Source organism: Micromonospora sp. NPDC005220 (assembly GCF_040607895.1).
Lineage (GTDB): Bacteria > Actinomycetota > Actinomycetes > Mycobacteriales > Micromonosporaceae > Micromonospora.
The window spans coordinates 57,157-112,978 of the sequence record NZ_JBEXHP010000009.1; the positions used below are offsets into that span (position 1 = coordinate 57,157).

The window sequence follows — 55,822 nt, forward strand, 5'->3', positions numbered from 1 at the left end:
AGTTCGGAGAGCTTCTTGCGGAGATAGTCGATGCCGAGCGTGGAGAGGTAATCCGCCTTGGCCGGGATCAGAATGTGATCGCTGGCGACGATCCCGGTGCGGGTGACCATCGTGAAGTTGGGCGGGCAGTCGATCAGGATGGCGTCGTACGCCTGGAAGGCCTCTCCGTCGAGCGCGTCGGCCAGCGCTCGGTGCAGCGGCAGATAGCGCGGACTTCCGTGCTGAAACCGGGAGCCGCCCAATTGGTAGGCGAAATCCAGGTCGGCGTCGACCAGCATGAGGTGCGACGGGACCAGGTCCAGCCGGCCCGAGCCGCTGCGGGCGATCACGTCGTTCACGGCGGGCGGGGTCACCACGTACGGGTCGAGCGGCTGGGAGCCGCCGTGGCCGAGCACGTCGCCGAACCACTGGAGGATGGTGCGCTCGTCGGCGAGTTCCTGCTCCCACTGGTGCGGCTGGTAGAAGGAGAAGGTGAGGCTCGCCTGCGGGTCCAGGTCGATCAAAAGTACGGTGAGGCCGCGCGTCGCCAGTTCCGCCCCGATGTTCGCCGTCAACGTCGTCTTGCCCACGCCGCCCTTGTAGTTGATGACGGAGACCACGCTCCCGGGCTGACGCATGGCCAGCAGCATGCCACGTGCGCCGCCACGATTCCCACCGGTGTGGTCGGGCTCTCGCACCGTTGCTCGCCTACGATTTACCAGTTTCGCGGCCAGTCCGGTGGGGGCACCACGGCGAGCTGCGGTTCACCACTGGATGGGGTGGTGACGGCAGTTGGACCTGGGAAGGCCCGAAGGGCAACAAGATCATTAGAGTGGTCCAGGACGCTCAGGGGAACGTCGCGACAACAGTGCTCGGCGACGGCAGAAAGAGATGAGCGCCATGGACGAGAAGACCTACGCGGCGATCACCGAAATGTGCGCCCGACTCGCGGGCCGACTGTCCGACGACACCCTGGGTGCCCTGCGCGATCAGTACGCGGCGGGTGAGTGGGACTTGGCCGACGCGACACTCCTGCTCAGCCTGGCGTACGAGGTCGTCGCCATCAGCCCCGAGGAACGGGACCTGATCCGTTCCTTCCTCGGCGACCCCGACAATCCCGACCTGCTCAACGTGCCGGTCATCGCCGAGGTGCCCCCACCGCCGTACCGGTTCAGCCCGACCGGCCCCGCGAACGCCCCCGACCCGACCCGGGCGGACAGTCTCCTGTCCACCGAAGCCCCGCGTCGCCGGGGTCACAGCCTGCATCGCGCCTGGCGGGACCCCTTCGACGGCGCACCCGACGGAGCGACATGGGTGTACGTACTGCGGGTGGCCGACGGCACGGACGAACTCAAGATGCACTCGGGCCTGACCTCCAAGCTGTGGATCTCCCTGCGGGAGAAGTGGCAACTGGAGGTCGTCGCCGACAGCTCACCGCTGACGCCGTACCAGGCCGCCGCGCTGACCGCCGCACACCCGGTCTGGGCCGCCTAATCCAAAGGTCGAGGGTGAGTGGCCGGCTCGATTGGCCGGTCACCGTGACCGCCGTAATCGCCCACATCACCGACACTGCCCGATCAGCCTGAGACCTGGCCGTCCGGCAGGCCCGTCAGGTGACGGTTGAACTCTTCCTCGCCTGCCCGCCAGGTTCAGCGGCGGCGACTCAGCCACTCCCAGGCGTGGCGGAGGCCCACCTGCACCGGGTCGTCACCCGCGGCCTCGGCCCTTCTGGCCGGCGTGTCCTCGCCCGGCTCGTGCATTTCGGCACCGGGCACCGACAGCACGACCCCCCGCTCGTACAGGTCGGCGATCTGCTCCCGGTGGGCGAAGCGGTGGGACTGGTGCGGCCCTGGCGGTGCCACGATGACGCCGTGGAAGATGTCCTTCGGTTCGTCGGTCAGCACGTGCTCGACCACGCCGACGGGTGCCGAGTCGACGTCGTAGACCCGGGTGCCGACGGCGAGCGCGAGGTACGAGACCTTCGCGCCGAGATCCTCCACGACGTTCACGTTACCCACCGCCTGATCACCAGGGGCCCGATCACGATGGCTGGTCCGGCCATGACCCGGGCTGCCGGCGGTGCCGATCGTCAGGCTCAGGCGCCGGCTGCCCGACCCATCTCGGCAAGGATTCCCGTGCCCTGGCCGAGCTCGATCAGATAGCCGTCCGGGTCGCGCAGGTAGCACCGGACCTCGAAGCCATGATCCTTCGGCTCGGTCAGGAACTCCCCACCCCGTGACCGCCACTGCTCGTAGACCGCCCGGACGTCGGTGACCCGGACGTTCATCGCGCTGCTGAGCGTGTTCGGATCCGGAGGAGCCTTCGCCTGCACACCCGGCTTGTCGTCGGTCGGACCACCCTCGTCGTTGATCACGATGTAGCTGTTGTGGAACCGCAGGATCGCCGGCTGGCGTTCCCGCACCACCGTCGCGCCCAGCACCCGCTGGTAGAACTCCCGGGAATGGTCCACGTCCCGCACGATCAGCAGGTGCGTGAGCACCAGCCCTCCCTCGGGCTGGAAGTAGTCGGGCGCCTCGCTCGCCATCGTGCCTCCCCGCGGTTCAGGTCGGCAGGACATACCCGCCGGCAGCACCGACACACCCCCACGGCAACAAGAGTCACCGTGACCGGTGTCGGCTGTTACTGTCGGGCCGTGCCCGCCGACGACATCCGGCATCGGGTCGGGTCGGCCCGGTTGGCCCGGTTGACCACCGTCGGAGCGGATGGCCGTCCGCACCTGGTGCCCGTGTGCTTCGTGCTGCTCGACGATGTCGTCTACCACGCGGTGGACGAGAAGCCCAAGCGCCACCGGCGGCTGCGCCGGCTGGAGAACATCCGGGCGACGGGGCATGCCTGCCTGCTAATCGACGAGTACGACGAGGACTGGTCGCGGCTGTGGTGGGTCCGCCTGGACGGGCACGGCCGGCTGGTGGAGGACCGCGCGGAGGAGGCCGCGGCCCGCGCGGCGCTGGCCGACAAGTACCCGCAGTACGTCCAGCGGCCACCCGCCGGGCCGGTGATCGCGGTAGCGGTGACCGGCTGGTCGGCGTGGTCCGCGGCGGACGCGGCAGCCGACCCGGCCGGGTGAGCGCCGGCCGGGGGTGTCAGCGGGTCGGGGCGAGGGCGTCGAGCACCTCGTCGGCCCGGCGCAGCGACGCCTGCGCGTCGGCGCGGGGTGAACCGATCTCCGGATCGAAGTTGAGATCGACGAACACTTCCGTGATGCCGGCTTCGGCGAGTCTGCCAAGATCCGACCGGATCTGCTCGAGCGTGCCCGTGAGCGGTTCGCGCCCGGGCGGGCTCGTCGGGCGTACGCGGACCGCGCCGCGGCAGACGAAGCGCAGTGCGCCGGGATCGCGGCCGGCCTCCGCGGCGGCGGTCTTGACGGTCGCGACCGCCTCGCCGATGCCTGTCAGGTCCGCCTGGCTGCCACTGACCCAGCCGTCGGCGAGCCGGCCGGCTCGGCGCAGCGCGGTGGGCGCCTGGCCGCCGAGCAGGATCGGCGGGTGTGGCCGCTGCACGGGTTTCGGCTCCAGGCGCGTCGGCGGGACCTGGTAGAACTCGCCGCGATGCTCGGCGACGCCGTCCTGCCAGAGAGCGCGGAGAACGGCAAGGAACTCCTCGGCACGATGACCCTGCCGATGCTTGCTCACCCCCGTCGCCTGATACTCCTCGTCCGCCCAGCCGAGGCCGAGTCCCACGTCGAGCCGTCCGCCGGCAAGGATGTCGAGGGTCGCGGTCTGCTTGGCCAGCAGCACCGGAGAGATGAACGGCATGTTGAGCACCGCGACGCCGAGCCGGACCCGCGTGGTGTGGGCCGCCAGGAACGCCAGCGTGGTCAGCGGGTCCTGGACGCTGTGGTAGGTCTCGCTCCAGCCGAGGTCGGCGGGGACCAGGAGCCGCTGGAACGTCCAGAGCGAGTGGTACCCGAGTTGCTCGGCGCGGCGGGCGACATGAATCATGTTCTCCGGTGTGGCCCACGAGCCGGAGACGGGCGGGGCGAATCCAACCTCCACCCGCGCACCGTACCCGGATCGGGCCAGGAAATGGCTCGGTTCAGGCCCCGACGCCGCGGCCCACCGGATGAAGCAGCCGCCGGAAGTCCTTTGGCAGTTCGGATTCCAGGTTCTCGAGGTCTTCCGCGCTCACCGCCTCGCGCAGGGTCATCAACACGGCGCGGGCGCCCTCAGCGGTCCGCTCGTCATCCGTTCCCGCGCGGACCCCTACCTCATTGAGGAACTCCACCAGGTCGATCCGTTCGGCGAAGTCCACGTCCTTGTGCAGGTACCCCCGCAACTCCTCGGGGACCTGGGTGGCCAGGTGCCGCGCCTCGCCACCACTGACCCCTTCCGCCAAGGTCGTCAGCGTGGCGCCGACGACGTTCGCCGCTTCTGTCGCCGGCATTCGCGCCCGCTTCCCCACCGCTTCGAGAAATTCGGCGTAGTTCACCAGTTCTCCTTCCGGACCAGTTGGGGTGCGTCGCGGGGGCCGTGCGTGCTACCCGGGGCGCTGCCGGCCACCGGCACCCACCGGTTCGATCACCTGCCGGAACTCCTTCTGAAGCTGGGCCATCGCGTCCTCGAACTCGTCACGGGAACAGCCTCACGCAACGTGGTGAGCACCGCACGGACCCGGCACCGGCGAGCGCGCGGTCGACGGCCGGGTGGTCCGCCACCCGCCGCACGAACTCGTCAAACCCGAACGGCTTGGCGTGTTCCTCCCTTCTGTACGGCGGCGGCTTGCGCAGGTGGTCGTCAAGCCCGTCGGGAAGCTGATAGCAAGGTCCTCAGCCTGGCCGGCGCTGATCCGATCTGCCAATGTCTCCAACGTCGCGCGGGTGAGCGTCACCGCCTGATCGGTCGACACCTTCGCCCGCGTGGTCACTGCGTTGATGAAATCCTCGTATTCCACCTGATTCTCCTCTCCGGCCCGATCGTCGTCGAACCGCCAGTTACGAACCCTGTGCCGCTATCGCACACTTCACCTCTCGGGTGCCGAGCGAACTGGTACCTCGACAGCCTCCTGGGATGGAGGGTGACCCTGCCTCATCCCCATCGGGCGAATCCGGGTCAGCGGCGCAGGCGGCGGGCGCAGGGGCCGTCGTGGTCGGCGCGGAGCAGGCAGCGCCGGCCGCCGGGCATCAGCAGGTCGCAGAAGACCCAATGGCGTACGTTCTGGTGGTCCTCGACGGAGACGGTGCTCTCCCCCGGGTCGGTCTGCGCCAGCACCAGCAGCCACCGGCCGATCACCCGGGCCAGGCGCTGCGCGGTGGGCAGGTCGGCGGCGACAACCGGCAGGTGGATGACGTACCACTGGGCCATGCCTCGGATCCCCGATCGGCGTGGTCGCTCTGCTGCCGACGTTCTGCCGACGGCACCAACCTCGCCGAGGTCCCCTCACTGCCATTTCCGCCGTACCCGGCAAACCCACTCGCTCATTTCATTCGTCCACGTGGCGTAGACACCCGACCGAACGGGCTGATCCCACACCTGGTCAGCGGCTAGCCAACAGCGTCGGTGATCATGAAAATCGATCAGTGACTTTTCCTCAACAACCGCCACCTCCTCCGGGCCTGCCCACAATGCCGAAGAAGGCGAGCAACCCGCTCGTTGTCGGCCTCATCGCAGGCTCCGTCGCCCTACTCATCGGGTGTTGCGGTGGCGTGGCGATCGGACGAAGCATGGGGGAATCCGATCCTGAGCCTACGGCGATCGCATCGATTCCCGTCGACGTTCCTCGGACTGCCAATGCCCCAAGCACACCGTCCGTCTCGGCGGAGAGTCAAGCCACCACCGGCACGCCGGCCGCCCCGCCATCAAGCACCGCGCCGGCAGCCGTCGCGATGCCCAATTTGGTAGGCCAGAACGCGGCCGTGGCTGCGGACCAACTCCGTGAACTCGGATTCACCAAAATTCAGTACGGTTCTCAGGACGAACACGACACCGTTGTTCTGCTCGCTTCGAACTGGACCGTCACCAAGCAGTCCACCAAGGCCGGGAGCAAAGTGTCCACCGACACGCTGATTGTGCTCACCTGCACCAAGCAGCGTTGACGACTAAAGAGGCAGATCACCTCGACAGCGACGTCGCCGACGCCTGCATCAATGCCTATCAGGAGTAGCCAGTGTCTTATCCTGCCCCTTCACCGCAGCCTCAACCACAGCCACATGTCACAGTTCTCGTGAGCCAGAAGGAAACCGGGATCGCATACCTCTTCTGGCTCTTCTTCGGAATCGTCGGTGGTCACCAGTTCTACCTCGGCAAGGTAGGGCGTGGCCTGCTCTACCTGTTCACCTTTGGCGTCCTCGGCCTGGGCACGCTGATCGACCTATTCACGTTGCCGAGCCAGGTGCGCCAGGTCAACACGCAGAGGTCGCTCGGAATCCGTTGAACCGGCGAACAACAGGAGACGTAGCAATGCTTCGCTGTGCCGCGCTCCTGTCGTGGGACACACCTGGCAAACTCTGAAGACTCCAGTCTCGCCGAGGCCTGCGCCGACGTAGACGGCGCAGGCCGGGACCGGATCAGGGGGCAATACTCCTTGAGCGCACCGAACTCGGCGCGGTTCTACTGACCGCCCGTGCATACCAGGCCAACAGCGAAGCCGGGCGGGGCGTCGAGAACAGCGGCAACCGATCGTTCGGTCGGTACCCAGCGTCAGTGCCGCGTGGGACGGTCGCCGAGATGGATACCACCGTGGACGTCACGCGCCTGCACTACCGGCCCGTGCACGTCGCCGGACACGGAGTTGGCGACACCGCCGGCACCTTCGGCGATGGTGGCCTCGACCTGCGACCACCGAGATCGCAGCTCGGCACCGAAGGCCACGTCGCGGCGCGACTCCCGTTCGAGCAGCTCGGCGAGACGGCCCACCGCCTCTGGCGAAGGCTGTTGCAGGGCGTCCTCGATGGCGGCACGGGACGCCGGCTCGTGCTGAAAGCGGTGGCGAAGAAAGCCGATCAGGGAGGACACCGCCGCCCGGCCACCCTGGGCCAACTCGGTGGTCGCCCACGCGACGAGGGTCGTCGCCGCGGTCACCATGATCGGGTCGGTCACAATTCCGCCTCCCGCCATCGCCCCGGCTCGTGGAGGCGAACATCGGGCGCCGACTATCAACAAGCCTCGATGTTACCTTGGGTGCTCGCGCGGACACCTGACCCGGAGGTCACCATGAGCGAACAGCGCTGGGAAGCGGACCCTACCGCCGAGCTCACCCGCCGTTGGGGTAAGTCCTCCCACGAGCTGGGCAACACCTCCGGCGACGGCAGTTGCCCCGACGTCTGGGAGTTGAGCAACGGCGACATCGCGGTGATCGGGCAGGACCTCACCGAGGCTTACCAGGGACGGCTTCCCGCCGATGTCTCGGTGGATCCTGGCGAGCGACTTATCATCATTCCCCGATCGACATTGATCGCGGCGAAGGTGGACATACCTGATGCATGACCTGTTCCGCGGGGATCCTGGCGAGCGGCTCCGCCTGGAGGACTACTGGGCTGACTTCGACGATCGGTTCTGGCGTACCGGTGCTCCGGGCTTCTGGAAGCTGGAACGGCAGCAGACCTTCAAGGAGCCTGGCGACGAGGGATGGCAGGCGTTCACCGACGGGCGATGGGAGAATTCGCTGCGAATCCTCGACGCGCGCCGCCCCGAGTTCCAGAGCTACTACCGGCGCATCTCGGAGAACGGCTTCGCCACCCGCCGGGTACGGGTCGTTCAAGAACCACTCACGCCGTATCTTCAGTGGGAGCTGCACGTGCTGCGGCTGCGACACGAGTACGGCGGTCTGACCCAGGTGGTCAGCGCGGATGCCGTGGCGGCGTCCGAGACGAGCGGTCAGCTTCCGGAGATCTACACCCTCGGCACCGAGGTGATGTACGAGGCCGTCTACGACGCCGACGGCGTATTGGCAGCCGCCCGCCGCTGGCGCGACCCCGAGTTGGTCGCGAGCTGCCAGTCCTTCATCGAGTCCCTATACCACCGCGGTGAACCCCTGGACGAGTACTTCGCCCGTGTAGTGGCACCGATGGGGCCTCCCCGCGCGGGGTGACGAGGTGGACGGCGTCGGTTCGGACGAGCCCGGGCAGCGGCCGGCTCAGGTGAACCGTTCCGAGCTGTCCGGTCCGGCGGAGCTGGTCCAGGCCCGCGACGTGTACGGCGGTGTGCACTTCCACGGCGAGGTGACTTCGCAGGAGCGACCGCAACAGCTCCCCGGCGACGTACGCGGTTTCGTCAATCGGGTCGAGGAGCTGCGAACGCTCAACCGGCTGCTGACCGAGGAGGATCAGAGCGTCGATGTCAGCCTGTCGGTGATCACTGGGACGGCTGGCGTCGGTAAGACCTCAGTCGCCCTGCGCTGGGCGCACAGCGTCCGGGACAGGTTCCCTGACGGGCAGCTCTACGCCAACCTGCGCGGTTACGATCCGGGCGAGCCGGCGCAGCCGGATCAGATCCTCGACCGCTTCCTACGGGCTCTCGGTGTTCCGCCCTCGGCGGTGCCACCGGATCTGGATGATCGGGCGGCGCTGTACCGCTCGCGCCTGGCCGGCCGGCGCGTACTCGTGGTGTTGGACAATGCCGCATCGGCCCGGCAGGTACGGCCGCTGCTGCCGGGCACGGACCGCTGCCTGGTCGTGGTCACGAGTCGGAACATGCTCTCCGGGCTGACCACCCGCGACGGCGGCCGACGGCTGACGCTGCGCATCTTGACCGAAGACGACGCCGTCACTCTGCTACGCGACATCACCTCGCCTTACCGCAGCGGCGACGACCCGGCCGAGCTGACCGAGTTGGCGCGGCTCTGTGCCCGGTTGCCGCTGGCGCTGCGCATCGCTGCCGAGCGAGCGGCGAGCCGGCCGTTCATGCCGCTCGGCGAGCTCATTCAGGATCTGCGCGACGAGTCGGCCCTGTGGGACGCCCTCACCGCCGAGGAGGACGAGGAGTCCGATGCCGTGCGGGCGGTCTTCGCCTGGTCCTACCGCGCCCTGAACCCGACGTCCGCGCGGCTGTTCCGGCTACTCGGGCTACACCCCGGGCCGGATTTCAGCGCCCCGACCGCCGCCGCGCTGACCGGTGTGCCGCTGCCCCAGGTACGGCAGCCGCTCGACGCGCTGGTCAGCGCGCACCTGCTGGAACAGAGCGCTCCGGGGCGCTACCAACTTCACGACCTCCTGCGCGCCTACGCGGTCGACCAGGTCCGGCACCTGGAAAGTGCAGAGGATCGCGAAGCCGCGCTGCGCCGTGAGCTGGACTGGTATCTGCACACCGCCGACGCCGCGCTGGCCAGGACGCTGCCCTTCAGCCGGACCGTACCGTTGGATCCGCCGACCGACGTCACGCCGCTCACCTTCGCGACCAACGCCGAGGCGGACGCCTGGTTCGGCGCCGAACGGGACAACCTGGTAGCGGCAACCCGCTCAGCCGCCGCGGCGGGCCTACCGCGGATCGCCTGGCAACTGGCAGCGGTGCTGCGCAGCGTCTTCATGCATCAGAACGCCTTCGAAGGCTGGTTCGCCACCGCCCGGATCGGGCTGGCGGCAGCTCAATCGCTGGCCGACCGGCATGGCGAGGCGGAGGCGCTGGAAAGCCTCGGCAAGGCCCACTTCCAAGCTCGCCAACTCACCGAAGCCGCCGTACACCACCGGGCCGCGTTGGTCATTCGACAGGAGATTGGCGACGAGTACGGCACAGCCGTGTCGATCAACGGGCTCGGGCTGCTGGGCCTGCGCCACCGTCACCTCACCGGGGCGCTCAGCCACTTCGGTGAGAGCCTGGCGATCTTTGAAAGACTCGGCAACCAGCGGTGGCAGGCCTTGTTACTCAGCAACCTGGCCGAGACCCGCTACGAGCTGGGTGAGCTGACCGAGGCGGCGGCGCTGCTGGAGCGGGCGCTCGCGGTGCAACGGGATGTCGACGACCGCGGGCAGGAAGGCAACTCGCTCTTCTTCCTGAGCATGACCCTGCGGGAAATCGGCCGTACCGAAGAGGCTCTTGCCGCGATCGAGTCGGCCATTGCCATCGCCGAGGGCGTAAGCCGGGTCTGGCTGGGGCACTGGCTGGTGGAGTACGCACGGGTGCTGCGCGCCCTCGGCCGACCCGCTGAGGCGCTGGAGGCCGTGCACCGGGCGGCCACAATTCAACGCCGGCTCGGTGACGGCAGCCGCGAGGCGATGGCCCTCGACGGCGCCGGTGAGGCGTACCAGGAGCTGGGGCAGGCGGACGAGGCGATCGCCTTCCACCTGCGCGCGGCGGCAGTGCACCGGCAGCTCGGGGACGATTGGCAACTTGCCCTGACGCTGGACCATCTGGGCGGCGCGCTGACGGCGGCGGGTCGCGCCGAGGAGGCCGGCCAGCACTGGCGGGAGGCTCACTCACTGCTGGCCCGGTTCGACGACGCGCGTGCTGCCGCGCTTCGCGAAGGCATCGCGGCGTCGTTTCCGTCAGCGGCGGACAGGTCCGTCGAGTGATGGCCTGCGGTGGATGAAAGCGCAATGGTCGAGCCCCTCATCGGCGCAAGCGGCGGGAGCAGGTGCCGTCGTGGCCGTCGCGCAGGAGGCAGCGCCGGCCGCCGGGCAATCGCAGGTCGCAGAAGACCCGGTGGCGGAGGAACTGCTGGTCCTCCTCGGAGACGGTGGTCTCCCCCGGGTCCACCATCGGCAGCACCAGCATCCACCGGCCGATGACCCGGGCCAGGCGTTGCGCGGCGGGCAGGTCGGTGGCGACGACGGGCAGATGGATGACGTACCGCTGGCTCATTGGGCCTGGCCCCGCTCGTTGCGGGCACTGGCCTGGTCGGCCTGCCGGCGACGCAGGCCGGCCTTGATCCGGACCGTCTCGAGGCGGCTCTCGGCGAGAGCGGCGTAGACGGCGGCCATGTCGCCGGCGACCCGGTCGAGGAAGGCGTACACGTCGTCGGGGTTCAGACCGCGACGCCCGAACCCGGCCGGCGCGAAGCGGCGCTCGCGCACCTGCCACGGCAGCAGACTGGTGTACGCGGTAGAGCGGTAGGTCGCACCACCGCTCGCCGTCCCTGGTCGCTGGTTTTTGGCGTTCATGTCTGCCTGCCTTCCTGACACGGAGGGGCGAGGGTGTTCGGGGAAGCACGGCGGCCGTTCGGGGGGACCGGACGGCCGCCGCGCTGTGATCAGCCTGCGACAGTCCGCAGTAGAAACGCAACGTTCTAAACCGCAATTTCGCCGTTGTGCATTGACTTTCTTTGCCGAAACCCGTAGGAGTTGCAGGAGCAGGTCACGCAGCGTTGCGTCACGGAACCAGGGAGTGTGCGGATGCCCGAGGACATCGGATCGACAGTGCCGCGCCGGCAACTCGGCCGGCTGCTGCGACAGTTCCGCAACGAGGCCGGGGTGACGCTCGACGCCGCCGCCGAGGCCCTCGAATACAGCCGGCAGAAAATCTGGCGCCTCGAATGCGGGCAGGGCTCAGTCCGGGTGCTCGACGTCAAGGCGATGTGCGAGCTGTACGGGGTGTCGCCCGAGATGACCGAGGCGATGCGCGGGCTGGCCGTGGAAACGAAGTCGAAGGGCTGGTGGCACGCGTACGGCGACGCGGTGCCGAACTGGTTCGAGCTGTACGTGGGCCTGGAATCCGCCGCGGCCCACCTCCGCGAGTACGGCGAGAACCTCATCCCCGGGCTGCTGCAGACCCGCGCCTACGCATTGGGTCTGTTCCGACCCACAAGTCGGTTGAGCATCGAGGAGCGCGAGCGGGCGGTCGAGGTGCGGCTGAAGCGTCAGAGTCTGCTCACCCGTCGGCTTCCACAGCCGCCGCACCTGGACGCTGTTCTCTCGGAAGCGGTGCTACGCCGTGTCGTCGGTGGCCCGACCGTGATGAGTGAGCAGCTCGCTCGCCTGCTCGAAGCATCGGAGCTGCCCAACGTGTCGGTTCGTATTGTGCCGCTCGCGGCAGGGCCACATCCCGGTGCGGTCGCAGGCTCCTTTGTTCTCCTGGACTTCCCGGCTACGAAGGGCGGTCGGGCCGTCCCGGAACCGTCGGTCGTCTACAGCGAGTCGCTGACCGGGGCGCTCTACCTCGACAAGCCGGACGAGCTGCGGGCCTATGAAGACGTCTGGAAGGGTCTGGATGCACTCGCACTGGATCAGGCAGACTCGAGGGACATGATCAAGCAGATCGTCGGGGAGATGCGGCATGACTGACCTGACCAGCGCCGTCTGGCGTAAGAGCACCCGCAGCGGCGACAACGGCGGCAACTGCGTCGAGGTTGCCACCAATCTCTGCGACCGGGTCGCTGTCCGCGATTCCAAGGATCCGGACGGGCCATGCCTCCTCTTTTCATCTACTGCGTGGGTCTCCTTCAACTTCGCCATCCGAAGGGACGCCCTGACGCGTTGAGACCTACGGTTGGCGCCACGGCACGGGCGGTCTCAGCAACTGCCGCCGTCCTTGCCCACTTCCTCGCCCTTCCTCAACTCTTCGTCTGGTTTGGACCAGCCGCCCGGAAGACATAAGCAGCCCGGCCGGCCCTATCCCCCCTCCTCGCCTGTCGCAACAACGACAGAAATCTTCAACCTCGTCGTCACAGACAGGAATGTCTTCAGAACCGAACGTGATTCTCCTTCGGACATTCTTTCACTAGACGCAGGGGGCGATGTGGTTTCGAGTCTCGAGCGCACCTCAACCAAGCAGGAGCGGGGTCATCAGCGGACCCCGAATACAGATGAGGCTTACCGGATCACAGCCTCGGGCTCCCTGCCCTCACCTCAGTCCACCTTCCTGATCTGCATGGCACTAGCACTCTTGTTCGTCTTCGTCATCGCCGGCCCACCGCCAGCATGGGACGGAGTCGTCAGATGGACCACCCGAGCGCTCGCCGGTATGGTCTTTGTGCTTCTGCTGGCCTGGCACACCCGACGTCGCTACTACCGCCCCCAGACACGCTCGCACCGACCGACTAAGGTTTGGCGCCTGCCGGACAACCAGGTGAATGTCCTTCAGCGCAGCGCGGGCCAGACCACAGCGCTCAGTCGCTTGAACGAGGCGGATTCGGCGCGCGCCCGGGCATTCACTTCTGCGATCATATTTCCCTCCACCGTACGACAAAGAATTACCGAGCGTTATGAGCCGAGCCAGCGAACGCTGACACAGCGGGTCACAATCGACGCGCAGCTTGATCCTCGCGTGGTGCGGCAAATCCTGCACCCGAGAGCCAATAGCGTCCCCCACCAGTCGCCGGTTCCACCGCAGCGGCAGGCCGGGACAGAAGGAACCTTGGCGGAAGGCAGTGCTTCATCGAACGCCGTAGCGGACCGCTCTGGCCTCCACGACCAGCCCGTAATCCTGTTTCCCGTCCTGGTACCCCGTAAGGGCGAGATGGTGGACAACCTTCACGTTCTTGCAGCCGACGGGAGCGCCCTGCCGGTCCTTTCGTACCGACAGTACCTTCAACTCGTGGCCCAGGTCCTCAGGACTCTACTTGACATCGCATACGGCACCGACATTTCTAAGAGCACCCACAGCAAGGCCTTCGACGCAGAGCAGGTTGCACTCCGAGCGGTGATGCGCCGAGCCGGGATTATCGACCGGGATGACGACGATTCCGCCAGCGATGAGCTCGACCGGGCGGCGAACTCGGCAGACGGTCCAGATGTGGTCAACCCGGCCGCGCTCCGGCTCGCCCAACAACTCGTCAAGAAGCTCACCTCGAACTATGCGGTCGTCGCGGCGGTTCCCTGTCCGCCGGACGGTCGATTCGTCGTGTCCTATGAGCGGATGATGACTCCGGCCCTCGAACTCGCACCATTCAAGAAGGGAGTCTTGAACTGGCTGAAGGCCAGGGCCCGACTCGTGCTCGGCTCTCGCCCGGTAGACTTTTCCATAACCCTGGACAACGCGTGGACGACGCAGAGCTATCACCTCTTGATCGACGCACAGGATGGAGTTTTCGTCGGCGTTCAAGAATCGGAAGAGCTAATCGACTATCTCGACGCTCACTGGAACCGCCGTAAGGAGATACGCCGGGAGGACGCCAAGAAGCGGCGCTTCAATTCATCGACTACCGGCGGCTCCACCGTCGACACGACCACGCCGCCCCCGTACTACCGCTTCCGGCGCCGTGCAGGCCAGCGCTACGCGCACTTCTACACTCGATTCTTCCCCGAGCCAATGGAGGAACTCAAGAAGGAGCATGGCATCCCGAACGTGCGTTTCCGTTTCTACGAAGTTCCACCCGGCTCTGTGTTCCGGGCCGTCATAACGGCATCCGCCGCCGCGTTGCTGATCTGGCTGATCGGCTTCGTGGCCTCGCGAAAGGCCGACCCGGGCACGGACGTTCCCGCTTTCCTCTTGGTGTTTCCCGCCGTGGCCGCCGCTTGGCTGGGCTTCGACGGCCAACCCCGACGTCTTCTTGAGGGGACGCTTGCGGCCAGGATCTCCCTGGTCACCACGGTTCTCTGCTCCATCGCCGCGAGCGGCCTATTCATGATCTACAAGGCCGACCTTCCCTACTTCCGCTGGGAGAACGTGGCGGACATGCAAATCTTGGGAATCAAGTCCATGGCTTGGAGCGCGCTGACGCTCCTGGCGACTCTGAACGCGGCCGCGATCGGGTACGCGTATCTTGCGCGCACCTGGGAGTTCATGCATCTCTCCGGCAGGGCCGACAACTTCGGGAGCGCAAAGGAGAACCTCCACTGAGGTGACACCCCCTGCTACACTCAGCGCCACCTCAGCAGCACTGGACGCGACGGACCTGCACCGAGAAGCACCTGCACGAGCGTCTCTCAGTTGATCCTTCCGATCATCTGACACGTATCACAGGAAGGAGCACCAGCGTGGGGCTGTGGATAGGAGAAGACAACGCGATGGCGACCGACTCGGAGTATCACATCTCATCACATGACTGGCCGGCAGGATCGGAAGCGAACGATCTCACGTTCGAACAGGCGAACCAGGTCTTCGATCTCTTCGACAGCTATTACCCTTTGGCGGTCCAAGGTCTATCGTCAGTCACGATCCCCGTTCCACAGGAGACCGACGACTAATGTCACACACGCGGCCGCGTAAGCCACTAACGGTCGCTGCCGGGAAGCCGAATGCCGCGGCACCTGTAGCCCGTGTGTTCGTCGCGATGACGCATCCACATGACGACATCCAGCACCCTGATGATACTGATAGTGCTCGGCAGGCTGGACTGACTCCGGACGTTGGCCAGGCGCTGGGCTAGCAACCCATCTTGATCATGTAATCGACCGTTCAGCCAGCACCAGAACCTTTTGCCTGTCCGGAAGGCACAGGCGACGACCTCGTCGTAGACCGGTACGAGCTGAGGCCGCTTGCGTGCAAGCACCTTCCCTGCCACAACCCAGCCGATCCCGTCGGCATTGCGGAGCAAGCGCCAAGCCAGGTCGGCTCGTCCTCCTCTGTCAATGAAGGGCGTGGCCGTGGGGTGGCCCAACGGAACATCTGTCGGTATCTCGCGTAGCTCGGCCGTCACGGCCTTTCCCAGCGGGCCCTGCAACAGGTTGAGAGCGGTACGTGGTGGCACCCGGACGCTGAGCAACTCGACCGCGATCAAATCCTCCGCCGTGATGATGTTGCAGGTCTCCAGCCGATCGCCGCCGCCTCCGAGCCGCTCGAACTGCCCGCCCGTGAACGCCGACCCGCCCGCGACCCCGAAGTACCGCTGCAGGTCGGTGACTGACTGCGGTTCGTCCAGGACGGCAAGAATCTGCGGGAGGGTCAGTGAATGTCTCACTCTTCACCCCCCGATTGCGACCCGCCGCCGGATCTCCTTGAGCGACACAACGTCGCCGGTTCGGGCGTCCTCCGCCGACCAGAAATCTAGTCCGTCGGTGGCTCGCCGAGCGGCGGTGATTGACGTGCCGTACACCTCGGTCTTCACCGCCTCACCAGCCGCGCTCGGGGATCCGAGAGTCCGTCCGCCATAGCGGATGCTGCCGTCGGCGAGCAGCTCGGCGACATACTGCTTGCCGAGGTACTTGCCGTAAAGCCGGCTGCCCGGGCGCAACCGGCCGGCCCTGATCAGGTCGATCACCTTCAGCGCTCGTTCGGCGTCCGACACGGGCCGCTTGGGCACACGCCTTCTGCCGGGACCGACCGGCGGCAACTGCTGAGGCACCGTGGGAGTGGCGGCTACGTGCACCGCGTGTACCGGCTCGACGTGCTCCACAATTGAGACGGGGCTGACAGACGTCACGCTGGTGGGTGCTGCCGACGACGGGAAGTCGAACGTGGCACGGACCCTGATGAGACTGGACCGGACCTCGTCCCGGCTCAGTCTGGACAGGCGACGGTCAAGCATCGCCACCAGATCCGCCGCCGGCTCCCCGTCACCGAAGAGTTCGAGCAGCTCCCCGTGAACTTGGCGATCGACGAAGTAGCCCTTCCAAAGCTCTTCAATGCGGTTGTCCCGCATATTGTCCTTGCTCAGCAACGACAACATCTCCACCGCGTCGTCGAGGTCCTCCTCTAGGCGGACGGCGCGGAACAATTTGTGCTCGATGGGCACGGGCGCGTGGGCGTTGTAGATTCGCCATTCTGCGCCGTCGGTCAACGCTACCCATTCGACCCCCGCCACCGCGGCATAGCTGATGGTCTGGTTGGCCCACCGCGGATCGTCCAGGTTCTCCCCGAGGCCTTTTGCCTCGATGAACAGCCGTGGTGTTCGCAGAAGAAGGAGAGCGTAGTCGACAGGATTGTCCCTGCCACGTCGGCGATACTCACGGTGGACCTCGTCCGGGTCAAACAGGTCCCACCCGAGGGCCCCGATGACCGGCTCGATGAGCCCGGCCTTCGTGTTCTGCTCACCGATGCGCTGGTGCTGACGGCGGAAACGCGCCATCCGTTCGACACACTGCTTGAGCGCATCTTCCAGATCGAACATGCTCACCGTACCTCTCGTCATGCATCTGCCTCGCCGGTCACGCTCTCGCCCAGTCGATCGAGATGTATTAGCAACATCTCGATCTCCCTCGCTGCGGGCGACTGCGGTCCGTACAGCTCGGTGACGCTTCTATGCAGATCTGCGAGCTGGCGGCGGGCGGCAGTCACTTCGCCAACGCCGGCGGCAAGCATGGCGATCTGTTGCCGCAAGGGGAACAGCTCCGGCGAGCCCACCGGCATCACCTGCTGCTCCTCCGCGAGCAGTGAGCGCAACTCGGCCAACGCCGACGTCGCCTCGCCTAGCTCCGCCTGGCAGACCGCCGCCTGCTGCCGGCACTGCCAGATCAACTCCTGATCCGGGACCGGCCGCTCGGACAGGTCGGGGATAAGCCGCTGGAACTCCGGCAACGCCTGCCGGAATGCCCCGGCCAGGACGTACAGGTTGGCCAGTTTGAGTCGCAGCTCCAGGATGCTCGGCTGCTTAGCGCCGCGTCCCTTCCTGAACGGACGCAGTGCCGTTTCGAGCAGTTGAGCAGCCTGGGTGAACCGCTCCTCCTCGGCGAGCTCCCAGGCGCGCTCTTCGACCTCGGTCAGTTCGTCGAGGGACAGCGGCTCGACGACCTCCGGCGCCGAGCGCGGCCGGACGATGTCCACCCTGGTCGGCGCCAGCGGTGCGCGGGGCGGTAGCGGACCGAACGGGTAACGGTGTGGCATGGTCGGATCGACAGACTGTCCGTCGGCGACCATCACCGCCAAGTCGTCGGCCACGCCGGGCTCGACCACTCCGAGCGGCGCCAGGAGCTCGTACACCTCGGCGGCGGACCCGGGCCGGTCCTGCGGGTCCTTGGCGAGCAAGTGGGCGACGAGCCGCACAAGCACGTCGGGCACACCGGCGCGATGTTCCGTGACCGACGGGATGGGGTCGTTCATGTGGCGGTGCAGCAGGCCGAGGGCGCTGTCCGCGCGGTACGGCGGCTCGCCGGTCAGCAGCTCGAACAGCACGCAGCCCAGCGCGTAGAGGTCGGCCCGCGGCCCGACCGCGCTGTTGAGCGCCTGCTCCGGGGCCATGTAGGTAGGCGTGCCGAGGGTGTGGCTGGTGGCGGTCAGCCGGGGCACATCCGGGCCGAGCAGCGCTGCCACCCCGAAGTCAAGGACCTTGACCGATCCGGTCGGGGTGACCATCAGGTTCTGCGGCTTCAGGTCCCGGTGCACCAGGGAGGCGGCGTGCGCAACGGCGAGCACCGAGCAGATCTGCGCGCCGATGGCGGCTGCCCACGGCACGGCGAGCCGGCCACGCTCGGCGATCAGGTCAGAAAGGAGCAAGCCCGGTACAAGCTGCATGACGATGTAGACGTCGTCACCGTGGTGGCCGACATCGTGGACGCTCGGCACACCCGGATGGTCCAGCCGAGCGGTGACCCGGGCCTCCCGCATGAACCGTTCGACCGCGTTGTCCCGCTCGTTCTCTGGGATGGTGAGCTTGCGGAGGAACTTGATGGCGACGGGCCGGTCGAGCTTCTCGTCGAAGCCGCCCCACACCTCCCCCATGCCGCCATGGCCGAGCGGGTACGTCAGCTCGTACCGATCGGCGACGCGCTCCTGCGCCCGCATCAAGCCCCCACTGTGCGTCGCGGTCAATTGCAGCTGTCGGTGCTGTTAGTGCTTGCCACCGTACAAGGCATTCAGTTCGCGATAGGCGTCGAGCCTGAGCGCTCAGGCGATGCCCTTGCGACGGCGGATCATCTGGTACGCCTGCCTGCGGGCGAACTGGTTCAGTTGCGACCGCAGGCTCTCGTCGTCCAGGTAGCGCTGCATGAGCTTCCCGTTGTCGTCGTGGCGGGACAGGATCACGTCCTCGATCCGCTTGTCGCAGACGACGCCGAAGTTGCTCTCGTCGTTGACCATCGCGGCGGCTTCGAGGGTGCCGTCCTCGGCAAGGGCGACGATCTGCTGCTCGACCCAGACCTTGTCGGCCTCGCCGAGCCCGATGCCGAACCTGTCGTTGAACGCGTCGATCAGCTCGGACAACACGACCTTCTCCAGGTCGTGCTGTCGGCCCGCACCGCCGCCAAGGAAACCGGGAAGCATCTGCTCGCCCTCCGGCGACAGCGACGCGTCGTGCTCGCCGGTCTTGCTGACCCGCAGGTGGGTCAGCTGCACCTCACCGATGTCGACGGACGCGTCACGGGGCCGGGGCAGCCGGTTGAGCAGCGCCCGCCCGTACAGGTAGAGCCGTTCCAGGTCTTCGTCGTGGTAGGGCACGACCTGGCTGAGGAACGCGTACATGCGGGTGTAGTCGCGCAGCGCGGACCGGAAGGTGTCCGCGGCCTCGGCGTCGTCGGCGGCCAGGGCGTTGAAGCGCTGCACGGCCGGCTCCGTGAAGCGGTAGAGGGCGCCGTGTGCCCGCTGAAGTGCGGTGTCGCTGGTTGCCTTCTGCTCGGCGGTCAGCAGGGCTTCGGCGTACGCCTGCATCTCCGAGTTGACCAGGACCGGGTACGCCGTCACCGCGTTCTGGGCGGTGTAGAGCAGGTTCGGGTCGGTGGGGCTGGTGGCGGCGGTCTCGAAGTACGGCTTGAAGTGCTCGGCGATGTCGCCGGCTTCGTTGACGAAGTCGAGGACGAAGACGTCACCCTGTGCCTTGAGCGGGTGGGTGCGGTTGAGCCGGGAGAGGGTCTGCACGGCGGCGACGTTCTTGAGCAGCTTGTCGACGTACATCGTGGTGAGCAGCGGCTGATCGAAGCCGGTCTGGTACTTCTCGGCCACGACCAGGATCTTGTACTCGGTGTCCTGCTTGGCCTTCGGCGTGCCGGCGTGCTTGTCGTCGGCGGCGGTGTAGGCGAACCGCTCGGGCAGCTCGCCCTCGCTGAACCCGTTGCTCCGCGCTTCGGTGTGCTCGACGCCATCGACCTCCAGGTCGCCAGAGAAGGCGACCAGGGAGTCGCAGCCGACGTAGCCCTGCATCTCCACGTACTTCTTGATGGCGGTGTGTAGGCGGACGGCGGCCTCGCGGGAGCCGGTGACCACCATGGCCTTCGCGCGGTTGCCCAGGCGCGGCGCGGTGTGCTTGCGGAAGTGCTCGACGATGATCTCGGCCTTCTGCGCCTGCATGGTGGGGTGCAGGCTGGCGAAGCGGGCGAGCTGGGCGCCGGCCTTCTTCGGGTCGACCTCCGGGTCGTCGGGGTTGGCGTTGGCCAGCTTCCAGTACGACTTGTAGGTCAGGTAGTTGCGCAGCACGTCGAGGATGAAGCCCTCGTCGATGGCCTGCCGCATCGAGTACGTGTGGAACGGCTGCGGGTTACCGGTGACCGGGTGCGGCGTGCCGAACAGTTCGAGGGTCTTCGGCTTCGGCGTGGCGGTGAACGCGAAGTACGACAGCGTCTCGTGCCGCCCGCGGGCCAGCGCCGACGCGGTGAGCAGGTCGCCCGACTCGTCCACGTCGTCGCTGCCGAGCTTCAACAGCACCTTCTTCAAAGCGGCGGCCGAGTCGCCCGACTGCGACGAGTGCGCCTCGTCAACGATGACCGCGAACCGCTTCCCGCGGAGCCCCTGCACCTGATTGAGGATGTAGGGGAACTTCTGCATGGTGGTGATGACGACTTTGGCCGTCTCGCCTTGGAGGGCGGCGGCGAGTTGTGCGGAGTCCTTGTCGATCCGCTGCACCACCCCGGGCACGTGCTCAAACTGGAAGACGGTGTCCTGCAACTGCCGGTCCAGCACCACCCGGTCAGTGATGATGATGACCTTGTCGAAGACCGGCTCGTTCGGGCGCAGCCCCTTGGCCCGGGCGTCGTCATCTAGCGCGGGGGCGGTGTGCAGGCTGGAGAGCCGGTGTGCCAGCCAGGCGATGGTGTTCGACTTCCCCGAGCCGGCCGAGTGCATGACCAGGTAGTTGTGTCCGGAGCCGTTACGGGCGGCGTGGTCGGCGAGCCGTGTGACCGCGTGCCACTGGTGGTAGCGCGGGAAGATCAGGCTCCGAGACTCCTTCTCGGTGTGCAGGAACCGCCGGACCAGGTCCATCCACGTGTCCGGGTGCCAGATCTGCTCCCAGAGGTAGGCGCTGCGGTAACCGGATGCACCCGCCGGCGGGTTGCCGGCCCCGCCGGAGACGCCAGGGCCCTCGGAGCCGGTGTTGAAGGGCAGGAACCGGGTCTTGTCGCCGGCCAGCTTCGTCGTCACGAAGACGAGGTCGGGATCGACGGCGAAGTGCACGAGGGTACGCCTCGCGAACAGCAGTTCCTTCGGGTCCCGGGTCTCGCGGTACTGCTTCTTGGCGTCCTCGACGGTCTGGCCGGTCAGCGGGTTCTTCAGCTCGGCAGTGGCGAGGGGGATGCCGTTGACGAAGAGGACCAGGTCGAGGGTGTTGTTATTGCTCGTCGAGTAGGCGAGCTGGCGGGTGACGGTCAGCCGGTTGGCGCGGTAGAGCTTGAGCGCGTCGTCGGTGATGGCGTGGGCGGGCTTGAAGTAGGCGAGACGGATCAGGACGCCCTTGTCCTTGACGCCACGGCGGAGGACGTCCAGGGGGCCGCGCTCGTCGATCTGCTTGGCGAGGTATTGGGCGAAGTGGCGCTGCGCCTCGTCGGGGTTGTTTCCATGGTACGCCAGCAGCTTTGCCCACTCACCCGGCTGGGTAGCACCGATGAACGCGAACAGCTCGGCAGTATCGAGCCCAAGTTGCTGGCCGTAATTGCTGGGCGTCCCGCCCAGCCATCCAGAGCCCAGCAGGGCCGCCTCAATCGCCGCCTCGAACGACTGTTCTTGATGGACCATCGTCACACTTCCACCTCCCGCGCCGTCGCGACCTCGATCCGGCCGGTCATCGCAGCCGTGATAAGCGCCTGTCGCCGCTCTTGAAGACGGGCCAACTGACTCTCAATGGCCACGCGCACTCGGTCGACCGTCTCAAGGTGCTTTTCGAGATCCGCGACGATCTCATGCTGACGATTGACGGAGGGCAGAGGGACAGGAAATCCTAGAATCTTACTGCTGTTAGTCGACGCAAGGTTGGTCGTTTTAACTCCGGTGCTTTCGAAATAGCATCGGCCATGGACAGAGCGAGTAACTAGAGCAAGATAATCTGGATTGAGGCTGGCCTTGTCAACGCGAATCGCAAAAACGTGGTTCTGGTGGAGGCAGTCGGTCAACTCGCCACGCCAGACTGTTCCTCGCCCAAGCTTGTCAAGATCTCCGCCCTCGGTCATCAAGACATCCCCGGGCCGCAAGGTGCTTCGAGCGGCCAGCGCACGAGGCACTGTGATATCGGCGACCGAGCTAAGGCTAACGTAGCCTGCTTGAACATTTGCCACCCGAAGGTAGGGTCTGGTGACGTCGTCGTCGGTTCTCCTGCGGGCTCCGTCGACAGTGAGCCCGCCCTGAAGTCGACTTACATAGCCGAGCCGGACGAGAGGAATGTCCCTGGCAAGTACTGGCAGCCACGGAAGCCGAGCGTCCCGAGAAGCTTCGTTCAGAATGCCCGGGGTCACAGCCTCGGAGATCAGCGCTTGAACATGCTCGGCGAGTGCCTTTAGCTGAGCCGCCCTCAGGTCCTCAATTTTATTCAGCCGACCAAGCTCGACGTCGAGGAATTCGACAATTCGCCGCTGCTCCTCAAGCTCTGGCGCCGAGACGTCCAATCGCAAGATGTCCTCCGGACTCACTCGCTGGTGACTCCTGGTAACGGACTGCACTTGAGCGTCTAGTGATTGACGGGTTGTTTCAGAAGACAGGAGGTAAAACAAGAACCGAGAGTCGACGGTCTGCGGGCGTAGTGCTACGAACTCGGTTGATGCGACAACCGGGCCGGCCGAGGCTCGGGCGATAACAACGCGGCTCTTTCGCGGGTTGAGTTTACTAATCAGGACCTCGCCACCCCGAAGGCAAAGTTTCGCCGAACGAATTTCTGCAGCGTCCTCGACCTGCCCGTCGCCGCTCACTTCGAGCACCGGGATGCTGTAATGGAAAACCTCAGGCCCGAGGCAGGCTGGATCCACTACAGAGCGCACTTCGGACACCAACGTCCACAAAGGAACTGGATGCCACCCTTTCATTACGCGGTCACCTGGCCGAGCAGGGTCTGAATTTCTGCCTCAAGCGCCTTCAACTCAGCATTGATCTCGGCCACGGGCCGCGGTGGCTGGTAGACATAGAAGTGACGGGTGAGTGGAATTTCATATCCTAGCTTGGTCTTGGATTCGTCCAACCAAGCGTTGGGGACGTGCGGGAACACCTCGCGCTTGAGGTACTCCTGGACGTCCTCGTCGAGAGGCACACTTTCGTTCGCGCGCAGGTCGGGGTCCGGCAGCGGCTCGCCCTTGCGGTCGGTCTGCGCCTCCCCCTCCGGATCGCTGACCGAGAACGCCTCCCACACCGCCTTCTCCACCGCCGTCGGCAACTTGCCCAGCCCGTTCAGCTTCATCGCGAACTCAGTCCGAGTCGCAGATGACGTACCAATCAGCGACTTCGCCGCCGCCAGCAGCGACTCCCGCTCCGCGTACTTGAGCACCGCCCGCGCCTCCGACAGCAGCGCGACCGTCTCCTCCGTGACCTCGAAGCGCAGCCGCAACGGCCGCTCGACCGTGATTCGCTGATAGCCGAAGTCGGTGGTCTTAAAGACCTTCACCTTGCCGTGCTGCGGGTGCTCCGGATCGTCCGCGATGGAGAGCGCCTTCGCGTACGTCTTAGTCAGCTCGGCGATGTGCTCGTCGGTGAGCATCTTGCGCTTGTCGCCGAGGCTCTTGCGCATCTTGGTCCAGTAGTCGCGGCCGTCGAGCAGCACGACCTTGCGCCGGCGTGCCGGTTCCTTCCGGTTGGTTAGGATCCAGAAGTAGGTGGAGATGCCGGTGTTGTAGAAGAGCTGGTCGGGCAGCGCGACGATGCCCTCCAGGAGGTCGTTCTCCAGGATCCACCGGCGGATCTCTGATTCCCCCGACCCGGCGCCGCCGGTGAAGAGCGGCGAGCCGTTGAAGACGATCGCCAGCCGGCTTCCGCCGTTCTCGGGGCGCTTCATCTTCGAGATCATGTGCTGAAGGAAGAGCAGCGAGCCGTCGTTGATCCGGGGCAGGCCGGCACCAAACCGACCGGCGTGGCCGCGGGCTGCCTCATCCTTGATGAACTTCTCGACCTTCTTCCACTCCACGCCGAACGGCGGGTTGGCGAGCATGTAGTCGAAGCGCTCACCCTCGTGGCCGTCCTGGCTGAACGAGTTGCCGAAGGCGATCTTCGTCGGATCGCCGCCCTTCAGCATCATGTCGGAGCGGCAGATCGCGTAGGTCTCGCCGTTGAGTTCCTGCCCGTACACCTCGACGGTGGCGTGCGGGTTGTGCGCCTGGATGTGGTCCTGGGCCTCGCTGAGCATGCCGCCGGTGCCGCAGGCCGGGTCATAGACCTTGCGGACAATGCCTGGGGTGACCAGGTCGTCCTCGTCGGGAGCGAGCAACAGGTTCACCATCAGCTTGATGACCTCGCGCGGGGTGAAGTGCTCACCCGCGGTCTCGTTGCTGATTTCGGAGAAGCGGCGAATCAGCTCCTCGAAGACGTAGCCCATCTGGTGGTTGGAGACCACGTTCGGGTGCAGGTCGATGTCGGCGAACTTCGCGACCACCTGATAGAGCAGGCCGGCCTCGGCGAGGCGGCTGATCTGGGTGTCGAAGCCGTACTTCTCCAGCACGTCGACCGCGCCTGGCGAGAAGCCGCCGATGTAGGCGCGCAGGTTCAGCGCCACGTTGTCATGGTCGCCGAGCAGCTTGCGGAAGGACATCTCGCTGGTGTTGTAGAACGACAGTCCAGCGGTCTTGCGCAGCACCGGGTCCATGTTCTGCACGCCCATGTCCTTGAGCTGCGCATGCCGGGCCAGCACCGCGTCTTTCGTCGGCTCCAACACGCAGTCCAGCCGACGCAGGACGGTCAGGGGAAGGACCACCCGGCCGTACTCGGACTGCTTGTAGTCGCCGCGGAGCAGGTCGGCGACCGACCAGATGAATTTTGCGAGCTCTTGGTGCTTGGTGCTCACCAGGTTCCTTTCGATTGCCTTACGTCAGGAGTATTGCTGCTGGCCGGCGTTGTCGGGGTCCCCCACTCGGTGGAGATGATCAACCGAGTGTCAGCGGGTCGTCGCTGACGGAGGATTCATACTTCGCTAGGCTCGCGAGTATGAGTCGGCGTGTGACGATCTCCGTCCCTGATGACGTGGCCGAGCAGCTGGATGCGCTCCCGGCCCGCCAGGTCTCCGCGTATGTCACCGAAGCGCTGCGACGGCGTCGGAAATCCGACGACATGCGGGCCGCTCTGCGGGCGGCCGGGCACGGCGAGTTCCCGTACGACCCGCAAGGCGCGGCGCGGCGCCTCGCCTCTCGCCAGGTGACACCGGAGATGCGCGAGGCGGCGATCGCCCGGGTGGCGGAGCTGTTGGAGCGTCCGGTCGACGAGGTCCGCGCCGACTTCGACCGGCCGAGTGCGGCGTGAACGCACCGGTCTACGTGCTCGATACCGGTGCCCTGATGGCGTACGCCCAGGGCGTCGAGGCCGTCGGTGAGGCCATGGTGGCAGCGGCCGACGCCGATGCGACTGTTGCCGTGCCGCTGGTCTGCCTGCTCGAGGCGTACAGCCTGCTCGACCACACCGAGCACGAGTACCTGGCGATGCTGCGTCGCAACCCGGCCGTCCAGGTCGTCACGCCGGCCCTGCACGTCGACCGGGCCGACGACTGCCCGGTGATCGGGGGCATGGCCCGGCAGACCGGCCGCCTCGGTGCCGGCCACGCGGCGTTCCTCGCGATCAGCAGCGCTGCCGGCCTCATCACGTCTCGGGCCGATCAGGTGCGCAAGGTACTCGGCGACGACTGGCCGATCGTCGAGGTCTGAGGTCACCGCGCGGCGTCCGGTCGGATCGTTCCCCGAGCCAGGCCGTCGGCGGTGAGTTGGGCCAGCTCCGCTCCGAGCGACGCGGCCTGGCGCATCGCTGACTCGAAGGCGTCGAGGCGCCGGAACGCGTCCCCGTGCGCCCGCTGATCCTCCAACGAGAGTCGCCGCACCTGCGCCCGCCGGATGTCGAACCGCATTGTCCCCGAGAGACTCGACGACTGCTTCTCGTTCGCCGACGTCCGCAGCTGACCGGCCAGAAACCACGGATCCAACGCCGCCGGATTGGGACGCAGCAGGTACAGGTTGCGCCCCAACAGCGCTCCTTTGGCGGTGACCACCCGGGCAGTGAGCTGCCGCGCGATCATCGGCACCACCACGTCCCCCACCGCCAGTGGGATCTCCTGCCCGAACCGGTCGTCGACCCGCCCGGACGCCTCCACCCCGGCGAGCACGTCCTGAACGGTGAGCACTGGTGGCCCGTCCGGTGCGGGTGTGGACGTGCCGGCGCGAACCGGGCCGATCAGTTGGAGCGCCCCGGTCTTCGCCAGCTCCCCGACCGTGAGGAAAAGGCCCTCCGGCCCGTCGGGCGCCGGCGTGACCTGCGGCAGCAGCGCCGGCAGCTCGCCGACGATGGCGGCCAGTCGTTCTCTGGTGCGTACCAGATGCTCTCCGGAAGCCTCGCCCACGACGGCGGGTTGCCGGCGCGCGGGAGTGAGGTCGACCTCCTCGTCGAGCAGCTCGATGACCGGGACCGCGCGGGCGAACCCGGCCTCCTCGACGTCGCCGTCCGGGGCGGCGGTGAAGGCCCGCCACGCGGCCAGCACGCGCGGCGCGGTGTCGGCCAGGTCGCCGCCTGCGGCGTCGATCAGCAGCGCCCGCGCCGGTGGCGGCGCGTCAGTCGCGGCGCGTCGCAGCACCCACAGGTGCAGGGGTACGCCGTGTGGAGCGGCCACGCCCGGCGGAAGTGCGATGACGGCACGTAGGTGACCTCGGCGTAGCAGCTCGCCGCGGATGCGTTTGCCGGCGCGGCGGCTGGCGACCGTGGGTGGCATCAGCAGGACGGCGTGCCCGCCGACCCGCAGGTGGGCGAGGGCGTGTTGCACCCAGGCCAGCTCGGGTTCGGTACGGGGTGTGGTGCCGACGATCCAGCGCGGGTCGTGGCCAAGTTCCTCGTCGCCCCAGTTTGTCGCGCCGAAGGGTGGGTGGCAGACGACGGCGTCGACGGCGCGGCCGGCGAAGGCGTCGGCGCGCAGCGAGTCACCGGTGCTGACCTCCCCGGGTACGTCGTGCAGGGCCAGCCACAGGCCGGCGAGCCGAGCCAGGTCGCCGTCGAGTTCCTGCCCGTAGACGGAGGTGCTGCCGGCGCGGACGGCGGCTCGCAGGATGGCGCCGGAGCCGGCGGCTGGGTCGAGCACTGAGCCGCCGCCGACGTCGGCTAGCCCGATCATCAGGTCGGCTAGGTCGTCGGGGGTGGCGAAGGGGCGGCCGGGCCCCGGTGCGGAGAACCGCTGCCACAGCTCGTCGAACGCGCCCTGCGGGCCCAACTCGTCGGCGAGGGCGTCGACGTCGGGCAGCAGCGGCGCGAGTTGCGCGTCGACGCTGCCGCTGCGGGAGCCGCGCTGGCGGGCCAGGAGGAGGGCGCCGACGGCGGCGAGGCCGGCGGCCGGGGAGTCGCTGGCCGCGGCGAGGTGTCGCCAGAGCCGGTCGGCGGTGGCGAGCTCGGGGAGCTTGCCCTGGGTGCGTAACCACTGCTCGACCTGGATCAGGTCGAACTCGGGGCTCGCCGTCGTCCCGCCCACCGGTGCGGGGAAGTCGGGATGCCGTTTACGCCAGTTGCTGACCGCAGCGCGACCGACACCGGCGAGCCGGGCGATCTCCGCTGCCGTGATGGTCGGGTTCTCCTGCACGCCGAAAGTCTCGCACATCTGTCAAGCACGAGAATGTCTGTTGACAGTGTTGTCGGACGATGCTCTTATTGACCCCGCAACGTTCACATCAGGAGGACAACGATGCGCAAGACCACCACTCTCGCTCTGCTCGCCACCGGCCTCATCGCCCTGGGCTGCGGCTCGGGAGCCGCCGACAAGGCGAGCGACTCCAGCAGTGACAAGGCCGGCGCCAAGGCCGAGGACAAGGCGGCGAAGACCGCCAAGGTCGGCGAGGCGGCCCGGGACGGGAAGTTCGAGTTCACGGTGAAGTCCGCCAAGTGCGGCGTGGCCAAGGTCGGTAGCGAGCCGCTCGGCCAGAAGGCGCAGGGCCAGTTCTGCCTGGTCACGGTCAACGTGAAGAACATCGGCAAGGAGGCGCAGATGTTCGACGGCAGCAGCCAGAAGGCGTACGCGGCCGACGGCACCGAGTACTCCGCCGATACCGGCGCGGCGATCTACGCGAACAAGAACGCCGAGACGTTCCTCAACGACATCAACCCCGGCAACCAGGTCACCGGCGTCGTCGTCTTCGACATCCCGAAGAACGTCAAGCTCACCAAGCTCGAGCTGCACGACTCGATGTTCTCCGGCGGCGTCGACGTCGCCCTGAGCTGACCTTCCCTCCCGCACCGGGGCGGGCACCGATCCGCCCGCCCCGGCATCCCCGGCTGTTCACACCGCCACCTGTTCACAGAGGAGTCCTGCCGTGACCGACCCGACCACCCCGATGCCGGCCGGCAAGCCCGCTGACCCGTCGCAGCCTCCGGTCCTGCCCACTGCCGACCCGACGTCCACCACCCCTGCGGGTGGCATGCTGCTCGGCGCCCCTGTGCCGGCCACGCCTGGCAAGAGGTCCCACGTCCGGGCGTGGGCGGTGGGTGGTATCGCCCTGGTCATCGCCGTCTGCTGCGGCGGTGCGGTCATCGGGGCGGTGAGCAGCAACGACGGGAAGTCCTCGACCAGCGCGAGCGGCCAGGACTCCAGCAGCCCCACCCCCGCTGCCACGACGGCATCGCCGACCACCGCGGCCCCGACGACGGCCGCTCCCACCAGCGCCCAGCCGACGACGGCGGCTCCGACCACGACCCCGCCGGCGCCCAAGCCCAAGGTGATCAAGGGGCGGGGTGATGACGTGGTGCGGATTCCCGAGCTGACCGATCTGGCCGTCGTGAAGTTCACCTGTCGATGCAGCAGCAACACTGTCCTGCGCAGCGACGGGCCCGACGGCCTGCTGGTCAACGAGATCGGCTCGTACAGCGGCAAGCGCTGGATCAACCTTGAGGACGGCGCGCTCACCACTCAGTTCGAGGTCGAGGCGACGGGCAGTTGGACCCTGACCATCGGGTCGGTCGACCAGATGGCCACCAAGGCCCTCTCGGGAAAGGCGTCGGGAAAGGGCGACAACGTCATCGTGCTCGGCGGAGAGGCCACCGCGGTGAAGATCACCCACTCCCGTGGCAGCTCCAACTTCGTGGTGCACGCCTACTCCCTGGAAACCGGCGAGGGTGGCCTGCTGGTCAACGAGATCGGTGGTTACTCGGGAGTCCGTCCGCTGACGGCGCCCGCGCTCGTGCAGGTGACGGCGGACGGCAACTGGACCATCGCGCCCGCCTGATTCGTCTACGCCATCAGCTCTGTAGCGCGCAACAAGCCCTTCCTCCCTCATTAGACGTCAGGAGGCGTCGTGCGTCCCGATGAGTTCCTCCGCACCCTGGCCCTGCTCCCCCCTCCCCTGCATGACCGCGCTCTCACCCTGCGCGCCTTCACGCGCCGCACCCGCTGCGGCGACTGCCAGCGCATCGGCGACGCCGTCCGCCTGGCGCTCACCGCCGCCCACTACGACGAGCTGACCTCCGCCGGTGAGCTGCTCGACACCGCCGAGCGGCTGGCCGCCGACCACGGCATCCACCGCCGGGCCGGCGACGACCAGCAGCGCGGTCGCGGCCGGGTGGTCCGCTGGGCGACGACGTCCGCGCAGTTGGTCGCCGCGACCGACGCCAGCTGGAAGGGCCGCGTCGGCGGCATCGGGTACGTCGTCAGCGACGGCCACTACGGCCTGCTCGGCCGGGGCACCGGCCGGCTCGACCCGACCGGCGCCTCCCGGGTGCTGATCAACGAGCTGCGCGCGGTCGACTACCTGCTGACCGGGTACGACGACGTGCCGGTCGGCATGACGGTGCTGCTGGACAGCCTCGCCGCCCTGCGCTACCTGCACCGCTGGCAGGCCGGCGAGAACGAGGCGATGCCCGCCGGCTACAGCCTGCGGCAGCGCCGTTGGTCGGACCAGCCGACCCTGGTCCGGCTCGCCGAGCAGGTGGCTCACCGCCCCGACCTGACGTTCGCGCACGTCAAGGGGCACAGCGGCCACGCCCTCAACGAGGCCGCCGACGGCCTGTCGCACATGGCCCGCCGCCGGCGGGAGGAGTCCTTCGACCTGCGTCCTCGCGCGTACGCCCTGGTCGACGCGTTCCTGCGCGACTGGCACGCGAACGCCACGCTCTGACCACTCGCCGGGGTGCCCGGAGCGGCACGACGTTGAACGACTGATTCGTTTGCGACATCAGCTCCACAGCGTTCGACGACCACCACCGCCTCCCGACTCCGCTGCTCGCCCCAGCCGGGCCGACAACGGCCTCCCCCCTTCCACCGCTCACCCGGGCGGGCCGACGAGCCGTCGGCCCGCGGACACCACACGCCTGGAGACGACAATGACCCAGCCCTCGCAGCCCACCGCCCCGCTGGTCGAGCTGATCTTCGACCGACTGGCCGCCGCTGACGACGTACCGACCGAGACCGCCGAACTCGTCCTCGCCGCCCTCACCAGCGAGGAGGACCTGACCGCAGCGCTCGCCGGCACTCCCACCCGGCTCGACCCCCGCTCCCCCACCGACGACGGTCCGGCGGAACGGATCTGGTTGAAGTCGGTGACCGTCGCCGGGTTCCGCGGCGTCGGCCCGGAACGGACCATCCAGATCGGCCCCGGGCCGGGTTTCACGCTGGTCGTCGGTCGCAACGGCTCCGGCAAGTCCAGCTTCGCCGAGGCCGCCGAACTCGCCCTCACCGGGGACAGCGCCCGGTGGGCCGACAAGACCAGCGTCTGGCGTACCGGGTGGCGCAACCTGCACAGCCCGGACCCGTGCTGGGTGGGTGTGGAGCTGCGCGTCGACGGGGTGGCCACGCCGACCCGGGTGCACCGGGCCTGGCCGGTCGGGGCCGAACTGGCCGACGCCGAGGTGACCGTCACCAGCGCGCGGGGCCGCCATGCGGACCTCTCCGAGCTGGGTCTGGCCCGTCCACTGGAGCTGTACCGGCCGTTCCTCACCGCGGCCGAGCTGGGCAAGCTCGCCGCTGGCACGCAGAGCCAGCTCTTCGACGCGCTCTTCGCGATCCTCGGGCTGGACGCGCTCACCGACGCCGACCAGCGTCTGCTGCGCGCGACCCGGCCGCACGACACCACCATCAAGGGGGTACGCGCACAGCGCGCCACCCTGGTCGACACGCTCGACGGGATCGCCGACGATCGGGCCCGGCGGACCGCCGCGCTGCTGCGGGGCCGGGGCGCGGTCGACCTCGCGGGGGTGACGGCGATCCTCGACGAGCCGGACGAGGCGACCACCGACCGGGAGGTGTTGCTCTGCCGGGAGCTCGCCGCCCTCGCCCTGCCGCCGGTTGACGAGGTGACCCGGCTGGCCGGTCAGCTGCGGGAGGCGGCGGCCGAGGCCCAGCGGTACGACGGTGGCCGGTCCCGGGCCGCGCTGCGCAGCGCCGAACTGCTCCGTCTCGCCCTCGAACAACACCAGGACGAGGGCGACGGGTTGTGCCCGGTCTGCGCCACCGGCACCCTGGACGGTGGGTGGCGGGCCGCCGCCGCACAGTCGCTGACCGACCTTCGGCAGCGCAGCGTCGCCGCCCAGACGGCGACGACCCGGTTGACGGCCCTGCTGCGGCAGACGCACCACCTGATCGACGACCTCGCGGTGCCCGAGGGCCCCGGGTCGGAGCCGACGGTCGGGGCGCTGCGTGACGCCGTTGCCACGCTCCGGCGCGTACCCGGGGAGCCGGCCGAGCTGGCCGACCACCTGGCCGCGCGGTACCCGGCGGTGGTGGCGGCGGCGGACGCGGCCCGCGCGTACGCCGAGGGGTTTCTGCGGCAGCGCGACACCGGCTGGCGGGCGGCGGCGGCCGACGTGCGCGAGTGGGTGGCCGCCGCCGACGGGCTGCCGGCGCGGGAGGCGACCCTGACCCGGTTGAAGGCCGCGCGCGCCTGGCTGAAGGACGCCGGTGCGCAGATTCGCAGCGAGCGGGTCGCGCCGTTCGCCGGGCACTCGCAGCGAATTTGGGCGCAGCTGCGGCAGGAGAGCAACGTCGAGTTGGGTGCGATGACGCTGGAGGGGTTGAACACCCGGCGGCGGGTGGTCTTCCCGGTCAGCGTGGACGGCGCCGACAACGGCACCGCTCTGGGTGTGATGAGTCAGGGTGAGATGCAGGCGCTCGGGCTGGCCACGTTCCTTCCCCGCAGCTGTGCCCCGGAGAGCCCGTTCCGGTTCATCGTGGTCGACGACCCGGTGCAGAGCATGGACCCGTCGAAGGTGGACGGCCTCGCCCGGGTCCTCGCCGAGCTGGCCGAGCAGCGACAGGTGGTCGTCTTCACCCATGACACCCGGCTGCCGGACGCGGTCCGCCGACTCGATCTCGGCAAGGCACGGATCATCGAGGTGACCCGCGCGGAGAAGTCGGTGGTGACGCTGCGGCCCGGCTCCGACCCGGTGACCCGCTACCTGGACGACGCGTACGCGCTGGCGCGCAACGAGGAGATCCCCGCCGAGGTACGCGGGCCGGTGGTCGCGGAGCTGTGCCGCTCTGCGGTCGAGGCTGCCTGCCACCGGGCGGTGTGGCGGTCCCGGGTAGCGCGCGGTGTCCCGCACGCGGACATCGAGGTGGCCATTGAGGACGCGTCCCGACGGGTCGCCACCATCGTCGCCCTGGCGGTGTTCGACGACGCCGAGAAGGGTGGTGACGTGCTCGACTGGCTTGGCCGTCGGCACGGACGACGGGCCGTCAACGCGTACCAGGCGTGTCGGGAAGGCGTGCACGGTGCGTACCTGACGGATTTGCCGGGACTGGTCGCGGACGCCCGCCTCCTCGCGGCGGCGCTGTCGTGACCGCGCCGACGCCACAGCGCTGCCTGGCGGCGGCCGATCAGCTGCTGCGCGGGTCCGGTGTGCTCGGTGCCGCGGCGGTGTCCGCCGGTTGGTGGCCGCGGGCCTGCGCCTGCCTGATCCGGCTCGCCCTCGAAGGCGGCATCGACGCCTACTGGCGGCGGGTGAAGCCGACCGTGGCTGCGTGCCGGCAGGGCCGCGCGAAGCAGCTGATGCTGCGCGGACGGCTCGGTCCAGGCAGCGAAACCGCCCGTCGGGTGGCGTTCGCCTGGGGGACGCTCTCCGCCGCCACGCACCACCACTGCTACGAGCTGGCTCCGACGGCGACGGAGCTGCGTCGCCTGCACACCGAGGTGAGCGCCCTGCTCGAACGACTTCAGCCGACCGCCCGCACCGCGAACCGATAGGTTCCCATCACCGTGACGCTCCGCCCCGCCCGCCAGACGCGCTCAGCCTGTTCGGCCGATCGTGTGTGGACACTCAGCGTGACGAGGTGCCGCTGCGGCCGAGTCGGGGTGACCACCGTGACACCTAGTGTGATGTTTCCGTTCTCGATCATGAAGGTTGTGAGATGGCCGTTGAGACCGAGGGACCCGAGGACGAGCCCTCCGTACCGAACCACGACGATTCGCCGGACGTGTCGGTTCCGGAAGCAGCCGTACGTGGGCAGCGGGTCCTCGACCTCCTGGATAAGGCAATCGACGTCCAGAGCGCACTGGTGCGCAAGAACATCGCCCGGGCCCGCCAGCGGAACCCAGAGGCGACGCCGGCAGAGGTGATCCGCAATCTGGAGCGGATGTACGTCAGCGCCCTGGCCGGGACGGGTGCTGCGGTGGGAGGAGCTGCAGCAGCGCCCGGCGTCGGCACGGGTCTCGCACTGGCACTGTCGGCCGGCGAGGTCCTCTCATCTCTTGAGCTGAGCGCCCTCTTCGCGCTCTCGATCGCCGAGGTCCACGGAGTCCCCATCGACGAGATTGAGCGCCGCCGGACGATCGTGATGGGAATCATGCTCGGCGGGTCGGGCTCCGCCACCATCACCAAGGTCGCCGAGCGTACGGGGCAACACTGGGGACGTCAGGTTGTCGCCAAGGTCCCAGCCGAGACGCTGCGCCAGATCAACAAGGTCTTGGGGAGGCACTTCATCACGAAGTACGGGACCAAGCAGGGGATCATCGTTCTCGGTCGAGCGGCGCCGTTCGGTATCGGCGCTGTGATTGGTGGTGGCGCCAACGCTGCCCTCGCCGCTATGGCCGTGCGGGCCGGTCGTCGCGCCTTCGGCCCACCGCCTATCTCGTGGTCGTAGCTGACGCAGCACCCCACCAACGTCGTCCGGGTAGGGTCCCAATCATGGCGATTCCCCAGCTGACGGCAGCCGACGGCACGACCCTGCCGGCGATCGGCCTCGGTACGTACCGGCTCAACGGCTCGGCGGGTGTCGACGCGATCGGGCACGCGATCCGGACGGGTTACCGGTTGCTCGACTCGGCGGTGAACTACGAGAACGAGGGCGCGGTCGGCCGGGCCGCCCGTTCGGCCGGTGACGTGCGGAACGAGCTGGTCGTCACCTCGAAGCTGCCGGGTCGGCACCACCGCTACGACGAGGCGCTGACCACCATCGAGGAGAGTGTGTTCCGCACCGGCCTCGACCACATCGACCTGTATCTGATCCACTGGCCGAACCCGAAGGTCGACCTGTACGTGCAGGCGTGGCGGGCGCTGATCGAGGCGCGCGAGCGTGGGCTCGTTCGGCACATCGGGCTCTCCAACTTCCTGCCCGAGCACATCGAGCGGCTGGTGGCCGAGACCGGGGTCGCCCCGGTGGTCAACCAGATCGAGGTGCACCCGTACTTTCCGCAGCAGGAGGCGATCGACTACCACCGGGAGCACGGCATCCTGGTGCAGGGGTGGAGCCCGCTCGGCCGTGGCAACGACCTGCAGGAGCACCCCGTCGTCGTGGAGATCGCGACCGCGCACGGCGTCAGCCCGGCGCAGACGATCCTCGCCTGGCACGTGGCCCGTCAGGTGATTCCGCTACCCAAGGCCGCCTCACCGCAGCGGCAGGCGGAGAACCTGGACGTCTTCAACATCAAGCTCACCGACGCGCAGGTGGAGGCCATCACCGCGCTGGGCCGCCCGGACGGGCGGCTCGCGGACCAGGACCCGGCGGTGTACGAGGAGTTCTGACCGTCCCGGGCCGAAACAGCGACCGGGTCGGGAGAGCGTGGGGCGTGCGCGGAGGGCGACGCCATCACCGCACTGGCCGGAGCGTGATCGCCGGGAGGGCAATACTGGTCGGGTGGAGAGCACCCGGCCCCGCCTGCTGCTGGTCGAGGACGACCGTGCGCTGACCGCGCTGCTCGCCGATCTGCTGGCCGAGGAAGGGTACGACGTCGACGTGGCCGGCGACGGGCAGAGCGGCCTGCACCACGCACTGGCGCGCGACTACCAGCTGATGGTCATCGACCGGGGGCTGCCGGTGTTGGACGGCCTGCAACTGGTCGCCCGGTTGCGGGAGCGCGGGGTGACCTGTCCGGTGCTGCTCCTCACCGCTCGGGGCTCCGTCGACGACCGGGTGGAAGGGCTCGACGCGGGCGCGGAGGATTACCTCGTCAAACCCTTCGAGGTCCCCGAGCTGCTGGCGAGGCTCCGGGCGCTGCGCCGCCGGCACCAGGACGCGGCGAGTCGACTGCCGCTCGGGCCACGACGCTGGTTGGACGTGGGTAACCGGCGGGTGCTCGACGACGGCGAGGAGATTCCGCTGTCCGCCCGCGAGTTCGCTGTCCTGCGTGCCCTCGCCGGTCGGCCCACGAAGGTCTTCACCCGGGCGGAGCTGCTGAGTACCACTTTCGACCACGCCGACGCGCCGGGCAGCGTCGACGCCTGCGTCCATCACCTGCGCCGGAAGCTGGGTCGGGGCGTCATTCGTACGGTGCACGGTCTCGGCTACCGGATCGGTACGGGCTGACGGGTGGACGAGGCTCAGCTGAACCGCTCCCGACGGCGCAGTGTGGCACAGACCGCCGCGGCGATCGGCGTTGTCGTGTTACTGGTCGGCGCGGTGATGTTCGTCCTCTCCAGTCGTCAGGAGTCCCGCGTTCTGGATGCGGAACTGGGTCAGGTGCTCACCATGGCCGAGGACGTGGACGACCCGCCGCCCGGTCAGTTTCTGGCCCGCAGTGCCAGCGGAACCGACGCGGTCGAGGTGACCAGGAGCGCGTCACCGGAGTTGGTCGGCGTCCTGGAGGACGCGCTGCGGCGGCAGCCGACGCGGTACGACACCGACGCGGGCGACGATCATGCAGTCCGGGTGCAGGTCGACCACCGGGCGGATGGCAGTCGCTGGGCGGTCGCCGCGGACCTCGCGCCGCTGCGCCAGCGTCAGGAACAACTCGGCGTCGCGCTGCTGGTGGCCGAGTTGGCCGGCCTGGCCGGGGCGCTGGCAGCCGGGGCGCTGCTCGCCCGGCGGGCCGTCGCGCCCCTGGCCACCGCGCTGACCCTGCAACGTCGCTTCGTCGCCGACGCGTCGCACGAGCTGCGCACACCGCTCACCGTGCTGCACACCCGCGCGCAACTGCTCGTGCGCCGAGCCCGGACCCAGCCTCCGGAACAGCTCACCGATCAGCTCGAACAGTTGGTGGCCGACACGCGGGCGCTCGGCGAGGTCGTCGAGGATCTGCTGGTGGCCGCCGCCGCCGAGCACCAGCCGCCGCCGGACACGGTGGTCGACCTGGCGGAGGTGGCCCGCGAGGTGGTGGCGAGCATGTCGGCGTACGCGCGGGAACGCGACGTCGAGCTGCGCGTCGAGGCCACCGAGGCGGCCTTGGTCCGGGGTGGTCGCACTGCCCTGCGTCGGGCCGTGACGGCCCTGGTGGACAACGCCGTCGGGCACGTGGCCGTTGGCGGGCACGTCACAGTGACCGTGCGACACCGTGACGGACAGATTGCCGCCGACGTCACCGACGACGGGGTGGGCCTCGACCCGGCCGAGGCGGATCGTCTCCTCGGCCGTTTCGCGCACGGCACGGGCGGGACGGGCCGTCGCTTCGGGTTGGGCCTGGCGCTGGTGCAGCAGGTTGCGCAGGCCCACCGGGGGTCGCTCGAGGTCGGCGGGGCGCCGGGTCGCGGTGCCACTTTCACGCTGCTGCTACCCGCGTGCTGAACGGGACGCGCAAGAATTTCGCAAGAAACGCGAAATATGGTGACTGGCAGTGATATCCCGAGCGCCGAGGAGATCTCATGCCCGACACCGTTAACGGACTTCCACTGCACCCACTCGTGGTGCACGCCGTGGTGGTCCTGCTGCCGCTGGCCGCGATCGGCGTCGCCGCGCTGGCCATCCGGCCATCCTGGCGGGGTCGCTACGGCGGGCTCGTCGTGCTGATCACCGCGCTGGCCACGGTCGCGGTGCCGGTCGCCTCCTCCACCGGTGAGGGCCTGGAGCGGCGGGTCGGCGACCCTGGCGTGCACGCCCAGCTCGGGGACACGTTGATCTGGTTCGCGCTGCCGCTGTTGGTCGCCGCCGTCGCGCTGTTCTGGCTGCACCGCCGGGCAGCCCAGCCGGCAGGGAAAACCACTGGATCCCGCCGTACCCCTGGATGGGTCGCGGTGGTGGTCGCGGTGCTTGCCGTGGTCGTGGCGGCCGCGAACCTGGTCCAGGTCTACCGGGTGGGTGACTCCGGGGCCAAGGCGGTCTGGGGCAGCGCCCCGGCCGCGTCCGCCGGCCGCGGCGGCGACGTGGAGTAACGCTCGCGCTGGTCAAGTGCGGACGCGTCACCCGGGCCGGCGGCGGCCCGGGGACGCGACCACTCGACGACCGGCTCTGGGCCCGGTCGGTTGCCGGTCACGCCGCTGTGGCGTCGACCCGGGTGAGCCGTCGATGCCCGGTCGGGCTCATGCCGTGCACGCGTTTGAAGGCCGCGCTGAAGCCGAGCGCGTCCGCGTATCCGAGGTGACGCGCCACGGCGGCGACCGTCGCTGTCGATTCGGCCAGCATGTCGGCAGCCACTGTCATGCGCCAGTCGGTCAGGTAACCGACGGGGTACGTCGGGTTCTCGGACGGGACCCGCTCGACTTCGACACCTACGCCGCCCGGGCAGCGGCGGCCGGCGCGTGGTCGTAGTCCGCCCGGTGGGCGGCGTGAGAGCTGCGTAACAGGTGATCTGGCCGCATACCGCACGCACCCCGACGTACCGTGAGATCGTGCCGACGAGAGACGTACTCACCAAGGCTGACCTCGCCGAACTTCGCCGCTCGGCGCTCGGGACGGCCGATCCGCTCGGTGTCGCCGCCGACCTGGCGGAGGCCGCCGAGCAGGGCCGGCTGGAGGATCCGGACGACGCCGGCGACGCGCTGACGCTGGCCGCCGAGATCGCGGAGATCCGGTCGCGGCCCGAGGCCGCGCTGCGGTACGCGGAGCAGGCGCTGGCGGCGTACCCGTCGGCGGATGATCCTCGAGCCGGGTTCGCCCGCGCGCTGCGGGCCCGCGCCCTGTTCCAGGCCGGTCGCGACGACGAGGCGATGGCGGAGTTGACAGCGCTGCGCCCGTTGCTGCTCGTGCAGCCGGACGCCCCCGCCTACGTGAGTGCCGCGCTGGACGCCGGTGGGCGTTCGGCGATCGCCGAGTCGTGGTTGAGCGAGGCGGTCGACACAGTGCTCAGCGAGCGGGCGACCGCCGCGTCCGGGCCGGCCAGCACCGCGATCGACCCGGTGGTCGATCTCGGTCCGCCGGACGCGCCGGGTGTGACCTTCTTCCTGTTGCAACAGCGGCATCGGGTACGCCGGAATCTGAACCTGCCGCACGACCGGCAGGACGACCTGGCGGACCGGCTGGAGACCCAGCTCGTGCGGCGGGCGGCAGAACGTCGGGGCGCCGAGTCGGATCTGCTCTTCTGGCCCCGGGCCGAGTTCGATCGTCTGCTCGCCGAGCACCCTGCCCTCACCGAGGTGTACGGGCCGGACTGGGACGCGCACCGGGGCCGGTTGGAGACCGAGCTGGTTCGGCTGCGGGACGCCGGCCAGGCCGGGTTGGGGGTGTTCCGGGCGACCGTGGACGGTTTGCACGCCGTCGCCGGTCGACGTGGCGGCGACCCGGCCGACGTGGCGGTCCGCGCCGGCTACGCGGCCGAGGTGTCGGCGCGGCCCAGCGCGAGGATTCCCTGGCCCCCGGAGCGCAACGACGCCTGCTGGTGCGGTTCGGGCCTCAAGTACAAGAAGGACTGCCTGCCGCGCTCCCGGTAGCCTGGCGACCCACCGGGGATCAGCGCTCGGCCGTGCGCGGGTCATCGGTGCCGTCCCGGCTGCGCCATAATCCCGTCCGTGCGGAAAAGAAGACGGCGATGGGTTCTCGGTGGGGCCGTACTGCTGGTGGTGGCGCTGGTCGGTGGAGGTCTGTGGCACTACCTTGACCGACCGGACGACCCGATTCACGAGACTGCCGCGGCCGACGCCGCGAAGAAGGTCGACCAGATTCTGTTTCGGTTCGAGCACGACCACCTTTACCAGGCCGACAAGTACGTGCACTCGGCCAGCCAGGACCCCGACGTCGCGGTCCTCTCGGTCACCGGCGAGACGCACTGGGGGACCGGTGTGACGGTGGTGCTGCGGGTGATGGGCCACGGGTTGGAGATCGGCGCGGACGGGTCGGTGATCGACGAACGGGACGAGCCGATCTGCTTCCGCCTCCAGCTCGGCCCGGACGACGACAGCCGCGACGACGACATCGAGTGCCCGGTCGATGATCCTTTGCAGGTCACGCAGGACCCGTCGCTCGACGGGGTCGACGACCGCCTGAAGAGCGCCCTACAGGCCGCCGGCCCGGATGAATCCGCCGTCCGCGCGGCGATCGACGACCTGAAGCTGGACCCGGCCATCGTGCCGGAGGTGACCGCGAAGGACGGCAGGGTCGGCGTGGCCCTGCGGGCCGCGCAGTACGACTGCATCCTGGCCCGCGTCACCGCGAAGGGTGCCGAACTCTGGCGGCCGGCGCACACCCAGTTGGCCCCCGGCGAGCTGCCCTGCGCCACCTGGGTCGCCCTGAGCAGCAATTTCGGTAAGGGGCCGCGCTAGAACGGGTCGGTCATCCTGAGAAGCCTCTGATGCGGGCGGACGCCGTCGACCTGGCCACGCTGCGTTGCGACAGGTGAGTGATCGACGGGGATGACACGCCCGCGTGGTACCGATAGCGTCCCGGTGTGGACGATCAACGTCCAGGCCGATGTCACCGGAGGAGACGCCGATGTTCGAGGAGTTCATGGGCATCCCGGCCCATCCTCTGCTGCTGCACGCCGCGGTGGTGTTCGTGCCGCTGCTGGCCCTGCTGACGGTCGGTTACGCGTTCGTCCCACCGATCCGGCCGCACACCCGCTGGGTGCTGGGGCTGCTCGCCGTGGGCGCGCCGATCGCCGCCCTGCTGACGAAACTCTCCGGCGACGCGTTCCTCGAGCGGATGCGCGCCGCCAACCGGGTCACCCCCGAGTTCCTGCCGAAGCTGGAGGCGCACCAGGAGTTCGGCGACATCACGCTCTACGCCAGCATCGGGTTGGGCGTGGTGGCCCTGGCACTGGTCCGGCTCGTCCCGCCGCGACCCGCCGAGGGTGCGCGCCCCCGGCTGCTGACCCCGGCGTTGCAGGTGTTGTCGCTGGTGGCCGCCGCCGTCACCGTGTATTACGTGTTCCGCACGGGCGACTCCGGGGCGAAGGCGGTCTGGGAGGGCCAGTGAGACGAGGGGTTTCATCGCCATAACAGAGGGAGCACCCGCTGGCCGAGCAGGTCGATCCCCCCGTACGGCGTCAACCCGTGCGGGGTGCCGAACTCCACCCGGCTCGCCCCGGCTTCGAACACCGCCGCCGCCTGCGAGGCCACCTGCTCGGGGGTGCCGGAGAAGGCGAACAGGTCCAGCAGGTCGTCGCCGATCAGCGCCCCGGCGAGGTCGTCCTCCCGACGACCGACGTGCTGCTGGATCCGCCCACCTGGAGGTGCTCCAAGCCCACCTCGCGCCCGGCGACGCCAGCTCCGCGGAGCCGTGGGCGCACCCGTCGACCGAGTGCGCGATCGTCATCACCGGTGAGGTCGTCGCCGAGATCGGCGGTGAGTCGTACACCCTCACCGCTGGCGAATCGGTCACCTTCGACTCGCGCCTGGCGCACCTCTACCGCAACGCCAGCGATCAGCGCGCCCACCTGATCATCGCGGTGACACCACCGACCCCCTGACCGACCGCGGTGGACGTCCAAGGGGGATCGACGGGACGCCGCCGCGGACCTAGCATGGCGACGAATGGATCTTCGAGATTGGCCCCTGCCGACCCCTGGCAACCAGCCCAACCGAAGGGAGACGCGCATGCGTCGACCCCGTCATCTGGCACTCCTGAGCGTCGGCGTGTCCGGCGCTCTGGTCCTCGGCGCAGCCCCACCCGCGGCTGCGGCTCCGCCCACGCCCACCACGCCCACCGGCATCGTGGTGAGCGGCGGCATGACCCAACCGGTGTTCTCGCTCGCCGACGCGATCGAGGAGCGGGTGTTCGTCCAGACCCCGGTGGACACCGACCACGACGGTCGACCCGACCGGGTGGCGATCGACATCTCCCGCCCCCGGGAGACCGCCACGCAGGGCTTCAAGGTGCCGGTCATCTTCGAGCACAGCCCGTACCGCAAGGGCACCTGGGGTGACGTGCCGTACCCGAGCGTGCTGGTCGACGACCTGCCGCAGAACGGCCTGACCGACCGCAACGGGCGCCGCGCACTCGACGTGGGCGCACAGCGGGCCCAGGCGAAGGCCAACCTGCCCGGCTCGCTGGACGACTACTACGTGCCCCGCGGGTACGCGGTGGTGCTCGGCCAGAGCGTCGGCACCGGCGACTCGGACGGCTGCCCGACCAGCGGCGACCAGGCCGAGACGCTGGGCACCAAGGCGGTCATCGACTGGCTCAACGGCCGGGCCAAGGGGTACGACGCCAACGGCGCCCCGGTCACCGCCGGCTGGACCACCGGCGCGGTCGGCATGACCGGGGTCTCCTACAACGGGACGCTGCCCAACCAGGTGGCCACCACGGGCGTCAAGGGACTCAAGACCATCGTGCCGGTCTCCGCGATCAGCAGCTGGTACGACTACTACCGGGCCAACGGTCTGGTGGTCGCGCCCGGCACGTTCCAGGGCGAGGACCTCGACATCCTGGCCCAGTACACCGCCGGGCAGGCGCGCGCCGAGGGGCAGTGCGCCGACGAGCTCGCGGACATCACCGCGAAGCAGGACCGGGTCACCGGCGACTACTCCAAGTTCTGGCAGGACCGTGACTACCTCGACGCCCGCGACGTCAAGGCCAGCGTCTTCGTGGTGCACGGCCTCAACGACTGGAACGTGAAGACCGAGCACTTCGCCGGCTGGTGGGACCAGCTCGCCAAGCGCGACGTCCCCCGCAAGATCTGGCTGCACCAGGGCGGCCACGGTGGTCCGGGCAGCAGCGCGTCGGTGACCCTTCCCAGTGGGCAGACGTGGACGTACAAGCAGACCGAGAACCGCTGGTTCGACTTCTGGCTGTGGAACGTGCGCAACGGCATCATGGACGAGCCGACGGCGGTGCTCCAGCGCGAGGACCGGGCCTACACCACGTACGCCAACTGGCCCGACCCGGGCGCGCGGGAGGTCGGCCTGCGGTTCGCCGCCACCGACGCCACCGCACCCGGCGCGCTCACCACCGGCAAGCCGCCGAGGGCCACTGTCGAGCAGAGCTTCGTCGACGAGGGCCGGACCATCCACCCGGACACCCTCGTGTCCAACCCGGACACCGCGAGCGCCAACCGACTCGCCTACCGCTCCCCCGAGTTGACGCAGAGCGTGCGCATCTCGGGGCGGCCGGAGATGCGGCTGCGGATGGCGATCGACAACAAGCCGGACGCGAACCTCACCGCGTACCTGGTCGACTACGGCCCGGCCGGGTCGACCGCCGCCCCGACCGTGGTGACGCGAGGCTGGACGGACCCGCAGAACCGCGTCAGCGCCGCGCGCACCGCGCCCGTCAAGCAGGGCAAGATGTACGACTACCGGTGGACCATGGAGCCGAAGGACTACATCTTCCCGGCCGGACACCGGATCGGCGTTGTCGTCTTCTCCAGCGACCAGGAGTACACCCTGCTGCCGTTGGGCGGCACCGAACTACGGGTCGCGCCGAACGACAGCGAGCTGCGACTGCCGGTGGTCGGCGGGCGGGCCGTCCTCGGGTTCTGATTCGACCCCTGCGGTTCCGGGTGGGGCAGTCCGACACGTTCGGGCTGCCCCACCCGCACGTCCGGACCGTTCTGCCACCGCCGCACCCCGCGTGCTGCCATACGGCGTCCTCATCGACTCGGCTTCCGTGATGTCGGGGGCATCCGCGGCACTGGAAACCCGCATGATCGTGCTCGAACCTGGATGTAGTGGCCTCGTGGCGTCGGGAGGGGCCTGTTTCCTGGATCGAGCACGATCATGCGGGCCGCGAGGTTCCGTCCGGCGCGTTGTCCCCTGGTCGGGCCGGGTCGGGTCGGGTCGGGTCGCGGGACGCTCTGCCCCCGAGTCAGCCTTCCGCGCCAGGCTCCGCCCCCGAGGCGGGCCGATCCGCGTCACGCTCTACCCGCCTCAGACCGAGCCGGGGCGCGGGAACGGCGCAGACTGGCATGATCCACTCGGCTTTCATGAAGTCGGGGTATCCCCGGCACCCGGACACCGCGACTTTCAGGAACCCGAGTCGATCACCCCGCGATGGCCTCGGTATCCGGTTCACCAGGTCGACCGGGTCGGGTGGATTGTCGGGTTTGACCCGGGGTGTCGGGTGGCCGGGGCCACTCCGGGGGCGGAATCGGGGGCCGGGCGGGGTCGTTATACCTGGCAGGCCACCGCGACTGTCCAGGTCGTGGGGCCACGGCAGCCGCCGGGAACACCCGACCGGCCGCCCCGGTTACATCCCCCGCACGGCCGAGCGCCACCACCGGCCGACCCGCAGGCAGGCGGAACGAGCCGACCCCCGGGCAGGCGCAAGCCGACCCTCGGGCAGGCGGAATGATCCGCCGCCGCGAACCGTTACACCCCGTCCCGACGCCGACCCCTCAGCGGGTCGCCGGGCAACCCCCGTACGAACTTCCCCCGCACGGTCGCACTGACCCCCAGTTGCAGCACCGTGCGGCACCCCCGATGCAGAGGAGCACGCCATCATGCGTACCGATCTGATCCGTAAGACCGCCCTGACCGCCGCCGGTCTCGCCTTCACCGGCGGCGCCATCGCCGGCCCCGTCACCACCGCGTTCGCCGCGTCGGACGCCAAGCCGGCCACCCAGACCCAGACCGACCGCAAGAGCGGCGGCCATGGTGAGCGGGAGTTGGGTGTGCGCTACGAAGCCCAGCCGAACTTCTACTACTGCGGTCCCGCCGCGGCCCGTAATGCCCTGTCCGTGCAGGGTAAGGACATCAGCGTGGACGCCATGGCCAAGGAGATGGGCACCACCGAGGCCGGCACGAACTCGATCAACGACATCACCCCGGTGCTGAACAAGGAGACCGGTAAGGCCGATGCCTACCACTCCGTCGAAATCTCCAGCCCGAACGCTGACGGCACCCAGACCGACAAGCTGCGCGCCGACGTGGTGAAGACGGTTGACGACGGCCGGGCCGTGGTCGCGAACATCGCCGGCACCAGCACTGACACCGACGGTGGTATCCACTCCTTCGAGGGTGGGCACTACATCAGCGTCGTCGGTTACCGCGACGGCGGGAACGTGGTGAAGATCGCCGACTCCGCCGACCCGAACACCGCCTCCTACGAGGTCACCGTCGAGCACCTCGCCGACTGGATCGCCACCCGCGGCTACGCCACCAGCTGACCCACCCCGCACAGCACGAACCGACAGGGCCGGACCCCACCACGGGGTCCGGCCCTTCGTCGTCATTCCCACCAACTGCGGCACGTATTGACAATTGTCAACTTCGGCGTGAGGCTGGGGAGCAGTGAGAGCGCTCTCTCACACCGGTCCCAACCGGCCACCACCCCAGTCTGGCCAGGCACAACTCCGATGCCTTCGGCGGCGGCGCCGGAGCTGTCCCTGACCCGTCCCCTGACAGGAGTCACGATGGACAGGGCCGCACCCCTCTCCGGCATCCCCCGCCGACTGCGCCTCGCCACGGCGATCGGCGCCCTGCTGGTGCTACTCGGCACGTACCTGGTGTCCACCACCAACCGGGCCGACGCCGCGCCCGGCCGAGCCGACGCCGACTTCGGCGCCAACGTCATCCGGGTCGCCGAGTTCCCCGCCGACTGCACCTACAGCCACCGGCTGCCCGACGACCCGATCGTCTTCCCCGGGCTGCCCGGCGCGTCGCACATGCACAGCTTCTTCGGCAGCAAGGTGACGAACGCCAAGACCACCCTCCCGGACCTGGTCAACTCGCCCACCACCTGCAACCCGGCGGTGGACGTCTCGTCGTACTGGGTGCCGACCCTGTACGCGAACAACGTCGCGGTGGAACCGGCGATCGCCACGTTCTACTACCTGGGCGAGGGCGTACGCGCCGACGTCGTCGCGAACACCCAGCCGTTCCCGCAGGGGCTGCGGCTCGTCGCCGGCAACGCGAAGGCGACCGGGCCGAACGACAGCATCGCCCGCTGGTCCTGCCTGCACGCCGGGCAGGTGCCCCCGTCGAAGGACTTCGTCAACTGCCCGTCGGGCACGATGCTGGAGTCGTACCTGGACTTCCCGCAGTGCTGGAACGGCCGGGACCTCGACTCGCCGGATCACAAGAGCCACCTGGCGTACCCGGTGAACCAGGCCTGCCCGAGCACCCACCCGGTGCACGTGCCGAAGCTGCGGCAGGTGCTGCGGTACCCGGTCACCGGTGACCCGTCGCGGTTCCGGCTGGCCTCCGGGCCGGGCTACACCATGCACGGCGACTTCTTCAACGCCTGGCCGGTGGCCGAGATGGCCCGCCGGGTCCAGGACTGCATCCGTCCCGTCATCAAGTGCGGTCACGACGGTCGACCGATCTGAGCGACAGGTTCACTCCACGGCGGCGGGTCCGGTCACCCCCGGGCCCGCCGCCCTGGGCGGAAGGGAGGTCTGATGCGCCAGTCGACGACGTCCACAGTGCTCATCGCCGTGCTGCTCGTCGCCGGTTGCGGTGCTGGGCCACGGGACGCGGCCGGCACCGCCACCCCACCCGTGACCGCGCCCCCGGCGACGACCGCGCCGACACCGACGGGTACGGCGGGGTCGTTCAACCCCACCGACATCGCCTGGCTGCAACTGACTGTGGCGATGACCGAACGGCTGCTGCCCGTACTCGATCTGGTGCCGGAGCGGACCACCGACCCGGCCTGGCGGCAGACGGCGGCCGAGGTCGCGACCGCCCGGCGCGCCGACCTGGATCGCGCCCGCCAGCTCCTGACCGACGCCGCCGCGCCGACGACGAACCCGCACGAGGGGCACGACATGCCGGGCATGGTCACCGCAGCGGAGATGACCTCGCTGCGGGCGGCCAGCGGGCAGTCGTTTCACCGTCTGCTCGCCGGTCACCTGCGGGCGCATCTCCAGCAGTCGGTCCGGATCGCCGCCGCGGAGCAGCAGAACGGGGGCCAGCCGGCCACCATCGCGCTGGCATCGGCCGTGGTCCGGTCCGGCACCGCCGACCTCGCCCGACTCGACGGGCTCGACCGGGCGCGCGGAACGCAGCCAGCGGCCGGCCACCCAGATCAGACGGCCGGCGAGACTCAGGCGGCGTAGCGGGCGGCGAGGTCGACGACACGTCGGGCGGTCGCGCCGCGCGCCGGCTGAGGTGGTGCGCCCGGCTGACCGGGCGCACCCGGTCAGCTATTCCTTGCTGTTCGGCGGCGCGAAGACGACCCTGGAACGCAACTGCCGAAAGCCGGTCCGCTCCAACTCCGCCAGCACCGTCACCCGGTGGGATTCCACGTCGGCGATGACCTCGCGGGCACCGCCCGCGGCCAGCACCCGGACCGCCTCGGCCAGCAGTTCGGGCCGGGCCGCCTCGTCGAGGAGGCCGAGATAGGCGAGCAGTGGGAAGCAGGCTTCGCCGGCCGTGCCGACCAGCCCGACCGGGTTGCCGGCCGCCAGGGCGACCCGCCACTCCTCGGTGTTCTCGCCCAGCCAGGCCAGCGGGTCGGTGGCGAGATCGACGCCGCCGACCGCTCGTGCGTTCTCGACGCCGGTCAGCACGTCCGGCTCGGCGATCCGGGCGACCAGGGCGTTGATCTCCGCCGCATCGGCGGGTGCCCGGAAGTCGTACCGCCCGGAGGACGCCGGCAGGGGGGTGCCCGTCCAGGAGCAGCGGAGCCGCTCCCCCCGTTCGACCAGCCCGGCGAGCCGGGCGGCCGTCATGGGCGCCCGGACCACGGCCAGCACCTCGGGTCGACGCCGCCAGTGCGCCGGCAGCGCGGCGTAGTACAGGCCGGGACCGCCCAGCGCCTCGTGGGCGGCGTGCAGCAGCTCGGCGCCCACCTCCGGCTCGGCGATCAGGTCGAACCGGTCCAGCCAGGGGGCACCGACGGCGCCCGGTGGAAGGGCCCAGGCTGCCCGGCCCACCAACCGGCCGGCGCGCAGCGCCACCCAGGTGGTCTCGGGCCGGTAGCCGCCGCCGGCGATTCCGTCGGCGTACGCGACCTGGCGCAGTTGGGGCAGCGGATCGGGCATCGAGTCGAACAGGTTTTCCTCGCCCGCGACGAGCGGACGAATGACCAGATCAGTCATGGGTTGGTCCTCCGGGAAGCGAGCGCCCCGGGTCAGATCCGCGCGGACGCCGGAGCGCGGAGGGGGCGCAGAACATCGGACATTGTTCTGACCTCCTTCCGGCTCGACGGCGTGCCCGACGACCATATGCGCAGCGGTCGCCGGCCCGCAACGGATCGTCACAGCGGTGCCCTTCGACACGGCTTCGTGCACCTCGGTCGGGTCGCGACCGAGTATCGGAGCCGGTTCGGTGAGTCGCCGTCGATGACCCTGCGCCGCTGGTTTCTGCCAGCTACCGTGCCTCGCCCGGTCCTTGCCTTGACGCTGACGACAAGGTTTAGCGTGGTCGCGACGGGCCGATGGAGGAGGTCGGATGCTCATTGGCGAGCTGGCTGAACGGACCGGCACGAGCCCTCGCACGCTGCGCTACTACGAGGAGCACGGACTGGTACGGGCGCAGCGCTCCGCCAACGGCTACCGCATCTACGACGAGGCGGAGCTACGCGTCGTCCGGGAGATCCGGGCGCTGCTCGACGTGGGTTTCGGCCTCGACGATGTCCGCCCGTTCGTCGCCTGCCTCCGGGCCGGCAACACCTCCGGCGATGTCTGCCCGGACTCGGTGCTGGTGCTGCAGCGCAAGATCGCCGAGGTCGACGCCGTCATCGACCGGCTCGGCGCGGTGCGCCAGCAACTGCACAGTCAACTCACCCACGCGATCGCACATCGGGAGAAGACATGCCTCAGAAGGCGGAAGTAGGTTCGCTGGTCACCGTCACCGACGACACGTTCGCGGAGCTGGTGCTGGCCAGCGACCGGCCCGTGGTCGTCGACTTCTGGGCGGACTGGTGCCCGCCCTGCAAGGCCATCGAGAAGAGCCTCGCCGAGCTGGCCCAGGAGTTCGGTGACCGGATGGTCGTGGCGAAGCTCAACTCCGACGACAACCCGAGAGCGACCCGGAACTACCGGGTGATGTCCCTACCGACGCTGCTGGTGTTCCGTGCGGGCGAGGTGGTCGGTTCGACAGTGGGGTCCCGGCCGAAGACGTACCTGCGACAGACCCTGACCGCACAGGCCGGGTGGTGACCGCCAGCAGCGCGGGTGAAACCGTTATCCCGGTCCGGCCGGCCAGTCTCCTGAGGGGAGGCAGATGGCGGATCTTCGTCATCGCCCACGTCAGGTAGCGGTACGACCACGTGAGGGAGTCGAGACGATGCGCGTAACCGGCCAGGGTGAGGCGGACGCCGCGAGGCGGAACCGAGGCGCCCACGCGGACCCGCGACGCGGGTTGCTCGGCCGCCTCCCGGTTGGCGTACGGCGGCTGTTGTGGCCGCTCGTCGTGGCCGCCGCGGTCGCCGTACTGGTGACGGGTGTGATCGTGGTGGTGCAGCCGACCGGGCCGACGCCCGCACCAGCGGCGACGCAGGCGCTCGACGCGCCGCCGCCCACGAGCCCGCAACCCGGCGCGACCAGCGCGACCACGCCCGCCGCCACCAGGAGCCCGGCCGGGGCGACCCCGACCCCGACGCCGACGCCGAAGCCGACAACCGGGCGTCCGGTCGCCCCGGCGGCGCCGGCGGTGACCTCGAAGCGCAAGGGCGTCGGAGTGTGGACCTTCGACGGCGTCAGCCAGGCGTTGGCCAGCTCCGGGGCGAGTTGGTACTACACCTGGGACGTGGCCCACCCGGGGGTCACCAGCCCGAAGGGCGCCGAGTTCGTCCCGATGATCTGGGGGGCGAAGAGCGTCACCGCCAGCAATCTGCAACAGGCCGAGAAGAACGGCCGCTACCTGCTCGGGTTCAACGAGCCGGACCTGAAGGGTCAGGCGGAGATGACCGTCGAGCAGGCGTTGGAGCTGTGGCCGCAGTTGCAGGCCACCGGCCTTCCGCTGGGCAGCCCGGCGGTGGCCTGGGGTGGCGACCGGCCGGGCGAATGGCTCGACCGGTTCATGGCCGGGGCGAAGCAACGCGGCTACCGCGTCGACTTCATCGCCCTGCACTGGTACGGCGGCGACTTCACCACCGCCAACGCGGTCAACCAGCTCAAGTCGTACCTCCAGGCGGTGCACGACCGGTACGAGCTGCCGATCTGGCTGACCGAGTTCGCCCTGATCGACTTCTCCAACGGGGTCCGTTTCCCCACCCAGGCGCAGCAGGCCGCGTTCCTCACCGCGGCCACCCGGATGCTGGGCGGCCTGTCCTGGCTCCAGCGGTACGCGTGGTTCGGCCTGCCCGCCACGGACAAGGACCAGACCGGGCTGTTCCGGACCGGCAGCACCGCCACCGTCGTCGGCCGCGCCTACCAGGCGGCGCGCTGACCTACAGCACGTCGACGTGGTCCCGCCAGGAGTGCTGCGGTTCGTACCCCAGCACCCGGCGGGCCTTGTCGATGCTGAGCAGCGTCTCGTGCTCGCCCAGCTCCTTACGGATCTCGACCCCGGGGTAGACCTCGGCCATCAGGCTGGCGCTGGACCGGGTCATGACGGTGTCGGCGTTGGCGATGACGAAGACGTCGGCACCGGGCTGGTCGTGCGCGAGCGCGCGCTCGACCGCCTGGGCCCCGTCGCGGGCGTCGATGTAGCCCCACAGGTTCCACCGGCGCAGCTGCGGGTCGGCGTCGAACGAGGGGAACGGCGCGTAGTCCTCGACGTCCATCACGTTGGAGAAGCGCAGACCCACCATGACCAGCTCCGGGTCCCACCGGCAGAAGTGCCGGGCCATCTCCTCCTCCAGGGCCTTGTTCAACGAGTACGTCGACTCGGGCCGTGGCGCGTACTCCTCGTCCACCGGCGCGTACGGCGGCGGGGTGTCGAACGGCAACCCGAGCACCGTCTCGCTCGACGCCCACACGACCCGCTTGATCCCGGCCGCCCGGGCTGCGGCGAACACGTTGTACGTCGCGGCGGAGTTGTTCGCGAAGGTCGTCGCGTTCGTCATCAGCCCGGGGGCCGGCACCGCCGCCAGGTGCACGACCGCGTCGACGCCGCCCGCGTGCTCGTCGGCGCCCCCGGTGAACGCCTCCACCACCTGCCCGTAGTCGGTCAGGTCGACCAGCAGGAACTCGCCGTCGACGTCGCGGGGGTCGCGTCCGCCGACGCGGTCGACCGCCAGGACGTCGACGCCCACGGCGCGCAGGTGCGCGACCACGGCGCGACCAAGTTTGCCGGTGGCACCGGTGACCACGACACGGCTGGGCAGTACGGGATCGCTCATGCTGACATCTTCTCCGGCGAGGCGCGACGCCCCGGACGCGGGTGCGGGCCGACCCGCTCCGAACAGCGGCACGACCCGCGCCGGACACCACCACACCGTTCACGCAGTAGGCAGCCAGCCGAGGGTCTTCATCGTGGAGAGGCTGGTCGCCTTGAGGCCACCGGCGGAGACGGTCCAGAGCACTCCGTCGACCACCAGTGACCGACGGATCGGCGTCAGACCCTCGGGACCTGCCGTGTCCGGCGTGTGGTCGACCGTGCCGACCTCGGTGAACCCGCCGTCGCCGGCTCGCAGGGCCACAGCCACGTTGCTCGGCCGGCCCGTACCGAAGACGCTCAGTGGGACCACGACCAGGCGTTCTGCCGGCCAGTAGAGGAACGCGTGCGGGTCGAACTCCGCCTCGGAGTGCCCCTGTCTGACGTGATACTGGGCGACCCGGGTCGGCGTGGCCGGGGAGGAGACGTCGAAGAGCGAGAGCTGGGTGCCCTGGATACGGCCCTGGCCGGACGCCTCCTGCCCGACACCGAGCAGCCGTCCTTCGCCGGCCGGATGCAGGTACGCCGAATACCCGTTGATCTTCAGTTCGCCGGTCACCTTCGGCGCCCCCGGATCACGCAGATCGACGGTGTAGAGCGGGTCGGTCTGCCGGAAGGTGACGACGTACCCGGTGCCGCCGACGAACCGTACCGCGTAGATCCGTTCCCCCTTGCCCAGCCCGGTGACCTTTCCGACCTGGGTCAGCGCCGTGCCGTCGGCACGCAGGACGTACACGCTGGACGTCGAGTTCGGCCTGTCGCCCCAGGTACGGCCACTGGTGGTGGCCACTCGCAGGTGCCCGTCCCACTCGGACATGGCGTACTGATTGACGAGCCAGCCCGGTACGGACGCGGCGGCGACGTATCGCGGGGCGCCGGTGCCCGTGATGTCGAACTGGTAGATCTCGGTGGTCTCGTCCCTGGGATCCGGTGCGATGTTCCGCGCGGTCAGCATCGGCAGCACCCGCCAGCGCTGATCGTTGGCGACGTACAGCCGGGGTCCGTTGCTGTAGACGGTGTCGCCGTCGGCGATCACGGTGACCGGGTCGCCAGCACCGAGCGCGGCCGCACCGAGGTCGAAGCTGAGCACGGTCACCAGCGACGTGCCGGAGTAGACGGCCGGCCGGCTCACCCGTTCGCAGCCGACTCGTCCGGCGCTGGTTCGCCCGCCGGAGGTGACCTCGTACCGGGGCAGCCAGTCGTCGGCGGTGGCGTTGTCGATGATTTCGCGGTTGGCGGTGGTGCGCTGCTCATCGGTGGCCCGTTCCCGGTGCGGGAAGTTCAGCCGGGGCGCGGAGCGGACCACGACCCGGACCGTCGTGCCGACCTGGCGGGCGTCCACCAGATCGCCGTCGATCCGGTATTCGCCGATGATCTTCGGCTGGCCGGACAGGTCGACCATGATCAGCTGAGGGCCGACGATGCCGTCCGGCGCCGGGGCGTCCACGACCCGCCCGTCTCCCTTGGGGATGGCCGTTGCCACCCTCCCGGCCCACCCGTCGCGGCGCAGTACCAGCGCCCGGTCACCGTGCAGCAGCAGGGCGTCCTCGGCCCAGCCGAACTGATCGGCGCCCGGTGCCAGTTCCAGCTCTCCGGTCAGCCTGCGGGTGGCCGGGTCGACCACGTACAGCGTGCCGTGCTGCACGGTGACGATCCGCCTGCCGTCGGTCTTGACCAGGTCCGGCTCATCGGCCCCGGCCTCGTGCGTGTTGGTTCCCGAGTAGCCGGGGGCGGCAGCGTTGGACGCCGTATCCGCCACCCCCGCTGCGGCCGGAACAGCCTGTTCGGCGCGGCCGAAGGTACGGATGTCCCCGTTCGCCCCGAACCCCCAGGGCCCGACGTACGCCCGGGCAGCCGCCTTCAGTTGCCGCAGCGCCTCCGGGCAGGAGTCGAACGCGACGAGCCGGAACCCGCCCGCCGGCACTCCCCGGTCAGGTGGCGGCGCGGGGGCCGGCTCCGCCGTAAAGCCGGTGACCAGCGCCAGGCCGGCGACCAGGGCCAGTCCCATCACGCGAGCTGGAGTCATGACTCGGGGGGCGCCGTTGGCGGCCGTTGGCTGGGGTAGGTGGGCGCTGCTACGCGTCATGCCCCCTACGACGTGGTTGCCCCGGGCTGGGTTCCCGGCAGGACGCCTTGTCGCGAAAGATTGAACGGTGGTTCAATCCTTGCGTGGCGTACCGAAGCACCGACCGGATGAAGGCTCGGCTGTGGCGAGCGTGACGACGACACACGAGGTCTTCAACCAGGTTCCCCCGCTCGCCGGCTACGACGCGGCGGACGACCCGGCACTGCTCGACGGGCTGGAGCGGGAGGGCGCCGGCTGGGCCGCCGCCGAGGTGCACGAACTCGGCCGCCTGGGCGGCACTGAGCGGGCCATCGAGGACGGGCGGCTGGCCAACGAGCATCCGCCGGCCCTACGCACCCACGACCGCTACGGCCATCGCATCGACGAGGTGGAGTTCCACCCCGCCTGGCACGAGCTGATGCGCACCGCGGTCACATACGGCCTGCACGCCGCACCATGGGCGGACGCCCGACCGGGCGCACACGTGGCCCGGGCCGCCAAGTTCTACACGTGGCGGCCCGACGCCGGCCACGGCTGCCCGATCTCGATGACCTACGCGGCGGTGCCCGCGCTGCGGCACAACCCGGAGCTGGCCGCGCGGTACGAACCGCTGCTCACCGCCACGACGTACGACTTCGGGCTGCGTCCTCCGCTGGCCAAGCAGGGGCTGCTGGCGGGCATGTCGATGACGGAGAAGCAGGGCGGCTCGGACGTACGCGCCAACACCACCACCGCCCGCCCTGAGCCGGACGGAACCTACCGGCTCGTCGGGCACAAGTGGTTCACGTCGGCGCCGATGTGCGACATCTTCCTCACCCTCGCCCAGGCACCGGGCGGGCTCACCTGCTTTCTCGTCCCGCGTGTCCTTCCCGACGGCACCCGCAACCCGATGCGGCTGATGCGCCTCAAGGACAAGCTGGGCAACCGGTCCAACGCCTCGGCGGAGGTGGAATACGAGCAGGCGGTCGCCTGGCGCGTCGGAGACGAGGGACGTGGCGTGCGCACGATCCTCGACATGGTCAACCTGACCCGCCTCGACTGCGTCATCGGCGCGGCGGCCGGGATGCGCCAAGGCGTGATCACCGCAGCCCACCACGCCACCCACCGGCAGACCTTCGGCCGGTACCTCATCGACCAACCACTGATGCGCAACGTGCTCGCCGACCTCGCGGTCGAGTCCGAGGCCGCCACCGTCCTCATGATGCGCCTCGCCGGAGCGACCGACCGATCCGCACGCGGCGACGCCAGCGAAACCGCGTTCAAACGGCTCGCCCTCGCCGTCGGCAAGTACTGGGTCTGCAAGCGCTGGCCGGCACACGCCGCAGAGGCCCTCGAATGCCTGGGCGGCAACGGCTACGTCGAGGAGTCCGGCATGCCGCGGCTGTTCCGCGAGTCGCCGCTGAACTCGATCTGGGAGGGCTCCGGCAACGTCGCCGCCCTGGACGTCCTGCGTGCTCTCGTGAGGGAACCCCAGGTCATGGAGGCGTTCCAGGCCGAGGTGAGCGCCGCTGCCGGCACCGACGCACGGCTCGACGCCGCGGTCCGCCAGGTGCGCGCCGACCTGTCCGACCTCGACGACCTCGAACTGCGGGCGCGCCGCATCGTCGAACGACTCGCCCTGGTGCTTCAGGGCTCGCTGCTGGTGCGGCACGGCCACCCCGCCGTCGCCGACGCCTTCTGCGCGTCCCGGCTCGGCGGCGACCACGGCCAGGCGTACGGCACCCTGCCGCGCGGCGTCGACTTCACCGCGATCATCTCCCGCGCCACCCCGAAGGTGAGCTGACAGAACTCACGCTACGAGCCGCGGCGCTGCCTGTCACCGGCACCCACCGGTTCGATCACCTGCCGGAACTCCTTCGGAAGCTGGGCCACCGCGTCATCGAACTCGTCACGGGTAACAGCCTCACGGAGCGTGGTGAACACCGCGCGGACCCCGGCACGGGCGTGCGCACGATCGACGGCGGGGTGGTCCGCCACCCGCCGCACGAACTCGTCGAGCCCGAACGGCCTGGCATGATCCTCCCTTCTGAGCGGTGGCGGTTTACGCAAGTGATCGTCAAGCCCGTCGGGAAGCTGATAGGCGATGTCCTCAGCCTGGCCGGCGCTGATCCGATCCCCCAATGTCTCCAGCGTGGCGCGGGTGAGTGTCGCCGCCTGATCGGGCGACACCTTTGCCCGCGAGGCCACCGTGTTGATGAACTCCTCGTACTCCACCTGATTCTCCTCTCCGGCCCGTTCGGTCAGGCAACCTCACCCTCGGGTGCCGAGCGAACTGGTACCTCGACAGCGTCCTGGGACGGAGGGTGAGCGGGCCTCATCCCCATCGGGCGAATCCACGCCCCCGCTACGGCGACCGCGACGTACATCGACGATCGGGGTCGACCTCAGCCGGCTATGCGCCCCATTCGGACCAGAGCGGACCGGATGGTGCGTAACGTAGGGGTAACCCCCTGACGCAAAGAGGAGACTTCATGTCCAAGCCACCGCTTCCCGAGGCCGCGGTCGCCATGCTCCAGAAGCCGAACCCCGCCGTCATCACCACCCTGCGAAACGGAGGCCAGCCGGTGTCCGCCGCCACCTGGTACCTGTGGGAGGACGGCCGGATCCTGGTGAACATGGACGAGAGCCGCCGTCGGCTGGAGCATGTCCGCAACGACCCCCGGGTGGCCCTCACCGTGCTCGACGAGGCCGGCTGGTACACCCACGTCAGCATCATCGGGCACGTCGCCGAGCTGCGCCCCGACGAGGACCTCGCGGACATCGACCGGCTGTCGGAGCACTACACGGGCAAGGCGTACCCACGCCGGGATCGTGGCCGGGTCAGCGCCCTGATCGAGATCGATCGCTGGCACGGTTGGGGCGCGCAGAAGGACAACGACCAGGTCGGCTGACCGTTCCCGTCCGCCCTGTCGCCCTGACGGCTGCCGTCAGGGCGTCAGCGCGGTGGCGGACCGGGCACGGACGCGGGTCAGCACCTGGCAACCACCCGTAACGCCGTCACAATCCCCCATGCGGC

General features: G+C 69.2%; 58 protein-coding genes (1 of these 58 cut by a window edge). 36 read left to right on the forward strand and 22 right to left on the reverse strand.

Going from position 1 to position 55,822, the window contains the following annotated elements; translation table 11 throughout:
- Positions 1-617, reverse strand: the 5' portion of a protein-coding gene (locus ABZU52_RS06380) for a ParA family protein (protein WP_354970031.1). It extends 304 nt beyond the left edge of the window; the window shows 617 of its 921 coding nt (coding positions 1-617); it begins with the start codon at positions 615-617; its stop codon lies beyond the left edge, outside the window.
- 262 nt (positions 618-879) lie between these two features.
- Here ABZU52_RS06380 and ABZU52_RS06385 point away from each other — a divergent pair, with 262 nt between their 5' ends.
- On the forward strand, positions 880-1,473 hold the full coding sequence (locus ABZU52_RS06385) for a hypothetical protein (protein WP_354970032.1): 594 nt from the start codon (positions 880-882) through the stop codon (positions 1,471-1,473).
- Between the two features lie 155 nt (positions 1,474-1,628).
- Here ABZU52_RS06385 and ABZU52_RS06390 read toward each other — a convergent pair whose 3' ends face one another.
- On the reverse strand, positions 1,629-1,988 hold the full coding sequence (locus ABZU52_RS06390; RefSeq protein WP_354970033.1) for a hypothetical protein: 360 nt from the start codon (positions 1,986-1,988) through the stop codon (positions 1,629-1,631).
- Between the two features lie 86 nt (positions 1,989-2,074).
- Complete coding sequence (locus tag ABZU52_RS06395) at positions 2,075-2,524, reverse strand: VOC family protein (RefSeq protein WP_354970034.1); 450 nt, start codon at positions 2,522-2,524, stop codon at positions 2,075-2,077.
- A gap of 108 nt (positions 2,525-2,632) precedes the next feature.
- On the opposite strand from ABZU52_RS06395, the gene ABZU52_RS06400 reads away from it, so the two are divergent.
- Entirely contained in the window at positions 2,633-3,067 is a 435-nt protein-coding gene (locus ABZU52_RS06400; RefSeq protein WP_354970035.1) for a TIGR03668 family PPOX class F420-dependent oxidoreductase, read from the forward strand.
- 16 nt (positions 3,068-3,083) lie between these two features.
- On the opposite strand, the gene ABZU52_RS06405 is transcribed toward ABZU52_RS06400, so the two are convergent.
- The 4 genes from ABZU52_RS06405 to ABZU52_RS06420 form a co-directional block, all read right to left on the reverse strand.
- Entirely contained in the window at positions 3,084-3,995 is a 912-nt protein-coding gene (locus ABZU52_RS06405) for a TIGR03619 family F420-dependent LLM class oxidoreductase (RefSeq protein WP_354970036.1), read from the reverse strand.
- 40 nt (positions 3,996-4,035) lie between these two features.
- Positions 4,036-4,428, reverse strand: coding sequence for a DUF2267 domain-containing protein (locus tag ABZU52_RS06410; RefSeq protein ID WP_354970037.1), 393 nt, complete (start codon positions 4,426-4,428; stop codon positions 4,036-4,038).
- A 153-nt stretch (positions 4,429-4,581) separates the two neighbouring features.
- Positions 4,582-4,890: a DUF2267 domain-containing protein gene (locus tag ABZU52_RS06415; protein WP_354970038.1), complete on the reverse strand. Its 309-nt coding sequence runs from the start codon at positions 4,888-4,890 to the stop codon at positions 4,582-4,584.
- 158 nt (positions 4,891-5,048) lie between these two features.
- The gene (locus tag ABZU52_RS06420) at positions 5,049-5,300 is read right to left on the reverse strand and encodes a hypothetical protein (protein ID WP_354970039.1); all 252 of its coding nucleotides are present in this window, start codon (positions 5,298-5,300) and stop codon (positions 5,049-5,051) included.
- 260 nt (positions 5,301-5,560) lie between these two features.
- Here ABZU52_RS06420 and ABZU52_RS06425 point away from each other — a divergent pair, with 260 nt between their 5' ends.
- From ABZU52_RS06425 to ABZU52_RS06445, 5 genes are all read left to right on the forward strand, one after another.
- A complete protein-coding gene (locus ABZU52_RS06425; RefSeq protein WP_354970040.1) occupies positions 5,561-6,031 on the forward strand; it encodes a PASTA domain-containing protein in 471 nt (156 codons plus the stop codon).
- Between the two features lie 128 nt (positions 6,032-6,159).
- Positions 6,160-6,369, forward strand: a complete 210-nt coding sequence (locus tag ABZU52_RS06430) for a TM2 domain-containing protein (RefSeq protein WP_354970041.1) — start codon at positions 6,160-6,162, stop codon at positions 6,367-6,369.
- A 293-nt stretch (positions 6,370-6,662) separates the two neighbouring features.
- Positions 6,663-7,421, forward strand: a complete 759-nt coding sequence (locus ABZU52_RS06435) for a hypothetical protein (protein ID WP_354970042.1) — start codon at positions 6,663-6,665, stop codon at positions 7,419-7,421.
- Positions 7,414-8,025, forward strand: coding sequence for a DUF6879 family protein (locus ABZU52_RS06440; protein WP_354970043.1), 612 nt, complete (start codon positions 7,414-7,416; stop codon positions 8,023-8,025). Before ABZU52_RS06435 ends, ABZU52_RS06440 begins: the two co-directional genes overlap by 8 nt.
- A gap of 4 nt (positions 8,026-8,029) precedes the next feature.
- Positions 8,030-10,441: a tetratricopeptide repeat protein gene (locus tag ABZU52_RS06445; RefSeq protein WP_354970044.1), complete on the forward strand. Its 2,412-nt coding sequence runs from the start codon at positions 8,030-8,032 to the stop codon at positions 10,439-10,441.
- Between the two features lie 37 nt (positions 10,442-10,478).
- On the opposite strand, the gene ABZU52_RS06450 is transcribed toward ABZU52_RS06445, so the two are convergent.
- Together ABZU52_RS06450 and ABZU52_RS06455 are read right to left on the reverse strand one after the other, a co-directional pair.
- On the reverse strand, positions 10,479-10,730 hold the full coding sequence (locus ABZU52_RS06450; RefSeq protein ID WP_354970045.1) for a hypothetical protein: 252 nt from the start codon (positions 10,728-10,730) through the stop codon (positions 10,479-10,481).
- Positions 10,727-11,029, reverse strand: coding sequence for a DivIVA domain-containing protein (locus ABZU52_RS06455; RefSeq protein ID WP_354970046.1), 303 nt, complete (start codon positions 11,027-11,029; stop codon positions 10,727-10,729). The genes ABZU52_RS06450 and ABZU52_RS06455 overlap by 4 nt, the downstream gene beginning before the upstream one ends.
- Before the next feature lie 180 nt (positions 11,030-11,209).
- Here ABZU52_RS06455 and ABZU52_RS06460 point away from each other — a divergent pair, with 180 nt between their 5' ends.
- From ABZU52_RS06460 to ABZU52_RS06475, 4 genes are all read left to right on the forward strand, one after another.
- Positions 11,210-12,148 (forward strand): helix-turn-helix transcriptional regulator, encoded by a 939-nt coding sequence (locus tag ABZU52_RS06460; RefSeq protein ID WP_354970047.1) that lies wholly within the window; start codon positions 11,210-11,212, stop codon positions 12,146-12,148.
- A complete protein-coding gene (locus ABZU52_RS06465; protein WP_354970048.1) occupies positions 12,141-12,344 on the forward strand; it encodes a DUF397 domain-containing protein in 204 nt (67 codons plus the stop codon). Before ABZU52_RS06460 ends, ABZU52_RS06465 begins: the two co-directional genes overlap by 8 nt.
- A gap of 876 nt (positions 12,345-13,220) precedes the next feature.
- Entirely contained in the window at positions 13,221-14,645 is a 1,425-nt protein-coding gene (locus tag ABZU52_RS06470; RefSeq protein ID WP_354970049.1) for a hypothetical protein, read from the forward strand.
- 137 nt (positions 14,646-14,782) lie between these two features.
- A complete protein-coding gene (locus ABZU52_RS06475; RefSeq protein ID WP_354970050.1) occupies positions 14,783-14,992 on the forward strand; it encodes a hypothetical protein in 210 nt (69 codons plus the stop codon).
- A gap of 26 nt (positions 14,993-15,018) precedes the next feature.
- Here ABZU52_RS06475 and ABZU52_RS06480 read toward each other — a convergent pair whose 3' ends face one another.
- The 6 genes from ABZU52_RS06480 to ABZU52_RS06505 form a co-directional block, all read right to left on the reverse strand.
- Positions 15,019-15,705, reverse strand: coding sequence for a DUF6308 family protein (locus ABZU52_RS06480; RefSeq protein WP_354970051.1), 687 nt, complete (start codon positions 15,703-15,705; stop codon positions 15,019-15,021).
- Positions 15,706-15,708: 3 nt separating this feature from the next.
- On the reverse strand, positions 15,709-16,854 hold the full coding sequence (locus ABZU52_RS06485; protein ID WP_354970107.1) for a hypothetical protein: 1,146 nt from the start codon (positions 16,852-16,854) through the stop codon (positions 15,709-15,711).
- Between the two features lie 17 nt (positions 16,855-16,871).
- Positions 16,872-18,464 (reverse strand): serine/threonine-protein kinase, encoded by a 1,593-nt coding sequence (locus ABZU52_RS06490; RefSeq protein WP_354970052.1) that lies wholly within the window; start codon positions 18,462-18,464, stop codon positions 16,872-16,874.
- Positions 18,465-18,566: 102 nt separating this feature from the next.
- Positions 18,567-21,620 (reverse strand): type I restriction endonuclease, encoded by a 3,054-nt coding sequence (locus tag ABZU52_RS06495; RefSeq protein WP_354970053.1) that lies wholly within the window; start codon positions 21,618-21,620, stop codon positions 18,567-18,569.
- A gap of 2 nt (positions 21,621-21,622) precedes the next feature.
- Complete coding sequence (locus ABZU52_RS06500) at positions 21,623-22,792, reverse strand: restriction endonuclease subunit S (protein ID WP_354970054.1); 1,170 nt, start codon at positions 22,790-22,792, stop codon at positions 21,623-21,625.
- 104 nt (positions 22,793-22,896) lie between these two features.
- On the reverse strand, positions 22,897-24,858 hold the full coding sequence (locus tag ABZU52_RS06505; RefSeq protein ID WP_354970055.1) for a class I SAM-dependent DNA methyltransferase: 1,962 nt from the start codon (positions 24,856-24,858) through the stop codon (positions 22,897-22,899).
- A 140-nt stretch (positions 24,859-24,998) separates the two neighbouring features.
- Here ABZU52_RS06505 and ABZU52_RS06510 point away from each other — a divergent pair, with 140 nt between their 5' ends.
- Both ABZU52_RS06510 and ABZU52_RS06515 read left to right on the forward strand, forming a co-directional pair.
- Positions 24,999-25,310 (forward strand): hypothetical protein, encoded by a 312-nt coding sequence (locus ABZU52_RS06510; protein WP_354970056.1) that lies wholly within the window; start codon positions 24,999-25,001, stop codon positions 25,308-25,310.
- Positions 25,307-25,708: a hypothetical protein gene (locus ABZU52_RS06515; RefSeq protein ID WP_354970057.1), complete on the forward strand. Its 402-nt coding sequence runs from the start codon at positions 25,307-25,309 to the stop codon at positions 25,706-25,708. Before ABZU52_RS06510 ends, ABZU52_RS06515 begins: the two co-directional genes overlap by 4 nt.
- A 2-nt stretch (positions 25,709-25,710) precedes the next feature.
- Here ABZU52_RS06515 and ABZU52_RS06520 read toward each other — a convergent pair whose 3' ends face one another.
- Complete coding sequence (locus ABZU52_RS06520; protein WP_354970058.1) at positions 25,711-27,615, reverse strand: N-6 DNA methylase; 1,905 nt, start codon at positions 27,613-27,615, stop codon at positions 25,711-25,713.
- Between the two features lie 102 nt (positions 27,616-27,717).
- On the opposite strand from ABZU52_RS06520, the gene ABZU52_RS06525 reads away from it, so the two are divergent.
- The 10 genes from ABZU52_RS06525 to ABZU52_RS06570 all read left to right on the forward strand — a co-directional run bounded on the left by ABZU52_RS06525 (position 27,718) and on the right by ABZU52_RS06570 (position 37,538).
- Entirely contained in the window at positions 27,718-28,251 is a 534-nt protein-coding gene (locus ABZU52_RS06525; RefSeq protein ID WP_354970059.1) for a DUF4352 domain-containing protein, read from the forward strand.
- 91 nt (positions 28,252-28,342) lie between these two features.
- Positions 28,343-29,251, forward strand: a complete 909-nt coding sequence (locus ABZU52_RS06530) for a hypothetical protein (protein ID WP_354970060.1) — start codon at positions 28,343-28,345, stop codon at positions 29,249-29,251.
- Positions 29,252-29,320: 69 nt separating this feature from the next.
- Positions 29,321-30,139: an RNase H family protein gene (locus ABZU52_RS06535; protein WP_354970061.1), complete on the forward strand. Its 819-nt coding sequence runs from the start codon at positions 29,321-29,323 to the stop codon at positions 30,137-30,139.
- A gap of 205 nt (positions 30,140-30,344) precedes the next feature.
- Complete coding sequence (locus ABZU52_RS06540) at positions 30,345-32,798, forward strand: AAA family ATPase (protein ID WP_354970062.1); 2,454 nt, start codon at positions 30,345-30,347, stop codon at positions 32,796-32,798.
- Positions 32,795-33,202: a hypothetical protein gene (locus tag ABZU52_RS06545; RefSeq protein ID WP_354970063.1), complete on the forward strand. Its 408-nt coding sequence runs from the start codon at positions 32,795-32,797 to the stop codon at positions 33,200-33,202. Before ABZU52_RS06540 ends, ABZU52_RS06545 begins: the two co-directional genes overlap by 4 nt.
- Before the next feature lie 164 nt (positions 33,203-33,366).
- Positions 33,367-34,098 carry a hypothetical protein gene (locus tag ABZU52_RS06550; RefSeq protein ID WP_354970064.1) on the forward strand — a complete coding sequence of 244 codons (732 nt, stop codon included), beginning with the start codon at positions 33,367-33,369 and terminating at the stop codon, positions 34,096-34,098.
- A gap of 44 nt (positions 34,099-34,142) precedes the next feature.
- The gene (locus ABZU52_RS06555) at positions 34,143-34,979 is read left to right on the forward strand and encodes an aldo/keto reductase (protein ID WP_354970065.1); all 837 of its coding nucleotides are present in this window, start codon (positions 34,143-34,145) and stop codon (positions 34,977-34,979) included.
- 112 nt (positions 34,980-35,091) lie between these two features.
- The gene (locus ABZU52_RS06560) at positions 35,092-35,760 is read left to right on the forward strand and encodes a response regulator transcription factor (protein WP_354970066.1); all 669 of its coding nucleotides are present in this window, start codon (positions 35,092-35,094) and stop codon (positions 35,758-35,760) included.
- A 3-nt stretch (positions 35,761-35,763) separates the two neighbouring features.
- On the forward strand, positions 35,764-36,954 hold the full coding sequence (locus tag ABZU52_RS06565; RefSeq protein WP_354970067.1) for a HAMP domain-containing sensor histidine kinase: 1,191 nt from the start codon (positions 35,764-35,766) through the stop codon (positions 36,952-36,954).
- 77 nt (positions 36,955-37,031) lie between these two features.
- The gene (locus ABZU52_RS06570) at positions 37,032-37,538 is read left to right on the forward strand and encodes a DUF2231 domain-containing protein (protein WP_354970068.1); all 507 of its coding nucleotides are present in this window, start codon (positions 37,032-37,034) and stop codon (positions 37,536-37,538) included.
- Positions 37,539-37,635: 97 nt separating this feature from the next.
- Here ABZU52_RS06570 and ABZU52_RS06575 read toward each other — a convergent pair whose 3' ends face one another.
- Positions 37,636-37,971, reverse strand: a complete 336-nt coding sequence (locus ABZU52_RS06575) for an AraC family transcriptional regulator (RefSeq protein ID WP_354970069.1) — start codon at positions 37,969-37,971, stop codon at positions 37,636-37,638.
- A gap of 23 nt (positions 37,972-37,994) precedes the next feature.
- Between ABZU52_RS06575 and ABZU52_RS06580 the strand changes: the two genes are divergently transcribed.
- The 3 genes from ABZU52_RS06580 to ABZU52_RS06590 all read left to right on the forward strand — a co-directional run bounded on the left by ABZU52_RS06580 (position 37,995) and on the right by ABZU52_RS06590 (position 40,512).
- On the forward strand, positions 37,995-39,032 hold the full coding sequence (locus tag ABZU52_RS06580; RefSeq protein ID WP_354970070.1) for an SEC-C metal-binding domain-containing protein: 1,038 nt from the start codon (positions 37,995-37,997) through the stop codon (positions 39,030-39,032).
- A gap of 78 nt (positions 39,033-39,110) precedes the next feature.
- Entirely contained in the window at positions 39,111-39,860 is a 750-nt protein-coding gene (locus ABZU52_RS06585; RefSeq protein WP_354970071.1) for a hypothetical protein, read from the forward strand.
- Between the two features lie 148 nt (positions 39,861-40,008).
- Positions 40,009-40,512: a DUF2231 domain-containing protein gene (locus tag ABZU52_RS06590; RefSeq protein WP_354970072.1), complete on the forward strand. Its 504-nt coding sequence runs from the start codon at positions 40,009-40,011 to the stop codon at positions 40,510-40,512.
- Between the two features lie 11 nt (positions 40,513-40,523).
- Here ABZU52_RS06590 and ABZU52_RS06595 read toward each other — a convergent pair whose 3' ends face one another.
- A complete protein-coding gene (locus ABZU52_RS06595) occupies positions 40,524-40,655 on the reverse strand; it encodes a hypothetical protein (RefSeq protein WP_354970073.1) in 132 nt (43 codons plus the stop codon).
- Between the two features lie 113 nt (positions 40,656-40,768).
- Between ABZU52_RS06595 and ABZU52_RS06600 the strand changes: the two genes are divergently transcribed.
- The 5 genes from ABZU52_RS06600 to ABZU52_RS06620 all read left to right on the forward strand — a co-directional run bounded on the left by ABZU52_RS06600 (position 40,769) and on the right by ABZU52_RS06620 (position 46,534).
- On the forward strand, positions 40,769-41,005 hold the full coding sequence (locus ABZU52_RS06600; RefSeq protein WP_354970074.1) for a cupin domain-containing protein: 237 nt from the start codon (positions 40,769-40,771) through the stop codon (positions 41,003-41,005).
- 127 nt (positions 41,006-41,132) lie between these two features.
- Positions 41,133-43,016, forward strand: coding sequence for a Xaa-Pro dipeptidyl-peptidase (locus ABZU52_RS06605; RefSeq protein WP_354970075.1), 1,884 nt, complete (start codon positions 41,133-41,135; stop codon positions 43,014-43,016).
- A 959-nt stretch (positions 43,017-43,975) separates the two neighbouring features.
- On the forward strand, positions 43,976-44,641 hold the full coding sequence (locus ABZU52_RS06610; RefSeq protein WP_354970076.1) for a C39 family peptidase: 666 nt from the start codon (positions 43,976-43,978) through the stop codon (positions 44,639-44,641).
- Positions 44,642-44,887: 246 nt separating this feature from the next.
- Entirely contained in the window at positions 44,888-45,802 is a 915-nt protein-coding gene (locus tag ABZU52_RS06615; RefSeq protein ID WP_354970077.1) for a DUF1996 domain-containing protein, read from the forward strand.
- Positions 45,803-45,874: 72 nt separating this feature from the next.
- Positions 45,875-46,534, forward strand: a complete 660-nt coding sequence (locus ABZU52_RS06620; protein WP_354970078.1) for a DUF305 domain-containing protein — start codon at positions 45,875-45,877, stop codon at positions 46,532-46,534.
- An 87-nt stretch (positions 46,535-46,621) separates the two neighbouring features.
- Here the strand turns inward: ABZU52_RS06620 and ABZU52_RS06625 are convergent, their stop codons facing one another.
- Positions 46,622-47,518: an acetyltransferase gene (locus ABZU52_RS06625; RefSeq protein ID WP_354970079.1), complete on the reverse strand. Its 897-nt coding sequence runs from the start codon at positions 47,516-47,518 to the stop codon at positions 46,622-46,624.
- A gap of 352 nt (positions 47,519-47,870) precedes the next feature.
- Between ABZU52_RS06625 and ABZU52_RS06630 the strand changes: the two genes are divergently transcribed.
- From ABZU52_RS06630 to ABZU52_RS06640, 3 genes are all read left to right on the forward strand, one after another.
- Positions 47,871-48,254 (forward strand): MerR family transcriptional regulator, encoded by a 384-nt coding sequence (locus ABZU52_RS06630; RefSeq protein ID WP_354970080.1) that lies wholly within the window; start codon positions 47,871-47,873, stop codon positions 48,252-48,254.
- A complete protein-coding gene (trxA, locus tag ABZU52_RS06635) occupies positions 48,233-48,580 on the forward strand; it encodes a thioredoxin (RefSeq protein WP_354970081.1) in 348 nt (115 codons plus the stop codon). Before ABZU52_RS06630 ends, trxA begins: the two co-directional genes overlap by 22 nt.
- Before the next feature lie 127 nt (positions 48,581-48,707).
- Positions 48,708-49,811: a glycoside hydrolase family protein gene (locus ABZU52_RS06640; RefSeq protein ID WP_354970082.1), complete on the forward strand. Its 1,104-nt coding sequence runs from the start codon at positions 48,708-48,710 to the stop codon at positions 49,809-49,811.
- Between the two features lies 1 nt (position 49,812).
- On the opposite strand, the gene ABZU52_RS06645 is transcribed toward ABZU52_RS06640, so the two are convergent.
- Both ABZU52_RS06645 and ABZU52_RS06650 read right to left on the reverse strand, forming a co-directional pair.
- Positions 49,813-50,706 (reverse strand): NAD(P)-dependent oxidoreductase, encoded by an 894-nt coding sequence (locus tag ABZU52_RS06645; protein ID WP_354970083.1) that lies wholly within the window; start codon positions 50,704-50,706, stop codon positions 49,813-49,815.
- A gap of 99 nt (positions 50,707-50,805) precedes the next feature.
- Positions 50,806-52,767 (reverse strand): beta-propeller domain-containing protein, encoded by a 1,962-nt coding sequence (locus tag ABZU52_RS06650; protein WP_354970084.1) that lies wholly within the window; start codon positions 52,765-52,767, stop codon positions 50,806-50,808.
- 190 nt (positions 52,768-52,957) lie between these two features.
- Here ABZU52_RS06650 and ABZU52_RS06655 point away from each other — a divergent pair, with 190 nt between their 5' ends.
- On the forward strand, positions 52,958-54,589 hold the full coding sequence (locus tag ABZU52_RS06655) for an isovaleryl-CoA dehydrogenase (protein WP_354970085.1): 1,632 nt from the start codon (positions 52,958-52,960) through the stop codon (positions 54,587-54,589).
- A gap of 11 nt (positions 54,590-54,600) precedes the next feature.
- Here ABZU52_RS06655 and ABZU52_RS06660 read toward each other — a convergent pair whose 3' ends face one another.
- Positions 54,601-55,020, reverse strand: coding sequence for a DUF2267 domain-containing protein (locus ABZU52_RS06660; protein WP_354970086.1), 420 nt, complete (start codon positions 55,018-55,020; stop codon positions 54,601-54,603).
- Between the two features lie 257 nt (positions 55,021-55,277).
- Here ABZU52_RS06660 and ABZU52_RS06665 point away from each other — a divergent pair, with 257 nt between their 5' ends.
- Positions 55,278-55,697, forward strand: a complete 420-nt coding sequence (locus ABZU52_RS06665; RefSeq protein WP_354970087.1) for a PPOX class F420-dependent oxidoreductase — start codon at positions 55,278-55,280, stop codon at positions 55,695-55,697.
- The last annotated feature ends 125 nt before the right edge of the window (positions 55,698-55,822 follow it).

What these genes read in the sequence shown, in the direction of transcription:
- ABZU52_RS06440 (WP_354970043.1), top strand. Translation starts at nt 7,414, where the DNA reads ATGCATGACCTGTTCCGCGGGGATCCTGGCGAGCGGCTCCGCCTGGAG.
- ABZU52_RS06435 (WP_354970042.1), top strand. Translation starts at nt 6,663, where the DNA reads ATGGATACCACCGTGGACGTCACGCGCCTGCACTACCGGCCCGTGCAC.
- ABZU52_RS06610 (WP_354970076.1), top strand. Translation starts at nt 43,976, where the DNA reads ATGCGTACCGATCTGATCCGTAAGACCGCCCTGACCGCCGCCGGTCTC.
- ABZU52_RS06485 (WP_354970107.1), bottom strand. Translation starts at nt 16,854, where the DNA reads ATGTTCGATCTGGAAGATGCGCTCAAGCAGTGTGTCGAACGGATGGCG.
- ABZU52_RS06645 (WP_354970083.1), bottom strand. Translation starts at nt 50,706, where the DNA reads ATGAGCGATCCCGTACTGCCCAGCCGTGTCGTGGTCACCGGTGCCACC.
- ABZU52_RS06625 (WP_354970079.1), bottom strand. Translation starts at nt 47,518, where the DNA reads ATGACTGATCTGGTCATTCGTCCGCTCGTCGCGGGCGAGGAAAACCTG.
- ABZU52_RS06650 (WP_354970084.1), bottom strand. Translation starts at nt 52,767, where the DNA reads ATGACTCCAGCTCGCGTGATGGGACTGGCCCTGGTCGCCGGCCTGGCG.
- ABZU52_RS06620 (WP_354970078.1), top strand. Translation starts at nt 45,875, where the DNA reads ATGCGCCAGTCGACGACGTCCACAGTGCTCATCGCCGTGCTGCTCGTC.
- ABZU52_RS06590 (WP_354970072.1), top strand. Translation starts at nt 40,009, where the DNA reads ATGTCACCGGAGGAGACGCCGATGTTCGAGGAGTTCATGGGCATCCCG.
- ABZU52_RS06385 (WP_354970032.1), top strand. Translation starts at nt 880, where the DNA reads ATGGACGAGAAGACCTACGCGGCGATCACCGAAATGTGCGCCCGACTC.
- ABZU52_RS06615 (WP_354970077.1), top strand. Translation starts at nt 44,888, where the DNA reads ATGGACAGGGCCGCACCCCTCTCCGGCATCCCCCGCCGACTGCGCCTC.
- ABZU52_RS06395 (WP_354970034.1), bottom strand. Translation starts at nt 2,524, where the DNA reads ATGGCGAGCGAGGCGCCCGACTACTTCCAGCCCGAGGGAGGGCTGGTG.
- trxA (WP_354970081.1), top strand. Translation starts at nt 48,233, where the DNA reads ATGCCTCAGAAGGCGGAAGTAGGTTCGCTGGTCACCGTCACCGACGAC.
- ABZU52_RS06425 (WP_354970040.1), top strand. Translation starts at nt 5,561, where the DNA reads ATGCCGAAGAAGGCGAGCAACCCGCTCGTTGTCGGCCTCATCGCAGGC.
- ABZU52_RS06570 (WP_354970068.1), top strand. Translation starts at nt 37,032, where the DNA reads ATGCCCGACACCGTTAACGGACTTCCACTGCACCCACTCGTGGTGCAC.
- ABZU52_RS06455 (WP_354970046.1), bottom strand. Translation starts at nt 11,029, where the DNA reads ATGAACGCCAAAAACCAGCGACCAGGGACGGCGAGCGGTGGTGCGACC.
- ABZU52_RS06420 (WP_354970039.1), bottom strand. Translation starts at nt 5,300, where the DNA reads ATGGCCCAGTGGTACGTCATCCACCTGCCGGTTGTCGCCGCCGACCTG.
- ABZU52_RS06550 (WP_354970064.1), top strand. Translation starts at nt 33,367, where the DNA reads ATGGCCGTTGAGACCGAGGGACCCGAGGACGAGCCCTCCGTACCGAAC.
- ABZU52_RS06510 (WP_354970056.1), top strand. Translation starts at nt 24,999, where the DNA reads ATGAGTCGGCGTGTGACGATCTCCGTCCCTGATGACGTGGCCGAGCAG.
- ABZU52_RS06540 (WP_354970062.1), top strand. Translation starts at nt 30,345, where the DNA reads ATGACCCAGCCCTCGCAGCCCACCGCCCCGCTGGTCGAGCTGATCTTC.
- ABZU52_RS06630 (WP_354970080.1), top strand. Translation starts at nt 47,871, where the DNA reads ATGCTCATTGGCGAGCTGGCTGAACGGACCGGCACGAGCCCTCGCACG.
- ABZU52_RS06605 (WP_354970075.1), top strand. Translation starts at nt 41,133, where the DNA reads ATGCGTCGACCCCGTCATCTGGCACTCCTGAGCGTCGGCGTGTCCGGC.
- ABZU52_RS06465 (WP_354970048.1), top strand. Translation starts at nt 12,141, where the DNA reads ATGACTGACCTGACCAGCGCCGTCTGGCGTAAGAGCACCCGCAGCGGC.
- ABZU52_RS06495 (WP_354970053.1), bottom strand. Translation starts at nt 21,620, where the DNA reads ATGGTCCATCAAGAACAGTCGTTCGAGGCGGCGATTGAGGCGGCCCTG.
- ABZU52_RS06490 (WP_354970052.1), bottom strand. Translation starts at nt 18,464, where the DNA reads ATGCGGGCGCAGGAGCGCGTCGCCGATCGGTACGAGCTGACGTACCCG.
- ABZU52_RS06665 (WP_354970087.1), top strand. Translation starts at nt 55,278, where the DNA reads ATGTCCAAGCCACCGCTTCCCGAGGCCGCGGTCGCCATGCTCCAGAAG.
- ABZU52_RS06555 (WP_354970065.1), top strand. Translation starts at nt 34,143, where the DNA reads ATGGCGATTCCCCAGCTGACGGCAGCCGACGGCACGACCCTGCCGGCG.
- ABZU52_RS06640 (WP_354970082.1), top strand. Translation starts at nt 48,708, where the DNA reads ATGCGCGTAACCGGCCAGGGTGAGGCGGACGCCGCGAGGCGGAACCGA.
- ABZU52_RS06525 (WP_354970059.1), top strand. Translation starts at nt 27,718, where the DNA reads ATGCGCAAGACCACCACTCTCGCTCTGCTCGCCACCGGCCTCATCGCC.
- ABZU52_RS06450 (WP_354970045.1), bottom strand. Translation starts at nt 10,730, where the DNA reads ATGAGCCAGCGGTACGTCATCCATCTGCCCGTCGTCGCCACCGACCTG.